General features: G+C 42.2%; 27 protein-coding genes. 8 read left to right on the top strand and 19 right to left on the bottom strand.

Going from position 1 to position 45,269, the window contains the following annotated elements:
• Positions 1-908: 908 nt before the first annotated feature.
• The 3 genes from AC1D0K_RS29970 to AC1D0K_RS29960 form a co-directional block, all read right to left on the bottom strand.
• On the bottom strand, positions 909-1,529 hold the full coding sequence (locus AC1D0K_RS29970) for an NAD(P)-dependent oxidoreductase (protein WP_477393943.1): 621 nt from the start codon (positions 1,527-1,529) through the stop codon (positions 909-911).
• A gap of 112 nt (positions 1,530-1,641) precedes the next feature.
• On the bottom strand, positions 1,642-2,541 hold the full coding sequence (locus AC1D0K_RS29965) for a helix-turn-helix domain-containing protein (RefSeq protein WP_477393941.1): 900 nt from the start codon (positions 2,539-2,541) through the stop codon (positions 1,642-1,644).
• Positions 2,542-2,549: 8 nt separating this feature from the next.
• Positions 2,550-3,365, bottom strand: a complete 816-nt coding sequence (locus AC1D0K_RS29960) for an SDR family oxidoreductase (protein ID WP_477393939.1) — start codon at positions 3,363-3,365, stop codon at positions 2,550-2,552.
• A 1,043-nt stretch (positions 3,366-4,408) separates the two neighbouring features.
• Here AC1D0K_RS29960 and AC1D0K_RS29955 point away from each other — a divergent pair.
• Positions 4,409-5,635: an IS256 family transposase gene (locus AC1D0K_RS29955; protein WP_477393937.1), complete on the top strand. Its 1,227-nt coding sequence runs from the start codon at positions 4,409-4,411 to the stop codon at positions 5,633-5,635.
• A gap of 1,391 nt (positions 5,636-7,026) precedes the next feature.
• Here the strand turns inward: AC1D0K_RS29955 and AC1D0K_RS29950 are convergent.
• From AC1D0K_RS29950 to AC1D0K_RS29880, 15 genes are all read right to left on the bottom strand, one after another.
• The gene (locus AC1D0K_RS29950; RefSeq protein WP_477393935.1) at positions 7,027-10,152 is read right to left on the bottom strand and encodes a PVC-type heme-binding CxxCH protein; all 3,126 of its coding nucleotides are present in this window, start codon (positions 10,150-10,152) and stop codon (positions 7,027-7,029) included.
• A gap of 62 nt (positions 10,153-10,214) precedes the next feature.
• Positions 10,215-11,141, bottom strand: coding sequence for a hydroxypyruvate isomerase family protein (locus AC1D0K_RS29945; RefSeq protein WP_477393933.1), 927 nt, complete (start codon positions 11,139-11,141; stop codon positions 10,215-10,217).
• Positions 11,142-11,276: 135 nt separating this feature from the next.
• Entirely contained in the window at positions 11,277-13,730 is a 2,454-nt protein-coding gene (locus tag AC1D0K_RS29940; RefSeq protein WP_477393931.1) for a glycoside hydrolase family 2 TIM barrel-domain containing protein, read from the bottom strand.
• Between the two features lie 109 nt (positions 13,731-13,839).
• Positions 13,840-15,867, bottom strand: coding sequence for an NPCBM/NEW2 domain-containing protein (locus tag AC1D0K_RS29935; RefSeq protein ID WP_477393929.1), 2,028 nt, complete (start codon positions 15,865-15,867; stop codon positions 13,840-13,842).
• Positions 15,868-16,089: 222 nt separating this feature from the next.
• Positions 16,090-17,652, bottom strand: a complete 1,563-nt coding sequence (locus AC1D0K_RS29930; RefSeq protein WP_477393927.1) for a glycoside hydrolase family 43 protein — start codon at positions 17,650-17,652, stop codon at positions 16,090-16,092.
• 71 nt (positions 17,653-17,723) lie between these two features.
• Entirely contained in the window at positions 17,724-19,829 is a 2,106-nt protein-coding gene (locus AC1D0K_RS29925) for an alpha-L-arabinofuranosidase C-terminal domain-containing protein (protein ID WP_477393925.1), read from the bottom strand.
• Positions 19,830-19,978: 149 nt separating this feature from the next.
• Entirely contained in the window at positions 19,979-22,135 is a 2,157-nt protein-coding gene (locus tag AC1D0K_RS29920; RefSeq protein ID WP_477393923.1) for a glycoside hydrolase family 3 C-terminal domain-containing protein, read from the bottom strand.
• Positions 22,136-22,307: 172 nt separating this feature from the next.
• Entirely contained in the window at positions 22,308-22,616 is a 309-nt protein-coding gene (locus AC1D0K_RS29915; protein WP_477393921.1) for a hypothetical protein, read from the bottom strand.
• Between the two features lie 95 nt (positions 22,617-22,711).
• On the bottom strand, positions 22,712-22,972 hold the full coding sequence (locus AC1D0K_RS29910) for a hypothetical protein (protein WP_477393919.1): 261 nt from the start codon (positions 22,970-22,972) through the stop codon (positions 22,712-22,714).
• The gene (locus tag AC1D0K_RS29905) at positions 22,957-24,489 is read right to left on the bottom strand and encodes a glycoside hydrolase family 43 protein (protein ID WP_477393917.1); all 1,533 of its coding nucleotides are present in this window, start codon (positions 24,487-24,489) and stop codon (positions 22,957-22,959) included. The genes AC1D0K_RS29910 and AC1D0K_RS29905 overlap by 16 nt, the downstream gene beginning before the upstream one ends.
• Positions 24,490-24,656: 167 nt before the next feature.
• Positions 24,657-26,132, bottom strand: coding sequence for a cellulase family glycosylhydrolase (locus AC1D0K_RS29900; protein WP_477393915.1), 1,476 nt, complete (start codon positions 26,130-26,132; stop codon positions 24,657-24,659).
• A 61-nt stretch (positions 26,133-26,193) separates the two neighbouring features.
• Positions 26,194-27,648: a glycan-binding surface protein gene (locus AC1D0K_RS29895; RefSeq protein ID WP_477393913.1), complete on the bottom strand. Its 1,455-nt coding sequence runs from the start codon at positions 27,646-27,648 to the stop codon at positions 26,194-26,196.
• 23 nt (positions 27,649-27,671) lie between these two features.
• Positions 27,672-29,261: a RagB/SusD family nutrient uptake outer membrane protein gene (locus tag AC1D0K_RS29890; protein WP_477393911.1), complete on the bottom strand. Its 1,590-nt coding sequence runs from the start codon at positions 29,259-29,261 to the stop codon at positions 27,672-27,674.
• Between the two features lie 31 nt (positions 29,262-29,292).
• Positions 29,293-32,484 (bottom strand): SusC/RagA family TonB-linked outer membrane protein, encoded by a 3,192-nt coding sequence (locus AC1D0K_RS29885; protein ID WP_477393909.1) that lies wholly within the window; start codon positions 32,482-32,484, stop codon positions 29,293-29,295.
• Between the two features lie 546 nt (positions 32,485-33,030).
• Positions 33,031-37,230: a hybrid sensor histidine kinase/response regulator transcription factor gene (locus AC1D0K_RS29880; protein ID WP_477393907.1), complete on the bottom strand. Its 4,200-nt coding sequence runs from the start codon at positions 37,228-37,230 to the stop codon at positions 33,031-33,033.
• An 864-nt stretch (positions 37,231-38,094) separates the two neighbouring features.
• Here AC1D0K_RS29880 and AC1D0K_RS29875 point away from each other — a divergent pair.
• The 7 genes from AC1D0K_RS29875 (at position 38,095) to AC1D0K_RS29845 (ending at position 43,644) form a co-directional block, all read left to right on the top strand.
• Positions 38,095-39,795, top strand: a complete 1,701-nt coding sequence (locus AC1D0K_RS29875; RefSeq protein ID WP_477393905.1) for a cellulase family glycosylhydrolase — start codon at positions 38,095-38,097, stop codon at positions 39,793-39,795.
• A gap of 348 nt (positions 39,796-40,143) precedes the next feature.
• Positions 40,144-40,902, top strand: a complete 759-nt coding sequence (locus AC1D0K_RS29870; protein ID WP_477393903.1) for a hypothetical protein — start codon at positions 40,144-40,146, stop codon at positions 40,900-40,902.
• Positions 40,903-41,156: 254 nt separating this feature from the next.
• Positions 41,157-41,420: a helix-turn-helix domain-containing protein gene (locus AC1D0K_RS29865; RefSeq protein ID WP_477393901.1), complete on the top strand. Its 264-nt coding sequence runs from the start codon at positions 41,157-41,159 to the stop codon at positions 41,418-41,420.
• On the top strand, positions 41,417-41,734 hold the full coding sequence (locus tag AC1D0K_RS29860) for a hypothetical protein (RefSeq protein WP_477463145.1): 318 nt from the start codon (positions 41,417-41,419) through the stop codon (positions 41,732-41,734). Before AC1D0K_RS29865 ends, AC1D0K_RS29860 begins: the two co-directional genes overlap by 4 nt.
• A 79-nt stretch (positions 41,735-41,813) precedes the next feature.
• Positions 41,814-42,023 carry a hypothetical protein gene (locus AC1D0K_RS29855; RefSeq protein ID WP_477393897.1) on the top strand — a complete coding sequence of 70 codons (210 nt, stop codon included), beginning with the start codon at positions 41,814-41,816 and terminating at the stop codon, positions 42,021-42,023.
• A 63-nt stretch (positions 42,024-42,086) separates the two neighbouring features.
• Positions 42,087-42,641, top strand: a complete 555-nt coding sequence (locus AC1D0K_RS29850; protein ID WP_477393895.1) for a BfmA/BtgA family mobilization protein — start codon at positions 42,087-42,089, stop codon at positions 42,639-42,641.
• An 88-nt stretch (positions 42,642-42,729) separates the two neighbouring features.
• Positions 42,730-43,644 (top strand): DUF5712 family protein, encoded by a 915-nt coding sequence (locus AC1D0K_RS29845; protein WP_477393893.1) that lies wholly within the window; start codon positions 42,730-42,732, stop codon positions 43,642-43,644.
• 38 nt (positions 43,645-43,682) lie between these two features.
• Here AC1D0K_RS29845 and AC1D0K_RS29840 read toward each other — a convergent pair whose 3' ends face one another.
• Positions 43,683-44,981, bottom strand: a complete 1,299-nt coding sequence (locus AC1D0K_RS29840) for an IS4 family transposase (protein WP_477443323.1) — start codon at positions 44,979-44,981, stop codon at positions 43,683-43,685.
• Positions 44,982-45,269: the final 288 nt, after the last annotated feature.

Raw genomic sequence — 45,269 nt, 5'->3', positions numbered from 1 at the left:
AGTAATAAATGTGTTTTGTTTGAAAGTAAAAGGCGCTTTTCCCCTAAAAAAAATAACCTATTTAATTTTTTTCTTACTATATTTATATAAGAAAAGGCGGTAAATGCCTCGAAAACATACCGCCTTTTTATAAATATAAAAACTATACAAATATGGGAAAATCTAAGTGGTTTTGCCCAAAGGCGAAGCCCCGTCCGAGTAATATCCTAAAAAATATTTTTGAAAATTTCTTAAGTTAACGGCTATGGTGTTATCACCGCACCGCTCTCGACAAAAAAAAGCCTCCAGATTTCCATCTAGAGGCTTTCAAAACAATTATTCTCCATGTTTTTCCCATATAATGGGTCATTTTGTGGTCCCTACGATACAAAACTCGAACTCTTTTATGGCTGATTTGCTTTGTGCGGTGGAGTTAGAGGATAACAAAAAATATATTATTAGCCGTTAATTCTTATTTAAAAAATATGAATGAGCTTGTTGTCTTTAAATAGATATGCCCCTGCGCTGCTTGATAAAAACACGTGATTGAATTGGGTTATCTTTATATTTAAATCCACACCCGGAACGACATTTTCAACGTCATGTTTTCCCCTGTGACACGAGAAAAAAATCACCAATATAAATAAAAGATAAGGTTTCATTTTAGGTTACAACCACTATTTATCTAAGCTAAATAAATAATTCAACAAAAAAGCCTTCAGATTTAAATCTAAAGGCTTTTCATTTTTATTCCCATGCATAGCATACATGGGGGCATTTAGTGGTCTCAAAGGCTCCAATTTCCAATAATCTTATAGAGGATTTACAGCTATTAATTGACCTAACGGCGTAATAGACACAAATTTTAAATATGGTGACGGGAAGTGTTTCAAACTAACAAACCTGTATTCGGCCGCACAATACCGCTGTTAACTGTTTACTACTACTACTGCCTGTCCTACATAAGTATTATTTTGCAATTGCTCAATTAGCCATACCGCCAAGTCGACTCTTGTAATCGTGTGACCTTTTTCACTTTCCCCCAATATATGTACTTTTCCTGTCGATGATGCATCCGTCAAAACCGGTGGTCTGGCAATCACCCATTCCAGTTCACTTTCATATACAATAGCTTCCATAGCTGTTTTGTCCGCAGTTGATCCTCGTAAAAACGTTGGCACCATCAGGTATCGGTACCACCATGGCGACTGTTTTGAACTATCAGCCACACCCATCGCAGATACCACTACCAGCCTTTTTGTTCCTGATGTCTTCATCGCGGTCACAATGTTTTGCATCGTATCTCGTTCCAGCGTCTGGTTTTTCCACGGTGCTGTTCCGCCAATACAATCTACAACGGCATCTTGATGCTGCATGGCGCGTAGCACATCTTCTGCATTAAGCGCATCACCCAATATTACCCGTACGCCAGCTTGGTGATATAAGCGGATATTACGTGCCAAAACACTCACCTCATGGCCATTCGCAATGGCGCGGTCTACAACTAATCTGCCCGTCCTACCATTTGCGCCAAACACAAGTACTTTCATCGTACACCTCCTCTTTCTTTAAATCTCAGAATATCGGAGCCTGTAAATTTTGATGTTCCTATTATAATTTTATACATAAGCAATGGCTCTAAGAGTAATTTGTTATGGTTATTTAATTTAACCTGCGATATTCACTTGGCGAGTAGCCTGTCTTTTGTTTGAATAAACGGGTAAAATGTGGTGGATTCTCAAAGCCAAGCGTATATGCTATTTCGCTAACTGACTTGCCGGTACTACACAGTAGATCTTTTGCCTTATGGATTAATTGTAAATGAATATGTTCCTGTGTGGTTTTCCCGAATTTTTGTAAAAGATCTGAAAGATAATTTGGAGACAGATGCAATTGTTCAGCAAAACTTGTCACTCCCGGAAGTCCGCTATTGATCAGCGTGTCCTGCGCAAAATGATCTTTCAATAATTTTTCGAAAGCCTGTACTACATCGGTATTCACTTTCTCACGGGTGTAAAATTGACGATCGTAGAAACGACTACAGTAATTCAGCAACATTTCTATGTTATTCTGGATCAAGGTTTGCGTATGTTTATCAATATGCTGACTACATTCCTGTTCTATCTTTCTCACACAGTCAAGCAAGGCCAATTTTTCTTCTTCGGAAATATGCAAAGCTTCGTTCGCTTCGTAATTAAAAAAAGAATATTGCCCGATATTTTTACCAAGTGGGGAATGATGGATCAGGTCGGGATGAAAGAACAGTGCCCATCCTTCTTCAGGGGTTGGAGTTGATACGGGTGTGGTTGCCTGGCCGGGTGCAGTGAACATCAACGAACCTTCGCTAAAATCATAATACGACCGGCCATAGCCTAACACACCATCAAATTTTTTGCAGAAAATGGTATAAAAGTCAAGCCGGTAAATAAGCCCGTTCCGGTCTCCGCGAAATTGGTGTTTGGTCAGATCGATTACGGTAACCAGCGGATGACGGGGTTTATCACAGCCCCACAAATTGTGAATTTCGCTGATGGTTTGAACATCAATAAACTTTTCCTGCATAATCTCTACTAAATTACAAAACGGTCTCGCATTATTTTTATGAAATCAGAATCGCTGTTTTGGTATTTGGTATCAATATAAAATTGGGCATCCTCGCCAATAACGTAACGTAATTGTGCTTTATCGTCTGTTGCTGCCTCAAAAATCTTTTGCGCAACATCTTCAGGAGTTGCTTTCGGCAAATGCGCCGTAGCCGCTGCATAGCGCCCAAAGAAGTTGCCCATCAATGGATTGTATTCGGGAACTTCGTTTTTGATCATTTCCAGGCCAGCACGAAAATTAGTATTTACGCCGCCTGGTTCAATGATTTTAACGAATATGCCGAACGCAGAAAGTTCATGAGATAACGACTCTGAAAAACCTTCCACAGCAAATTTACTGCTGTTGTACAAACTCCCGAAAGGCAGGCCAACCTGACCTCCAAATGAAGATAAATTAATGATAGTGCCGCTGCCTTGCTGACGCATTTGAGGTAAAACCGAACGGGTAACATCCATCAGCCCAAAAACATTAACTGCGTATTGCTTTTGAATTTGTTCTGGTGTTGCGGATTCGAATACACCCATCAATCCGTAGCCGGCATTGTTTAGCAATACATCAATGCTTCCAAAATGTTGAATTGCTTTGTTTACAGAGTTTTGAATGGATTCAGTGTCCTGTACATCTAAGTGGGTTACCACTACGTTTTCTAATTCACTAAGTTCCTTTTCGTTTTCAGGTGAACGCATTGTTGCAACTACGTTCCAGCCTTGTTTTTGAAATATTTTAGCTGTTTCCCTGCCGAAGCCTGATGATGCTCCTGTAATGATTATTGTTTTGCTCATTTTTATGATTTTTGTTTAAGCAAAGGTGAGCAGTATCGTAAAAGCTGACTTACCCGATTCTTCGTAATACTTACCCGTTTTAAGGTTTAGCGCTTAATTACCGTATATGCAGATACATGAAATACCGGGTATAAATACAACTTAATTATTCAGTCAATTCGTAATATAATCAAGCTGTTACTTTAACTAGTTTAAAGCAAAAACCCACTTATAAAAATAAGTGGGTTTTATTGAGTAAAGTTCGGTAGTACCGAAGTTTTGTGGTCCCGACGAGAATCGAACTCTATCAGTCCAATATGCTTTAAAGGCTATTTTTGCCTGTTTTTACTTCAAAAACTCACCAGCGATAATAAGCCCTGGCTGTAAATGTTATATTCAAATTTAAGGATTATTTTTTAAAATATCACCAAATCGTATTTTGAAAGGATCACTTTGAATCTCTATTAATACAGCAGTTCGGCGTGAGAATAAGTAAAAAATACAAAAAATGCATTGAATATTGCCATAACATTTTGAAGACCCGCAGTACCTTTGATCACACAAAATTCTTTGGAAAGCAAACAGGACTACCGAACGAAGGATTTCGAAAACATATTCATCAGCCCTGATCTGATTACCTCTATTTGTTATTTTACGGGTTGTGTAAGCGTATTTTTCAACTGTGGTAATCTGAGGGTTTTTATAATGTTAGAGGTCAACAACTTTATAGATCGGAGCAATGCTTTTATTTATTTTTATTAAGGTTAAGATAGCATAAGGTTTAAAGAGAATGACCAAACATAAATTAATTCGATACATGTTGGCGCTCAGTATGATTGGGTTAATGGTGGGTGTTTCAGAACGACTTGAAGAACCAGAGATCCTATTTCCGGAGATATCCGCATTGGTTCTCGGTTTATGGGTGGTTGATAAAGAGATTTGGACAGTTAGTAAACCGATGTTCGTGCTGTTGTTGACCGTCTGTGCCCTTTTTGGAGTGTTACTGGGAGAGTGTAAAATAAACTGTGTCAAGAGTTAAACGTTAACTTAAAACACAGTTTAAGATGAAGAAAGAAGAAGAATCGCTCGAATATGAGCAAATGAAAAAGAAAGCCCTTGAGCAACTCCGCTCGGGCAAATCGCTTTATGGTAAGGATGGCGCGTTTGCGCCCTTACTGAAAAGTTTCCTTGATGCGGCTCTTGAAGCAGAATTGGAAAGCCATTTAGACGAAGCTGAACGCAGTTCAGGCAATCGTAGGAACGGCAAGACCAGTAAGGATATCCGCACCTCTGATGGCACCATATCTGTCAGTACCCCTCGTGACCGCAATTCCAGTTTTGAGCCAGAACTGATCCGTAAACGGGAAACGATATTGGCAGAAAGTCTTGAATCCAAGATTATAGGCATGTATGGGCTGGGCATGAGCTTCCGCGATATATCAAAACATATCAAGGATATGTATGATACAGATATCAGTCACAGTACCTTATCAGCGATAACAGATAAGATCATTCCTGAAGTAAAAGAATGGCAATCAAGGCCACTGGATGAACTTTACACCATTGTTTGGCTGGATGCGATGCATTACAAGGTTAAAGAGGAACACCGCATGGTATCGCATGCTGTTTACAATATTCTTGGCATTGACCGTCATTGGCACAAAGAATTGTTAGGAATGTATGTATCTCAAAGCGAAGGCGCTAATTTTTGGTTAAGTGTGTTGACCGATCTTCAGAACCGAGGTGTAAAAGACATCCTGATTGCTTGCATTGACAACCTCAATGGATTCCCACAGGCTATAAATACGGTATTTCCTCAAACAGAAATCCAGACCTGCATCGTCCATCAGATCCGTAACAGCCTGAAGTATGTAGCATCTAAAGATCAGAAAGTATTTATGAAAGATCTTAAGCCGGTGTACCAGGCAGAAACACTCGAACTGGCAGAACTTCGTTTAAATCAGTTGGAAGAAAAGTGGGGTAAGAAATATGAAAAGGTATTGGAATCCTGGCGCAATAACTGGTCGAAGCTGACCACGTATTTTCAGTATGACACCACCATACGGAAACTGATCTATACCACCAATACCATCGAAGGGTTTCACCGGCAGGTCAGAAAAGTAACCAAAACCAAGGGTGGTTTTACTTCCGATATGGCGCTATTAAAACTGATCTATCTGGCACATAACAACATCAAACAAAAATGGACGATGCCGCTTTCTAATTGGGCGACAACCGCCCAGAAGCTGGCCATTTGGTTTCCTGGAAGAATGATATTAGATTTGATGTAGCAATCAGCCCCTGCCGGCCCATGGGCCGGCAGGGGCTGACACAGTTTATTTTACAGACCCGTTACTGGTTCAGTATTCGCCGTTGCCAATGCTGGTCAATGTTGCCATCTCATTTACATTTACTTCATTTTGTCTTATAATATCCCGTACCACTTTAGTCCCGATAACTTCGGCTGCTTTGTTGCCGTTATTGTTGGGAACACATTCGTTCGTTTATCCCCTTTCTGTTTTCATCATGGCTGTTATAGTCGTTCTCGGACAGTGGCTTCTTGTAAAAAAGAAATCGAATCAGGTTGTTACTTACAGGAAAAAGAAGGGACATCACGAGCATAGGCCTAAGCATTGGACTAAATTGCTTTTTTATCTATTGCTGATAGCGGCACTTCCGTTATACATGGGACAGCCATATTTTGTAGTACCGCCACTGGTGACTATGTTTATAGAATTTAGCACTTCTTCGGCTGGGTTTCGTAATCGCCCGATGCAAGTTTATTTACTGATAATAATTTCCGCTATTTTAGGAGCAATGTTTCAGTATTATCTGCATATAATGCTGGGTGTCTCACTATTAAACACTGTCTTATTACTTTTTGTGTGTCTCTTTTTTCTCTTTGAGATCGTTGGTAAAATATTTGTTCCGGCTTGTGCTATTGCACTGGTGCCAATGATTATTCCCGAAAACATGGTACTATCCTATCCTTTTCAGGTAGCCATTGGAGCGGGCGTATTTCTATTCGTGTCCATGTTCTTTTTCCAAAAATGTTATCGTTGGAAGCGACCACATCTTCTGGTTTGTTTTGTACCGGAATTTGTCAGGTCCAGAATCCTACGTCCGAGACGTAAGTGAGTATCTGAAAAGAAAACATGGCTGTTGTCAGAACTCATGAATTAATGTAAATACTATTTCAACCAGTGAAACAACAACCATTCAAGACTAAGAACGTAGCGAAATAAAATTGCCGAAGTGACCAGGGCCCATAGAGGAAGCCTCTCGAACTCTTTATAGACTATGAATAATCCAAAAAATATTTATGTGCATAAAGGTGGACGTTCCGAAACCATCGATCACCGCGTTCTGGAAAAAGAGTTCAGGGTGTTCCGTTACACTTTGACCATGTTAAATAGCTGATTTAAAATTTTTGAAACTATTATTCAGCAACACAACTCATTGATCTAATCCGCACGGAACAGCATGGTCAAGTATGACGGAATGTCCACTACAGGACCGCAACGTAATCTATAGCGTCAGCAACGGGAGAACGAAAGATCGTCGCTTTATCATCTGCCGAGCGCCAAGTAAGCACAGGCTGCTGGCTGTTATAATGTAATTTGTTTTGGCTTCAATAATAAATAAGCTGCAAATTGCAAGGCAGGATACTGCTTTCTTTGTATTATTCTTTTTTCTTTAAAGAGGCAAGGAACGTAAGTATATCCGCGAATTCTTGTTTTGATATTGTTTGATCCAGGCCGGCCGGCATCATAGAGGTTGACACTTTTTTTATTTGCTTAACATCATTGGTTTTTATTTTCTGAACAGCGCCTCCAGGGTATTTCAATTCGATATCTGTCTCTGTCCGGCTCGAAATAATCCCCATCAGGGTCGATCCATCTTTCATAACAAGCTGTGAGGTCTCATATCCAAAATTAATACCTGCAGAGGGGTTAACAATAGCATCAAATAATCCTTCCTTTGGTAATTTCGCGCCTATTTCTGACAAATTAGGTCCAAATTCAAAACCAGCTTTATTAACTCTATGACATACGGAACAAGTTCTGAGGAAAACGGACTTTCCTTTTAGGGAATTTCCTTTTAAAGCAAGTATGGCATTCAGATTAGCAGAAGCCATCTTGGTTTTAGCAGTTTTGGCAACATCGGTTTTGGGTAAAAATGCTTTTGCTTTGTCCAATGTGCTTTTTCTGAGTGTTCCGCTCAGGCCCGCAACGGCTGGTGTAATTAAACTCTGAGGTAATTTTTTTCCCTGAAGCATTTCCAGAACTCGGTCTTCCCCATTTTGGCTTTTACCCAGCGTTTGAATCGCTTTTTGACGAGTGGATATGCTGTACTGGTTTGATAAAATCACCTTTGACAGGATAGCTGTTGATTCATCGTTGCCTATTGCACCAAGTACTGCTAAAACATTGGATGCCTTTTGCTGATCTTTACCTTTAATTACATTCAGGAAGCGAAGGTCTTCATTAGCTTTAAGTAATACCCTTGCCGCATCGGGCCCGATTCCTCCGCTCTGATATCCTCCGTTACTCTGAATACCATTGGATTTTACCAGATCCATCAATTTATTGGCTTCTGTGGTAATATTATATTGTTTTATCATATCAACAAAATCCTGTGTTCCGGTGTATGAATTTAAAACCTGTTTCACCTGTTGCTGAGATACAGGTGAACCTGATATATCCTGCGGATTTAATGACTTCAATATTATCGCACTTAATTTCAAATCTTTACCATTATTCTCTTCTAATAATTTGACTAAAGCTTTGGATTTCTCAGCTTCTGGATAAAAGTCAAAAGCTCTGAGATATCTCAAACGGGATTTTAATGGAACACCTGCATCTTTAGCCAGCTTTACCAGATATGGCAGCGCGGTATTTGTTCGGGCTCGCCAGACTATATCTCTGCCTCCGGCTGTTAATAAAGGATCCGGTACTATGTTCAGGTAGGCTGCAAAGAATTGGTCCCATTGCTTGTCGGCCCCGATACCCAGTGCCTCTAAATACCATTTGTCATTACCATTATGTTTCGCTGCAAGTGCCGCCCATATCGTCGCGGCTTCCGGTTCATTCCGATGCCGTAACGAAATCGCACAATCGCGCCTTACCTGTGCGTTTGGATCATTTACTAAAGCTCCCGCAAGTTTGAGCACATTGGTATTTACTTCTCTTGCCGCCCTCAACCCGGTAATCCTTAAATCAGGGTCAGGATTGTTGATGGCTTCGGAAAGATATTTTGCGGCCTTTGTTGATTTTGAAAGCACCCATAGGGCCCGGGCACGCATACGGGGATTGGGTGATGTTGACCATAACTTTTCCAACTCCGCTATTGCTGATTCTTCCATGCCGGTTAATGCTATGAAAGCATGCCGGCGAACGTCGAGATTTGGATTTTGCAAGGCAATGACTGCACCCTTCGGAGTGGTATAATCCTGTTCAGGTATTTTATAGGCCGCTTTCATGCTTTCCGGAACAACCCGGTATATGCGACCACGCTGAAGATCCCCCACCCGATGTCCGCCAACGCCAGGATCATACCAGTCGGCTACAATTAAAGAACCATCCGGAGCTGTACAGACATCTGCCGGGCGAAACCATTGGTCCCTATCGCCATTAAGCATATTGAGGATACCGGCAGTATATCCCGCGCCGGCTTTTTGAACAGGATAGGCGCGAACAACATTATGTCCCGGTTCGGCATGGATCATCCCATTTTGAAACTGCTGCGGTAACAGCGTCCCTTCATAAAAAATCATTCCGGTAGGGGAGCCGGAACCTGTTTGTAAAAGATTGGGGATAACACCCGGATCATTTTGATGCCAGTGACGAAGCGGGATCGAATCTTCCATGTTAATGCGTTTAGCAGTCCAGCCCGCACCGGTTACTTCATCCGTGTATCCATAATTTCCATATTCCATAACGTAATTGATTCGTACCCCTTTATTCCCATCATCATCATTATCACTTTGCCATATATTTCCATAACTATCTACGGCCGATTCGTATTCGTTTCTGAAATTATGGCCCAGGCATTCCACATGAGTACCGTCCGGGTCACAACGGAATAGCATTCCTTCTTTGTATTTTTTAGGTCCTATCTCATCACCATCCTGATCCAGTACTACCTCATTATTTTTATCTCTGAGGGTTTTACCAGCATTCCCAAAATTGAAATAGAGTTTACCATCCGGGCCAAATGCGAAGCTGTGCATCCCATGATCATGTTGTATGCCGCCTATCCCCTGGAATAATATTTCTTTTCGGTCGGCTTTACCATCATTATTGTCGTCATAAAAAGCCCAAACATATGGGCTTTGCGATATCAATACCCGGCTACCTAATACACACACGCCTAAAGGTGCATTAACCTCCGGGCCCTGATAAAACACCGTGCTTGTTTCCAAACTTCCATCTCCATCCTTATCTTCCAAAATTACTATGCGGTCACCCGCCTCTTTAGGTTTGTTGTGATTAATCTCAAACCGGTAATTATAGGCCTCCGTCACCCAAACCCTTCCTTTTTCATCCACGTCGATATTGGTAGGGTTAATCAACATGGGTTCGGTTGCCATAGTTTCAACACGCAGACCAGGCGCCACGTCGAGCTCTTTCAAGCCATTTTTAGCCAAATGCTTTTGTGCTTCAGTGAGCGGCGTATCAATCTTAGGCAAATTATACGATGAGTGTTTTTCAGAAATATTGGTAAAGGCCCCTAATACTACTAATAAAGGAATCACCGCCACTGATCCACTTATTAGTAAAAAACGTTTTCTTTTATTGTTGTTCATTTCTATTTTTTCTTTTATTGCTGTCCACTTCTATTATAAAAATACTCTGTTTCTCCTGTTGCCTAAATGAAACTATCAGCTTCGCGATACGCTTTGATCAAAGCAAGCTCGCCTGCTTTACCCGCACCCGCATTGCCGTGTTCCATGCCTATCACTCCCTTGTACCCTTTATCATAAATAAGCTTGAATATGTTTTTGTAATTAATTTCGCCGGTACCGGGTTCGTTGCGGCCAGGATTATCGCCAACCTGGTAATAACCTATTTCATCATAAACCCAATTAAGTGTAGGGATAATGTTGCCCTGGTTGCGTTGTATATGGTACATATCGTACAAGATTTTGCAAGATGGGCTGCCTACTGCCTTGCAAATAGCATAAGCTTGATCGGGTGTACGTAAAAAAAGGTCTGGGTTGTCGCTGAGGGGTTCCAGCACCATGATCAGGCCATGGGGTTCAATAATGGCTGTGCCTTTTTTGATAGCTTCAATTACATTACCTGTTTGTATGCCAATAGGCAGGTTGCGTACAAAATCTCCGGGAACGACGGTAACCAGTTTACCATTTATACGTTTGGCTACTTCAACCGCTTCCTTACAGCTGGCAACAAACTTGTCGATATGTTCTGCTTTGCCTGATGCTAACAGGTTAGAATCATTGCCTAAACCAGGTTGTACAAAAACGCCCATGGACATACCCAATTTGGCCAGTGTATCTCCAATCTTTTTCTGCTCATCAACTGGCCGCCCACCCATCCAATTATCTTCGATACTTCGAAATCCCTGCTCATAAGCAAACTTGATTTGATCAATAAAATCGCCACCCGCATGGTTTTTAAACATGCCATCATGTATGCCATAATTTAAATTAAAAGGTTTGCCGTTATCAACATTTGTGGTCTTGGCATTTGCTGAATTTGATTTTAAAAGTCCGGTTGTTAATATTGATGCACCTGCCAGTACGGAATTTTGAACAAAGTTTCTGCGTTTCATATTTCAATTGATAGTTTAATATTGGTTATCAAATATATTAGTAGTTATAAGGATTAAGCTAGTATAAATGCATCAAATTTTTGCTCCACACAAACCTATTCCGTATCCTGTCCCCTTACTTCAATAAATCTCTTTTTACTCAAATCGGGCCTTAACTGTTTTGATATTTAAAACAGCCTCAGGTAAAGTCGGCGAACTTACGGTAAGCTTAATATCGCCAACATTGTGCGTACTTCTAATGACCACTAACGCGCGTCCGTGCCAGGCCTTACGTGTATCCGCTACATATGGATCTGTGTCCTTCAAATCGGCATTAGCTACTCCCGCAATAGTGGCAGACCCTTCAATTTTAAAAAGCAGGCGATTTATGGCATTCGGTTGAACTATGCCGGCACTGTCTGTTATCTCAATGGTGACATAGGACAAATCTTGCCCATTTGCCAATATCTTTTTACGGTCGGCAGTCAATTTTATTTTTGCGGCTCCCCCCGATGTTTGCAAAACGGTTGATTCAACCTCTTTATCGTTATCCACACCGACTGCCTTAAGCTGTCCCGGCGAATAGGTTACGGTGAATTCGGCTTTATGTTCCTGCGCTATTGCCGTAGGTTTTTCGCCAATAAGTTTGTTGTTGAGATAAAGGCGCACCTTAGGATACTTTGAATAAACTTCCACTTTGATATCCTTTCCCACATAATCCGGCCAGGTCCAGCTTTCCCAGGTTGGCCAAACAGACCACCACGTTGTTTTAATTTCCAAGGGGGCTGGTTCAGGTTCTCGGACAGCCATGAAAAGTTTTTCGGTATTATTGTATAACAAGTTACGGTAATGCGAAATCGGCTTTCTCCATCCGATCAGATCGACATCTCCGCAATAAGCACCATGCCAGGGGAAAAAATCATGTTCCCAGTGTTCACCAGGCATATCACCCGAATAATACCAACGGCCTATCCCTGATTCTCCGAGATAATCCATAGCTGTCCAAACAAAATCACCGAGGACATAATTATTGTCTTTCACCAACTTCCAATTGGCAAAAGCATCCTTAGGATACGACTCTGTTTGAAAGATGATTCGTGAAGGCACCCGCTTATGGTCCAACGGCGAACTCCCCAGGTGGTAATTATACCCAGCAATGTCATGCGCCGCAAAAAGGGAATCAAGCGTTGTCCAATTCTTACCATTATCCACAACGGCGGATGTAACGGGCCGTGTGGTGTCTATCTTTTTTATAGCATCTGCAAGCATTTTGGCTGTCTCTACTGCGCCAGGGGTGCCCCGTTCCACTATTTCATTGCCAATACTCCACATAATGATGGAGGGATGGTTACGATCTCGCAAAACCATGGCATCCAGGTCGCGTTTCCACCATTCGTTAAAATACCGGGCATAATCGTATTTGTTTTTCCCGACTTTCCAACAATCAAATGATTCATCAACAACCAATAAGCCTAACCTGTCACAAGCATTTAAAAATGCCGCGGAGGGCGGATTGTGAGAAGTTCTTACAGCATTGAACCCCGCCTCTTTGAGCAGTTCAACCTTGCGTTCCTCTGCACGGTCAAAAGCAGCGGCACCCAGGCAGCCATTATCATGATGCACACACCCGCCATTGAGCTTTACATTTTTGCCATTAAGCTCAAATCCATTTTCAACTGTAAATTTGATGGAACGTATGCCAAAGCTCGTTTTAGTCTCGTCAACTACATTCTTATTTCGGATGATGCTTATTTGAGCATCGTATAAACGGGGAGTTTCCGGCGTCCATAACATGGGGACTGATACCGCAATTGTTTGAGCAATTTCCTTTTCGCTGTTAGCAGCCACGTCAACAGTTACTTGTTTATTGCCTGCGTTTTTAGCGTTTGGCCCTTTCAGCAAGGTACTAAGCACCAGATGTTGAGGCGACCCGGTTTCGTTTTTAATTAATGTTTTAATTTGAACGGTTGCCTTTTTTGAAGATACATCGAGCGTTGTAACCGAAACTCCCCACTCGGCTATATGCACAGCATCGGTAACATTCATCCAAACGTGGCGATAGATACCAGAACCACTGTACCACCTGCTGTTCAATTGCTGCGAATTATCTACCCTTACCGCTATCACATTCTCATGATTAAAATCCAAAAAAGGTGAAAGGTCATAGCTAAATGACGAATAGCCATAAGGGTAAATCCCAAGTGATTTCCCGTTAATAAAAACTTCAGAATTCATATAAACCCCTTCAAAATAAATGGACACTTTTTTGCCTTTCCATTCGCCCGGGGCTTTGAAAGCTTTCCGGTACCAGCCTACTCCTGCAGGAAAGTATCCACCGGAGCCGCCCATCGGATTTTTAGGACTTATTTTCCCTTCGATACTCCAATCGTGTGGTAAATCAAGGCTTCGCCAACTCTTATCGTTAAAATCTTTTGATTTTGCAGATATAGTATCTCCATGAAAAAATTTCCAGTTATTATCGAATAATTGCTTTCGCTCAGTTTTATCAATACCCTGACCATAGCAGGCAATGTTCCCTGCTAAAAACAGCAGGACTGTAACTATTGCGCCAACATGCCATGTAATTTTGTTTGTATTATTTTGTTTCATATTGATTTATACTTTTTTGAAGTAACGGACTCCTAACTTTATAAAAACCGCATCTTCTTTAAGGCTTAACTAGTTATCAATCGAGCTCAGGTTAAGAGATCTTATCCTGCTATTTAACCGGCGTAAATTTGTACAGAACTACTCCATGCATCGGAACCTTCACCGAAAGAGCCTCTTTGTTCGCATGGATCGTTGTAATATCTTTCTGACGCCAAAGATCACGCACCTTTTGCTTTCCTGAAATACCAAGCTTTTTCAGATCCTTGTAAGAGATATCCACTTTCTCCAGACCGAAATTGCAAAAGCCTGCTACACGACTGCCATCCTCCAATTCTTTTACATAAATGCGCAGATCTCCGATAGTCTGCACACAGGTAGCCTGTTTGCCAAGAGCATCCTGATCAACAGCAATTACTTCATCGTTTGTCAATAAATTCAGGGTAAAGGCATCCAGCTTTTCCATATCGCAACCAATTAGCAGAGGCGCAGAGAAAAGGCACCAAAGGCTGAAGTGAAGATATTGTTCATCTGGTTTAAGCATGGTGGGATGCGGGCTACCCCAGCCTACTGTTCCTACAACCAGCATGTCCGGATCGTTCCAGTTACCGGGCTTAGCCCAGCCTGCAGACTGATCCTGAGCTAATGCAATACTTTTAACGTTAGACCAGTTGTCCGTTATATCATTCGTTGTACGCCAAGTGTTTCCACCTACCGAACCGCCCCATTTCCAAACATCCGACATTCCGTACTGACACAAGCTGAAAACAATGTCGCGGGGTTGCTGACGGATATAATCTCCCATTAGTTTGTATGGTTTTATGGCGGTAGACAATTGATAACCTCCGTTGTAAGATATGGAGACTACTTTGTTTGGGTCGTTATCAGGTATTCCACTTAGCACTCCTCCATAGCTGCACCAATCGTATTTCAGGTAATCGAAACCCCATTTGGCATAACTTTCGGCGTCTTGCCGCTCATAACCATAGCTACCGGCACCGCCATCACAGGTCCAGGGACCAGGACTGGAATAAATGCCGATCTTTAAACCTAAGCCATGCACATAGTCTGTCAGAAATTTCATATCTCCAAACCTTTTATTAGGGACTATATTACCAGCTTCGTCCCGGTACTTACCTTGCTGGGAAGGATCTTTCGAATCGCGGTTATTTTGCCAGTAGTCGTCAATATTTACGTAATTCCACCCGTAATTTACAAGTCCGGTTTTCACCATTACTTCCCCAGCGCGCTTAACTTTCTCAGCTGAAACTTCTCCGGCGAAACAATTCCAGCTATTCCAACCCATTGGCGGGGTAAGTGCAATTTTATCCCCACAGATAATGCGTAAACTTTTTTCGGCTATACCTTTCGCATTCTTTGCCTTTAATTGAATAACGTATGTGCCGGCTGTTACAAGCTTACCAGTGATAAGTCCTGTTTTTTGATCAAGCTTTAGTCCCTGAGGCAAGCCGGTAACCAGAAAGGTCATTGGTCGGTCTCCTGTGGCAGGTATCCTGAACTGAAACGGCGAGCCCGGGCGCACACCGAAAACGCTTGCGCTATTAATCTTCGGTTTTGCCGATGGCTGAGGGGTAAGAATATAGGGATCACTTGGAACAGGATAATAAGTAGTGAAACTTTCTACACCATCCGCCTCAAATTTTGCATCTGCCCAGTCGGCATGATTGTTGTGCCCTATCTCTGTTACCCGCAGCTCAAGTTTTTTCACACCCGAAAGTTTCACATTACATAGCCGGGCAGTATCGCCTGCATGCATTACACCGCTCGACCAAAGCTTCGCTCCATCGCCGAATACAATAAACTCTACGGCGGGCTGATGTTGTTTCACCTCATCATCAATGCCAACCTGCGCAGTAAACGAATTTGCCTTTCCATCGAGCTGAATAAAAAGAGAGCTTTCTGCGTGTGTTCCGAAGCCACGCTCAAAGGTTTTGCCTGCAATGGTCATAATGTTGCCATCAACCGACCTGTTTTTTTTAGGTATTCCCCAGCCCTGTGTAGCTGCGCTGAGATCCAGTTGATCTAACCAAACAGTTTGAGCGAAAAGGGTACTTGTGCTTACTAAGCTGACGATAATAGCGAAGACAAGAATAAATATGCTTTTACTTGCTGTATTCATTTATAATTGATAGGATGCGCTGGATCGACTGTATAAATGGTTTGTATATTCGGGTTTTGAGCCTGCGCCCCCGCTGCAGCAAAAAGAGTTGTTACTTGCAATACTTTCTTTCTGATTTTCATTATAGTTCTAAATTTTTTTTTGTGTGTATGATGTACTGGCCGAACAAGCTGGCTTTCCCGCCCAATAGTTAACTACCTTCCCATTAAAAAAAAATTGATATCAAATGGAATCTGTTATATGAAAAAAGTCAAAGTCAGCCGCTCCCCCTATATTTTTTGTAGCATAATTAAACAAAGCAAAACGATAGCCCATGAAATGGGGAAAGGTATAGGCCATTTTTAATTGTGTGCCTAATAGTATCCACGTTTTCCCGTCCAGGCTATAAAAAAAGTCCGCCACGTCTTTTCTGTCAGTAAAATTGCATTCCGCCTTAAAGTACACTACCTTTTGGTTTAAGGGGATTTTTTGTGCTTCTACAGGTTTTCCGGTGCTTGCATTGATCATGACGATAGCTTTGCTATCCCGGGTTATTTTGACACCTGCCAACCCGTAATTTTTTTGCAGAAGACCCAAACCCGCAAAATCACCATCTTTCATTTTAGAAATGTCGAGCGAAACTGTCCCGGAGCATACCGGGCCGATAGTGCGTTGTGTCAATGAATTTCGTGCCGCCAGGAAATTGGTGTCGATCCTGCCGGTGCTGAGCCTTAAATACCCTTTCCGCGCGGTAACAGACCACAAACTATTATCCGGGTTATGGTTCCATTGCCAAACCAGTGGTAATGCACGTTCGCCTTTTTTACGGGCAAACTCGTCTGAAGCAACAATTCCCGGGATCAAACCTTTACCGGCCGGCAGGTCGAGCGTATCGGTCACTTTGCCATTGATACCCAAAACGGGCCAGCCATCCTCCCACTTTACAGGTACCAAATAGGGAATACGGCCCACCGAACCATAATCACGGAACAAATAAGAATACCAGGCTCCATTTGGCGCTTCAACCAATCCGCCTTGTGCCACACCCAGATCCTGGAGGCCAATTCGTCCTTCGTACGGGCCGGTGATTTTATCTGCCCGGTGTATGATAACAGTGCGTACGTGGCCCGGTGGCCATGTAATATTGAAAAGATAATATTTGCTGTTTATCTTAAACAGCTGAGAGCCCTCCGGACCGAGGCCGATGCCGCCCGAAGGCACGTTTGCTTTTTTAATGATAACCTGGTCCGTTCCGCCGGGTTTTATACCGGAAAGATCGTCCTTTAATTCAACTAACCTTAAATCTCCGCTCCCGCTAATCATATAAACCTTTCCGTCATCATCAAAAAACAAGGAGTGATCACCCAGGTCGGGGGCAAATGACCTGGCTTTCCATGGGCCTTTTTCGATATTTTTAGTGCTGTAAATGTGCATTTTGCCGGTATTTGCAGAAAATGTGCTTACATAATAGGTGCCATTATGGAAACGAATAGAACTTGCCCACGAACCTTCTCCATACATATTTTTGCCATTTGTGAGATTTGTTGCATCAATATTTGCTAAAGTATCATACGCATAACCCACCGTCTTCCAGGTCACCAGGTCGTTCGACTTCATGATCGGTACACCGGGACTCATGTGCATCGTTGTGCTGCTCATATAATAGCTATTGCCTACACGTTCTATTGATATGTCCGGTACATCTGCATAAATAATGGGATTAGCGGCTTTTTGCGCGTATAAACACGGCACTATAAGGGTGATAATTAAGGCCGTTGTCCATAACCTGTATATCGCATTTCTCATATTGACATTTGTTTTTTTTGTCCTGGTATTCTTACCTGGTTTTATTATTTAGTTTTCTTACCTGGTTTCAATTATTTGGTTAATGTATTTATTTGAAGCACGCTTACTGAATATGGATCGAAAGTCCTGGTAAATTTAGCGCCAGCCACTTTTATCCTGGAGGTAACCGGAACTATTCTTACCGGATCGCTGATCGTGTTCGTATCTTCGGGTTTATCACCTTTTATGACCACGATAATACCCTCGGGAGAAAACTTTCCAGCTCCCTTTAAATCAATATCAACCTGCTGCGGCTTTCCTGTTGCATTTATTACTTTAAGAAACAATTTTCCCGTTTTAGTGTCCCGGGTAGCTACATAAAACATGGCGGGTATAGGTTGGGGCATTTTATTGGCGGCACTGTCCTGCCTGGTAGCAGGCCTTGTTTGGGTAGGAATATTGGCGCCGGATACAGGGATTACCTTATCGCCGATATAACTATTAAACATCTTCTGCACATAATATGATGGTGAACCAAAGCTTTTTAAAGCATCATAACCAATCAGGTCCGAGTCCCATTGCCAGGCCTTTGGCGCAGCTGCTGTGGCTTTATTTATATTTACAAATAATGGCGCGTAGCACGAGAGGATAACCAAGTCTGAATTTCGTTCCATGCCCGTCATCCAGGCGGCATCGCCCAGGGCGGCGTTCATATTGGTGGTTGGTTCGCCTTCACGCGTTGCCCACTCACCTACAAACACTTTATATCCTTTGCGGTCGTACTTATCATAACGTGCCGCATCCTCTTCCATTTCCCAGGCAGTGCGGTAATAATGTTCATCTACAATTTCGGGCTTGCGAATTGTTAATTTACCCCTGGTCCCAAGCCAGTCCTTACCGCCGATGGTTGCAATACAGTGAAGGTTAGGATACTTAGCTTTAATGCCATCATAAAACTGGGCAAAACGTCCGTCGTAACTGCCAGACGCGTCAAACCCGTCTTCGTTACCAATCTCCACATAGCTGAGTTTAAAAGGTGCCGGGTGCCCATCTGCCGCACGCTTAGCACCCCAGTAAGTGTTTACGTCGCCCGTAACATATTCAATTTCATCAAGCGCATCATCTACATATGGCTTTAAAAGCGGGCCTGCGTCCACATGGTCGCCATCGAGTGAATAGCCGGCATGAACAGCGAGCAGCGGTTCCATTTTCAAGTCTTCGCACCATTCTAAAAATTCAAGTAAGCCCATTCCGTCGGTAGGGCGATAGCCCCATGAGCCGGTATGGCCGGGGCGCCCCTCAAGCGGTCCTAAAGTAGTCTTCCACGGAAATGCATCGGTCAATTTCGGGCCTTCAAGGAAATTACCGCCTGGAAAACGTAAAAAGCGGGGTTTCATATCAGCCAATAATTTCATTATGTCTATCCGGTTCCCATTGGGACGGTTATGATAGGTTGGCGGAAATAAAGAGACGAGGTTAAAATAATAAACCCCGGTACGGTTCGTCGAAATAACAAAACGGGCGGCAGATGTTGGTTTAACAGCAGCGCCGGTTGTTAATTTAAGTTCATATTTTTTCCAAAAGGCGCTTTTTATCAAATTAATAGTCCCCGAAGCATATACCGTTTTACCGTCATTGCTTTCTATACTTACGGTTATAGGCCCGGCAGTGTTATCAGCAATTACCGGAACTGCAGTTTTAGGCGCGGGAGCCCATTGCTCGGTCAATGGCTTGCTTTCCATACCTTTAATATAAAAAGAGGCGTTATAAGTTGTATTAGGCAAAACAGGTATGCCCCAATAACCTTCATTTGCAATACCGGCCCGGCCACCGCCGGTATCAACCAATAATCTTAAACAAGTGGTTAACGCGCCATTAATTGCATGGCGCCGCTCGTCTGCAGGTATATAGTTGGGGTTTGCGGCAACTAATTGCATTGTAGCCTTCGCGCCACCTTCCTTGATTACGCTCCATGCTTCCGGCGTATTTGGGTTGTCCTTAAATATCCTGTTTTTGATCAGCTCGGCATACAAACCGCCATCGTACGAATGATTGATCTCTTCGGTCATCAACCCATACAGTTGAGGACTTACATTTGCGCCGGATTTAGTTAGATCAAGCGTAAGCTTAGGGTTTTGCGCTTTCAAGATTGTTGCAATGAACAGGAACAAAATTGAAATAGGTAATAACTTTTTCATCGTGAAATTTAATATTATTTATTGTGTTTTTTACACTTATTTACAAAACCAACGGGACATTTCCATTGAAAATTATTTCTTAGTTTATCGGTATTCGGAAGTCCAGTTCACTGATTTTCCATAGACTTCACAACTCTTCTGAAATGAGTTTATTTAACGAAAATTTTTACTTTCTGAATGATGTTACGTGATGAATTACCTAACTGAAGGACGTACTCACCAGCTTCAACTTTCCATGATTTTTTTGTTTCGTCATAAAATGCCAGGTCAGCAATTTTCACCTGTAGTTCAACTATTTTCGTTTCACCGGGCTTTAAAAATATCTTTTTAAAACCTTTAAGTTCTTGTTCAGGACGCAAAACCGAGCTAACCGGATCGCTTACATATAATTGCACAACTTCGGCACCATAACGGCTGCCTGTGTTTTTGACAGTGAATTTTGCACGGATGGTTTCATTTTTCCCATAAGTTGTTTTATCAGCCGAAAAATGATTGACAGAAAAATCAGTATAGGAAAGTCCATAACCAAAAGGAAATTCCGGCTGAATTTTCTTAGTGTCATACCAGCGGTACCCAACCAGTATGCCCTCTTTATAATCAGCCGTCAGGTCTTTACCCGGATAAGTATTTAATGCGGAAGCAGGAGAATCTTTTAACGATACAGGAAAAGTAAATGGCAATCTGCCTGATGGGTTTACAACGCCCTTTAACACGTCGGCCAGTGCATTACCGGCCTCTGATCCGTTAAACCACGACCAAACAACCGCACGGTTAGTTTTTTTGATTTCATTCAGATTATACGGGGCCCCCGCCATGATTACGATAATAGTATTGGGGTTAGCTGCGGTAACCGCGTTAACTAAGGCCTGTTCGCCAAAAGGCAGTTCCAGGCTTTTACGATCATGGGCTTCACTTTCATATTCACGATTGGAGCCGATACATAATATGGCGACATCGCTGGCTTTAGCAAGCGCTACCGCCTCATCAATCAGCTTTTGATCGGGTTGGTCATAGCCACGATTTTGTTCATCACTATTACTTGCCAGGTAGTTTGCTTTATAGCCCTGGGCAAAGCCGATACTGGCTGTTTTGCCGAACCTTGATCGTATGCCTTCCAAGGCAGTTATTTCATGTTTAGCTTTTACACCGGCACCATACCCGCCTAAAGCAAATGTGCGGGTGGCATTATCGCCGATGACAGCAATGCTTTTAACATTATCTGCTTTTAAAGGCAACAAATGGTTGTCGTTTTTTAGCAAAACGATAGATTCTGAGGCGATAGCATAGGCGGTTTTGGCATGCGCCGGTGTAGCAATTGATCCTAAAGGATGATTACTACTCATGGAGGTATGGTACATTACCCACAAAATCCTGCGCACCTTATCATCAATTGTTTTTACCGGAACCTGGCCTTCCTTAACAGCTTTTAGTAAGGGCTGGGCAAAATACCATTGATCATACGGTCCGCTTGATCCCATTTCAATGTCCAGCCCGTTGTTGGCCGCTGCAACGGTATGGTGCACACCACCCCAATCTGAGATAACCACTCCTTTAAAACTCCATTCGTTTTTCAGCACCTTATTTAATAAAAAGTCATTCTCGGAACACCAATAACCGTTCAGCTTATTGTAGGCCGACATAACGGTATAGGCATTACCCTGCTGTACGGCTGCTTTAAATGCCGGGAAATAAATTTCGCGCAAGGCTCTTTCATCAACTATGGTGTTTACGCTATCGCGGTTAAGTTCCTGGTTATTTGCGGCAAAGTGTTTTACACAAGCTGCCACATGCCGGCTTTGAATTCCTTTTACAGCTTGAACCGCCAGCAGGCTGTTTAAATAAGGGTCTTCCGAATAATATTCATAAGTACGGCCGCAAAGCGGCATCCGGCAAATATTGAATGCCGGTGCAAGCATTATATGCTTTTTACGGGCATTCGCTTCTTCGCCTATAACTACGCCATACCGGTTGGCCATTACGGGATTCCATGTGGCTGCTATTGCCGAGCCATTTGGTAAAAACGTGGCAGAATCGGTTGTCCAGTTAGCCGACGCCCAATCAAAGCGCTTTATTTCTTCACGTACGCCTAAGGGGCCATCATCGCAGGTAAGTTCCGGGATACCTAAACGGCTTACACCTGCCGAAGAAAACAACGCGTTTCCATGAAGCATGTCTATTTTTTCTTCCAGCGTCATTTTGCTGACGATGCTGTTGATCTTCGCATTAAGCGCAACCTCACTTTTATTTTGTGCCGAAACTCCGCCGGATAGTAAAACTGCTATAAAACAGGCAATGGTATATTTCATAAATTATTATTTCTTTTCTTTTTGCGGTGCTATTTATCTGCGGCCGTAAGTTTACCGGCAGGGCCTGCTTCAAGGTCAGCCAGGCGAGCCATTTTCTTGTTTTAATTTTTCAATTTGTTACCTGTTTAACTGCGTGGGCCTACCCATATCCACATAGCGCGCAGTTGAAACCTTATTTTGGAAGGTAACGCATCCCATAATGTTCTAAACATTTTTGAGTGAACTTCTTAATAAGAACCAGGCCCTCGTTACACATTTTTTTCGATTCAGGCGTTAAGATAGGGCTATTGAAGATAGTAACGTGTCCCTTAAGCAACACACCTATTGTATCAAAATTCTCTATCAAAGCTTTAATTTCACTTTCATCTAATTCCGGCGCTTCTGAAATAATTCCATCTTCCATATTCTCTTTTTTTAACCAGGTATCATTTGCTGTGGCAATCGTCATGCGTTCAAATAGGTTACTATTGATTTCCTTCATGTTGAAAACAGAATTGGTGTAGCTAAAAAAAATGCCGGGACCTCTCAGTAAAGGCCCCAGGCATCCACTTATATTCAACTAAAACTCTCTCTTATTTAATTTTCAAACTTCTGATCATTTACCGTAAAACTCCGGGTATTTTTAAAGCCCGCCCCTCGTTTCAGCGGTGTCGGGCCCGCAGGCTGTTTATATCCTGCTTTAATGGCATCCATCATACGCTGATCAAACATCTTACCTGGCTCCCTAAAGAAAGGCTTAACGGTTTCACCGAATCGGCGGTAACAGCCCGTTTTGATCGAACATCTACTTATAAATAGCACCAATAAACCAGCAGCCGGACTTAATAAAATCTCCATTCATCAAACAAAAAACCCTCTCCATTAAATACAAAATAGATATTCCCTACTCCTTTAGGCATGTTCAGTTGTATTTGCTTTGAGAGCGTAGTCCAGTCCTTCGCATCACACATAAGGGAAACAAGAGCCGGGCCTTTAAGATTATTTACATAAACATCAATTCTACCTGTTCCTTTCACCCGGGCTTCGAATTTGGCAGGAATCTGTTTGCTAAAATCCGCTCCCCGAACCATGAGACATTGTTTATCTATTTTTCCTATGGCAACCATATTACCCTCATTACCAACAGTATCGAACTGGACGTGCCCCGAAGTGCCTGCGGTGGTTTCTGCTTGCTGCACATCGAATGGATTTAATAGGTTAAGTTGTGACGGACCTTTAAAAGTTGCGTTGACCATGGGGATATTCACATCATTCCCTTCATTCACCTGTATTGGTTCGATACCCACATTACGAAAACCACCCTTTGTGTCAAAATAATCCTGTAAATACATGGCATGATAGGCAAGATAATATTTCCCTTTAAACTTGAACAAGTGACTGTGATTGTTTGTCAAAGGACCCACGTTAACGTCGCCAGTATTCTTAAAGTAATTATCGCGATACTGCCAACTATCCGGATTTAAGGGTGTTTTACTCGTCATATAAGACATGTTGCATGCGGTTGGTTTAGCAATATTGCTATAAGGCCATACCGTGCGTTCATCCCAACTCGTACAATAGCTATAAACCCAGGTCCCATTTATAAAGTTAAGGTCGCTGGCCTCATTAAAATAAGGAGCGGGTATTTTAGAAACATTGCCGGCCAAACTGAGCATATCTGCTCCTAACTTGACAATCCTGGCATTATCCGGCATATATTTTGTTTTAGGTGTTCCGGCTCCAAAAACCAGCCAGCCTGTACCTTGGCCGTCAATCACAACTCCGGGATCGAATGGAGCATCGACATCCACACCGGGGACAGAGCGGTCGACTATGTTCTTTCCTAATGGGTCTTTCCAGGGGCCAACCGGAGAGGTGGAAGTAAGCACGGCTGAGCCACCACCGCCATTGGAGTAATACAAATAGAAGTGTGTTTTGCCGTCTGCTTCCAGTCTGGCTGTAATGGAAGGCGCCCAGGAATTCTGACTCCATGGTGTCAGCTTTGCTGTATTTATGAGGCCATGATAAGTCCAGTTGATCATATCATCGGAAGACATCATAACCAGTGTACGGATATGCTCGTATGAATTTTTCCCATCCTTTCCTACATGCTCATATTGTTCATGATCATTCGTGGCGTACACATAAATTCTTCCGTTGTATTCTACAGCTGTCGGGTCGGCCGTAAACATAAAATCTAATAAAGGGTTCGCATTATTGGTGAGGAGTTTCGGCGAAACATTTGCAAATTTTTCTTCCAGTTTTTCAATAACTACTTTCGGTTTATCCGCATTAGCCTGAGCTTCTACATCTTTTTTATATCCCAAAAAAGAGATAGCAAGGACCGTACTTAACAACACTTTTTTTCTAAACATGATTTTTTTACTTTACCTAAAAAACGAATACTCGTTAAGGGTAATTTCAATTGATTATTATTCTTTAGGCTAAGTAACAAAGAGGTTAACCTTTCCCTGAGACTGGCGAACACTTAACCAATCTCAGGGAAGGGAAATAACCTTATGCTATAATTGACACTACACTATTACTTATATCCTAATTTAAGGGCATCGTACATACGCTGGTCCTTTACCACATTATTAGCTCTGTCCAACATAAAACCTATCTCCCACCAGAATGGCAGAATACCATTCGCTTTGGCCGTTTTGGTTGCAAAAGTTGTCCAGTAATCCACAGACTTGTTGTGCATATCCAGGTCCTTAGGAAGATAGTTGCTGTTAGTGGCGGCAGTCCTCCTCCACACTGCATATTCGCCCAGCACCACAGGGATACCTTTATCAACAAACTTCTGTTTCATCTTTGTAAATTCAGCAGTGATCGCATCCTCTTCTCCAGAGGTGGCGTTGCGGTCTGGCTCAATAATAGAATGATTCCCAGCCCCCCAGTAATAAACCATTTTACCCCAACTTGCATCTCCATCCGTTAGTATCGTAAATGTAGAAGGCGTGTAGTCATGCACCTCGACCATCAACTTGTTGGGAATATTGTCTGCTGGAAGCGTATTCATCAAATCATTAGTTTTAGTAGGATCAGTGCTTGGCCCCTGCACAACCAGCACCCGGTTACTGTTCCTGCCCCCGGTAGAGCGAACTGCATTAATAAATGTTTGGTGGTAACCATTGAGTATGGTCATCTGTTCTGCAGTACTAACCGCAGGTTCATTCGCGCCGGCAAATATAAGGTGCTCATCAAAATCACGCATGGTTGTTGCAATCTGCTCCCAAATCGCCTTTTGCATCGCATTAATGGAATCTTGCGATGCCTTATTGACATGATTTTCCAGCCAACCATTATCCCCGTGAGCATTCAGTATCACATACACATTATTGGCCACACAATATCCAACCACTTCTTTCACCCGCGCAAGCCATGCAGGGTCGATTTTTGCTTTGCTCCGATCGCTTAAATGACTCCAAACCCAGTTACAGGGAAGCCGTACAGAATTGAAACCTAAACTTTTTATATATTTCACATACGATTCGGTGATTTTACTATTCACCCACTCACCTTCGTTTGGCGACTCCATGGTATTGCCAAAATTTATTCCCATTCCCGTACTCATTTTTGCCGAGAGTTGCACGGCAGTACTGGTCATTCCAGTCATGTCTGGCGCTATGGGCGATGTATTATAACCTGGGTATAAGGTAGGGGCCTGGGTAACCGTTACCCTTCTTGCCTGGCCGTTTGAACAATTTATGAATAAAACACCAGAGCGGCCTGCCCCTGTACCATTTTGCGATAATGTTGTTAAATGAATAACAGTGCTGCCGCTTTTGCCTGATGTTGTACTTAATTGCAACCATGAATAAGCAGGATTGTCGATGCTCCAATCGGCATTCCCTGCAACGGTTATGTCCTGGCTTCCACCATCACCTGTAAAAGTTATGGTGGGTACACTAACTGTTAGTTGCGGATCCGGATTCTTCGTTTTTTTACAGGCGAATAAAGATATAACTGCAATAAGCAATATCAATATTGTAAAAGAATACTTAATTTTCATTTTGTCTTAATTTTAATCAGTTAAAAAGCCCCACGGCGATATGCTGCCGTGGGGCTGTAGGCTATTTAATTTTCACAACTCTCAAATTATCAACAGCGCCATAAAAGCTGGCTGCCGAAGTGCCATAGTTATGTATATATATGATGCACGAGGTATTTCCGGTATCACCAGTTAAATCGGCAATTTTGGTTAATGAAGCACCCATACCCTCGCCAAGCGTAGGATCTGACTTACGGAACGATGTTAAAGGAATAGTTACTGTTACCCACCCTTTTGTAGCGTACGGCACCGTTGTAGTAGCATTTTTTTGCCATGGTTCCCATCGAGCCATATAGCCATTTACTCCACTTACAATATCAACTGTAGTACCATTCCATGCTTTTGGGATACTTGCTTCAAATTTAAATGCCCAATGGCTAACTGAGTCAGTGATATTAGCTTGGGGCACCCACTGTGCTGCATTCATAGGTATGTTAGTAGTCCAGGGCCATCCATCGCCCTTGGCCAACCCACTAATATCCAATAACATATAGGTGCTTGAATTGCCAGGAAAATTAGCGTCCCCTTTAGTTTGTTTGCCAGCACCCCAGTATTGCCAATTAAAATTACTATCCCAATTGGATATGGAGCCTGTTGCTACATCATGTACATTGTACACGGTAGCAGCAGCGCCAAACTCTGTAGTAACAGATACCGGCCCGCTTTGCGTTAGCGTTGGCAAAACGAACCCAACAGAGCTCCCATTTTTTGATGATTTATAAGAAGTAACTGGCGTACCGGCAAAAGTTAGCGTTTGAATACCTTTAAGGTAGGTACCATAAATATAAACCGAATCACCCGGGTTGGCATTTTCGTTGGAAATACCTGTTATGACCGGGGTCGCAATTATTTTAAAATTCACCGTACCGCTCTTGGTGGTTACTGATACCTGATCATTGGTGGTTGCAGCCGGCATCAAAAATCCAATAGAAGCCCCGGCAGTGTCTAATTTAAACGACGGAATTGCTGTACCCCTATACGAAAAGCGTTGAACGAAAATCAGATTTGCGCCGTAAACATAAACCGAATCACCGGGGGCGGCAAATATATTGGAGATTGCCGCAACAGTGGGTGCTGCCGGGCCCAATTTAAAAGAAAAGGTTGTTGAACCTGCTCCTGTAACATATTTCACCGTATACAGCTTGGCAGTATCAATTGTTGAAAACTGTATGTAGGGGATTTGCACAACAGCACTGCCTGGCGCAAATAAAGCATTGTTAAAAGAGGCGGGAACCCCGTCAAAAGATATTTGAGTTGCATTTTGCAAATTCTGCCCGGTTATTACCACCCATTGACCCTTTGCCGCGGCGCTATGTAAAACCGTATCATTGGGTGAGGCTACATAACTTTTAATAGCCGCGATAACCGGGGGAGCACTGCTGCCGCCGTCGTTGTTCTTTTTACAAGCCGGTGATAAAGCCACGATCATGAATAAAAGCGGCAAAAAACACCGGCGTAAGTATGATTTCTTTTTCATAACAAATATTTTAAATGTTTTAATTAATAATAGGGTACCGGTGGCTGTGCCAATTTAGGGTCGGTGGTCAACTCTGATGACGGAATTGGCAACGTAAATGAATTGATAGTTGCCGGAAGCGTAACTGGCGGAGCAATAGTGTCTCTTGTAGCTGTTTTCGTTGCAGGGTCATAAGTAAACGAGATTCGCCCGTGAGTGGCATCCTGATCATTAAGAAACTTCACAGCGTTAGTAGGATCGTAATAAGAATACCTAACCAGGTCTATCCAATATTGTCCTTCAAAAGCAAGTTCAACCCTTCTTTCCGTACGCAGTAAAGCCGGGGTTATTGCAGTCACCATATCCACGCCGGCCCTTGTGCGCACAGCATTAAAATAAGTTATAGCGTCACCATCGCTTGTAGTTGCATTATTACCCAAAATAGCTTCTGCATATACCAGGTACACATCGGCCAATCTAAGAATTGCAACATGTTCGGGGGATGACCACATATCCATTGTTGGCGAATTGTTGTCTTTTTCGTTGCCAATAATGTGTTTTTTCAGGCCGGTACCTGTTGCTTTATAACCACCGGAGGCTTGAAGCAATTCGGGATAGAAATCTCCGTTGAGCATAATAGTGGCTTTGCGCCTTACCGTATCCTTAACAGAATACATTCGGTATAAATCATAGGTTGGCTGTAAAGATTGCCACCCACCTTGTTGTTGAGGAAGAAGAGTGTTGCTTGGTGAAAAATAACCTTGCAGAGCATTGCCATTTCCATAACCTACACCCGCGGCCCATTGAAGCGCGAACAATGACTCAGGGTTATCGTTGTTTTGCACCTTGAAAAGATCATAATAGCTGGGAAGCAAATTTAAGTTGCTGTTTTTACATACATTGCCCGCATACTTTTTGGCACTGTCAAGCAAAGCCTGATCGCGTGAACCGCTTTTGCCTACACCTGCCATCGTCAGGTATACTTTGCCAAGCATTCCCTGCGCCGACCAGGTAGTTACCCGGCCTTTTTCATCCGTTTTGGGAAGGTTTTGCGCTGCGAAGGTTAAGTCTTTAGCAACGAATTTATAAACATCTGAAACAATATTGCGATTAAGCAGCGGATCTTTTATCAGTTTGCTGTTGTCTTCAACAATTGGCACAGCCCCCCAGTATATCGCTAAATGATAATAAGCAACGGCACGAACAAATTTTGCCTCAGCTATGGCCGCATTTTTGTCTGATGCCGAAATAGACGAAGACGCCTGGGTCTGTATGGCATTAATAACGCCATTACATTGCGCTATAACATTGTACAAGCCAACCCAACCATTGGTCACCAGGCCATTTTGCGCGGTAATAGTGCGTGTAAAAAGCTGTACCAAATCGTTACTATACTGAAAGCTGCCGGTACCACTCAATACGTCGCCAAGCGGTATCAAGGCCCCATTGTTCCATTGCCACCACTCCGAACCGCCATACAGGCTTGCCGTAGCCAGCCGTAAATCGGAAGTGGTTTTGTAAAAATTAGTAGAACTGACCTGCGAGTTGGACGGGCGGTCCAAAAAACTCTTTTTACATCCGGCTATTGCTGCTGCACATAGCAGGATGACGATAATTTTGTGAATTGATTTCATAAACAAATATTTTAAATCGATAATCGTTTTATTATTTCAAGGTTATGTTTGCGCCAATAGTAAATACTCTTGGCTGCGGGTAATAACCGCCGTCCCAACCTGCCTGGAGCGGGTTCCACGAACCGATTTCGGGATCCATACCTTTATATTTTGTAATTACAAAGGCATTGGATACATTGGCATATACCCTAACAGAATGCACGGCTATTTTGGATAAAAGGCTTTCTGGCAAGCGGTAACCCAAGGTGATATTTTTGCACCGCAGGAATGAGCCATCCTCGATCATTAAACTATTAGGTCGGTTATTGCTGTTGGTATTGTCATTTCTCACGCCTACAATTGTTGTATTTGGGTTGGTAACATATACATTGTTAACATCTGTTGCAGAGCCGTTGTGATCTACCAGAGCCAGTTTCGCATAGTTTAGTACCGATGTGAAAAAAGTGGCATGATTTCCCGGATCGTTTTCCGGTATAGCCACTTGATTGAATACCTTGTTGCCATAACTGCCGCTGAAGAAAATATTCAGATCAAAATTTTTGTAGTTAAAGGTATTATTGATACCATACTGAAATTTGGGGATCGGGGAGCCCAAAAAGGTTTGATCTTTTGAGTCGATAACACCGTCGCCATTCAAATCCTTGAACATACGGTCGCCGTACCAGATCCCCCCGCCTGCTGAAGAAACCGGATAAGGATTGCCGTTCGCGTCAACAGGCCGGGCATGGTTTTGAAAATCACTTGGCTTTGAAAATATCCCATCAAATACATAGCCGTAAAATTCGCCAATGGGCTGGCCCACCACTGTTTTTTCAATGATATCGTTAATTACATAAGATTTTTGGCTTAAGTTGGCCTGGTCTCCACCTGCACCTAAACTGGTCACTTTGTTGTTATTTCGCGATATGGTAAAAGCAGATTTCCAGGTAAAATTTTTAGAAATAATATTGGTAGAATTGATTTGGAAATCAAACCCTTTGTTGCTTAGCGAGCCTACGTTGGCATAAGGCGCCTGCATGGATCCCGGCCCCCAGCCCGCTACAGTACCAGAGTATTCCGGAAGCGGCACCTGTAATAAAAGGCCGTTTGTTTCGCGATCATAAACATCTAATGAAAAACCTAACCGCCCATTCCAAAACGATGCGTCGATCCCGGCATTGTAGTAATCGGTTTTTTCCCACTTCACAGACGGATTTGCCAAATTGTTTTGAAACTGCGCTGTACCTGATAAGCCATTTGTCACCGATGCAAGTTGGGTTACAAAAGTATTGCCCGGTATGCCCTGGTTGTTGGTTAGCCCGTAACCAAGCCTCAGCTTCAATTCATTTATAGATTTTACACCTTTTAAAAACGCCTCGTTATTAATTTTCCAGGCAAAGCCCCCCGAATAGGTAGTAACCCAACGATTGCCGGCCGGAAAATTTGAAGAACCATCGTTCCGTATATTGCCGGTGAGCAGGTATTTATCATCCCATGAAACATTGACACGGCCGAACCAGGATTCCTGTGCAGAGCCGCCGGTGGGGGTTGATTGTGAATTATCGCCCGAGTTTGTGGCTGTGCTGGCGTCCCCTGAATTAATGGCCTGCACATTGTTTGAAGGAAAATTCCTTCGCGCACCGCTAACGTTTTCAAAAGTGCTTTCCTGCGATTCATGCCCTGCTAAAGCATTGAAATTAAGTTTATTGAAAGTATGGTTATAAGTTAAAAAATTGCGTATTACAATATAAAAATTCTGGCCGGCGGCAGAGGAACCGTAGTTAGGGCTGGGAGTACCTTTACCAAAACTATAAGTTGGTGAAAACTTATCTTCTGTATTAAAATCGAAATTACCGGATAGTTCATTTCGCAGCGACAGGTCTTTGGTAAATTGTATTTCGGCATACACATTGCCAAATATCTGGTTTCTCTTTTTTTGGTCTTTTATAATTTTAGCCAATGCCACCGGGTTGGCAACAGGTTGTACCCAACCGGCGGGGTCGGTAACACCGCCAAAGGAACCATCAGAGTTGGTTACCGGAATATCGGGGGTAATGCTTAGCGCGGTATTGATTACGCTACTGGAAGTTGAATTTACATTTTCATTAATATGCGCCAATTGAAGGCTGGTCCCTATTTTTAGCCAATTAGTGGTTTTGTTATCTAAATTAAGCCTTACGGAGTACCTGGTAAAATCAGATCCAAGGGCTATCCCTTCCTGGTTAAAATACGAGGTTGATAGTAAATATTGGGTTCTGGCATCGCCGCCGCTTACCGTAAGTGTGTGATTCATCATCGGAGCCTTCCGGAATAATTCATTTTGCCAGTTGGTACCGGGGCCCAGGTATTGAGGATTGGCAAATTGGGGCCTGGTATCAAAGCCCCAGGCAATGCCCCGGGCATTAATGATAGTAGCAAACTGCGGCAAATTTACTGTAGGAAGCCGCTTGGTTATTTCCTGGTAACCGGTATAGAAATCATAAGTTATCTGCGGTGGTCCGGCTTTACCCCTTTTTGTAGTAACAACCACTACGCCATTGGTTGCCTGCGAACCGTATATGGCTGTTGCCGAAGCATCTTTCAATACATCTATTGATTCAATTTCGGCAGGATTGATGCTATTTAATGGATTAGAACCGGTACCCGGATCACCCACGGGTGGAATAATAATACCATCTATGACGTACAATGGCGAATTAGAGCCGCTTATTGAAGACACGCCACGTATTTGAATAGATACTCCACCACCAGGCTGACCCGACACTTGTTGAACCACAACCCCTGCAACTTTGCCCTGCAGGGCCTGGTCAAAAGTAGTTGGTTGCGTTTGGCGCAAATCGGTTCCTGATATGGAACTGATAGAACCCGTTACATCTGGCCTCCGCGCTTTAGCATAACCAATAACAACAATCTCGTTCAAATTGCTGGATGTTGAATTAAGCCTGACATTAATTGCACCGGCCTGCTTAACAGTTATCTCCCTTTGTGCATAGCCTAAAAAGCTAAAAATGAGTACTTTGCCCGGCTCAGCGGCTATGGTATAACTACCATCAATGCTGGAGATAGTGCCCAGGCCCGTCCCTTTAATCTTAATGCTTGCGCCTGGTATGGGCTGATCATCGTCGACACTTGTTATTTTGCCCGTAATATTTACGGTTTGTGCATGGGCAGAAAAATAAAGGAATATGCCCGTGATGATTAATGAAATCTGGTATTTCACTCTTCTTTGTAAATTTTTATCCATCTTTTAAAAGGATTTTAAGGTTTGATAATTGGTTCATTGGTTTTTGGTTAGTAATTAATTGGCTTTTATTTCATTCATAATTGTTTTGTTATCATATTTTTAAATAGCCCAAAAAAACTTTGAAAACTACTTTACTGTTAGCTTCTTCACATGAAACCGCTGCCCGAACAATCAGTTAAAAAACTTCAGGTGCAGTCAGGTGCATGCTTACTAATTCAAAAAAGTCAACTGTTGGTCCTATTGGTTATTGGTGAAATAGTGTTTAAAAGCAACATCTTTAAACACATTGCTTTGAACTTATATTCTGGGGGATGAAACTATGATTGTTAAAAAGAAAGGAATACCGAATTTGATAATGAATACGGGCCAAAATGTTAACCACCGTACAACATCCTAAAAATCAACATTTTAAACCACTAAAAAACACTCCGATTTCATGATTTTTTTATTTTTTTGCGAAATATTGACTTCAATGACAACAAATTGGGAGTAATTGGCCGTCATAACGCGGACAAGAAGGGACCGGCAATAATTGGTTAAATTTAATTAACTGTTCTTTTCTTCCAGTTTTTGTTGGCGAATTGAACTGACATAGGTAGAGGGAGGGATGTTATACTCATCCTTAAATGCTTTTGTAAAATATTTGGGCGAATTAAAGCCGACTTCGTAGCCAATCTGACTGATCGTCATTTGGCTGGTCTCAAGTAAATACACCGCTTTTTTAAGTCTTATAGAACGGATAAAGTCAACAGGCGACTTACCCGTAAGCATTAAAACTTTTTTATAAAGCGATACCCGGCTCATATTCATCTTGCTGCTTAATTCTTTTACCGAAAGGCTTTCGTTTACTATATTCGATTCTATATATTCAACAATACACCTTAACAGTTTTTCATCTTCATTTTCTAAAGGAGTTTCCTGCAATTGCACATCCATCTGCTTTTTGTACGTGCGCTTATAGGTGTCCCGAAGGGTTAAGATATTTTTGATTTTTGAAAGCAATATTTCAAAATTAAAGGGCTTTGTCATGTAATCATTAGCGCCAATTCCCAGGCCCTTTATCTGCTCTTCGTCACCAGTTAAAGCGGTTAACAGAACAAGAGGAATGTGCGAGGTACGTTTGTCCTTCTTTAGTTTTTTGCACAACTCAATTCCTGTCATCTCGGGCATGTTAATATCGCTTATAATAATATCAGGATGTTGCGATAGGGCCTTTTGCCAGCCCTCCCTCCCATTTGAAGCTTCGATTAAAATAAACACATCTTTTAAATTGTCTTTCAGGTAAAAGCGAAAATCATCGTTATCCTCCACTAAAAGAACCATCGGCTTTTTATTTGATCGCGGCTCTTTGACAACACTTTTATCTTCATTAGGAGCAACTTCGTTTGCGCTATCAATGTCATCGTCTGATGGCAGGTCCGTTTCCCAACTGTTATAAATAACAAACGGTAGTTTAACGGTAAAACAACTGCCGCGATCGGGCTCACTCTCTACTGTTAATTCTCCTCCGTGCATCTTCACAAACTCGTGCGTAATTGCAAGGCCAATGCCGCTGCCCTGGTTAATCATCGACTCCGGAATATCGTGTTGAAAAAACCGCTCGAAAATTTTACCTTGTTTTTCAAGCGGGATACCAATACCTGTATCAATCACCTTAATTTCAAGCGGAGCGTCGCCAGTTGCGCTATCTACATTAAGCAAGACGCTTACCTGGCCGCCAGGCAGTGTAAATTTAAAGGCATTTGATAGTAGGTTAAACAATATCCTTTCTATCTTATCATGGTCAAAATCAGTAAACAGTGAATCAATCGTGGTATCAAAAATAAAATCTATTTCTTTTTGTTCAGCTATATCAGTAAATGAAAGGTATATCTCGTTGATGAACTTCACCATATCCCCTGGCTTCCTATGTAGTTTCAACTCCTGAACTTCCATCTTCCTAAAATCAAGCAATTGGTTTACCATGTTCAACAATCGCCTGGCGTTTTTTCCTATCATGCCCAGCTGTTGTTTCTGTTCCTGATCAGCGCGGGTAAGCATTTTTTCGACCGGTGCCATGATCAGCGAAATCGGCGTCCTGAACTCGTGACTTACGTTGGTCAAAAATTTTGTTTTCAGTTGATCAAGATCTTGCATACGCTTAACCTCCTGACGCTCCTGTTCTATTAATAATTTTGCTTCCTGTTTTTCTTTCTCTGCTATAAATTTTTCTTTCTCTGCTATGAATTGTCTCTTTATTTTTTGTATTCCGCGCCGGCGTATAAAAAAGAGGGTCCCGGTTATCAGTAACAGGTAAATGACATAAGCTAAAGTAGATTTCCAGAACGGGGGCAATACCTTTATTTTTAATTTTATATAGCTGGGTTTCCATTTTCCCTCCCGGCTAAGAGCCCTTACCTTAAAAGTATAATTGCCTCCGTCAAGGTTGGTGTAGGTAGCTTTCCGGATAGCATTGTTTGCTGTAAGCCACCCTTTATCAAAACCTTCCATCATATACTGATGCGTTATTTTATTGGGGTTAAAGAAATTTATGGCGGCAAATTCAATGGTAAATACATTTTCGCTGTGGTTCAGCGTTATTTCCTGTGTGGCCGAAATTGCTTTAGATAATATAACGTGGCCGTCAACTTCTTCATTGGCTGCTATACTTTTGTTGAATAGCTGAAAATCGGTGAAAATTAATTTAGGCTCATCGGTATTCGGATGTATACTCAATGGATCGAAAATATTAAAGCCGTGAGAGCCGCCAAATACCAATTCCCCTTTATTAGTTTTTAAGGCTGTAGATACGTTGAACTCTCTTCCCTGCAGGCCATCTGTTTCATCAAAGCTTTCAAATTGAAACTTATATGTGCCGTTGCCGGGTGTCAATGTTATCCGGCCCAGCCCGTTTGATGTACTTAACCACATGGCCCCGCCCTTATCCTCTAATACCCTCGAAACCTGGTTATCGGGCAACCCGTCCTTTTTCATCAGCGAGATGAAACGGTTTGTTTCGGGGTTCAGTATGCTTAGTCCGTCCCTTGTCGCTATCCACATCAGGCCGCGGCTGTCCTGCGTGATATTATGGATGTCATCATTGATCAAACTGTTAGGGTCGTTTTTCTTTGTATTATAATGTATAACGCCACGCCCATTTTTTAATATTTTATCTACCCCAAAGTATCCTCCTACCCAGAGATTACCTTTGGTATCCTCAAAGAGTGCGGATATATAAGGCGACCTGATATCCGTTTGCTTAAAGGGAGACGAAAATATTTTTCTGTCTCTGTCAAATATTTGCAAACCTGCCGCAAAAGTGCCTATCCATAACCGGTTTGACGAATCTTCCAGGATATTCCACACCCGGTCATCAGCAATGCTCGTGGGTACCTTGTCATCATGCTTATAATGAATAAATTTTCTCCCGTCAAAATGGTCAAGCCCGCCAAAATAGGTTCCTATCCATAACTGCTGGTCATGATCGATACATAAGCTTACAATAATATCACTGCTGAGGCTGTTCGGGTTTCTCCGATCGTGTTTATACTGGGTAAACCTGCCTGTTTTGCGATCAAAATAAATTAAACCGCCACCATTGGTCCCAATCCATAGGTCGCCCTTTTTATCTTCTGCAAATTTATTAACATCTTCAAAACTAATGCTCGTGGCATCTGAGGCAAAGTGCCTGTAGAGCGGGAACCTGATAATATTTTTATGATAATAGCTTACCCCCTCTTTAAGAGTACCAGCCCACATAATGCCAGTGTTGTCTTTGTAAAGCAATACAGTGTTTTGTCCCAATGATTTCGGATCATCTTCCCTATTTAATAAATAAGTAATTTTCCCACTTTTTTTATCCAATAAGTTTACGCCGCCATGATCGGTGGAGATCCACATAAGGCCGTCGTCGGCCTGAATAATACTAATAATAATGTTGGATGTAAGCGGTGTCTCTGACGATTCTTTGGTGATGTACCGAAACCGGCCCGTACGGCGGCTGTAATAATAAACGCCGGAATCCATATTGGGGTTAAACATCCAGAGATCGCCTTCCCTGTCGATAGTTACCGAATAGTTCCTGCCCTTATTATTAGCTGCTTTTTTAAAAATATCGGTATGGTACGTAATTGCATTTCGTTTTACATCAAATAGCTCTACCACGCCATCGTTATAAGCTAGCCATAAATTCCCGCTTGCATCCTGCTCCATGTCTGTAACAGAATTTGAATATAATGATGGGTTGGAATTACGGTGATGATAATAACGCGTGGCAGTTTTTTTCAGCTCATTATACCTGTAAAGGCCGGAATCGGGACGCAAAAACCAGAAGTCGCCTTTGCCGTTGTGAAGTATCTTGGAAACGAACGGATACTCGGGAAGTTTGAAAGAATAGGCCACTGACGATACATCATTGTTAAACTGCTCCGTTTCTGGGTCATAAAAGGAATATCCGCTTGGGGTTGCTACCCATAATTTTTTGTCAGGCCCTTCATAAATATTAGTTATGTAATCCTCCTTTATGGTGTTTTTATTATTTCCGTCATGCTTAAATACTTTAAAAGTATAACCGTCGTAACGGTTAAGTCCCGATGCCGTACCGAACCACATGAAGCCTTTGGGATCTTTAAATATGCAATTAACCTGGTTGTGAGACAGTCCGTTGCCCGTATTGAGCCGTGAAAACTGGTACTGGCTGTTTTGCGCAAAATTTTTCGTGTAAGCAAAAAACAACACTGAAACAACAATATAAAGTTTTACGCGCATTAAAATTTAGTTGAGATCTTCGAAATCAGGAGCCTGGCCCTTGGCAAACCGGTACATCTATATAGCATAAAAGTAAGATAAATTCGTAATTAACCAGATAAAAGTGGCAATTCCTTTATTTGATCAACGGAAAACAAATAACCTACCTCTGGAGCAAACGAGCTGCCGATATTATGGTACGGACCATGCCTGAACTTACAGTAAAATAAAGCTTGTTAAAGGTTGTCGTTTAAAAAAAGTGGTGAAACACTCTTAGTTACAGTTTATTAAGCAGTTAACACAGATTCTCTACACCATTTTATAAATTCTACTTCAGATAAGACAACTGTTTATACAAAACACCTACAGAACCCACGATTTTTCCTTAAAAATTAACATTTACCTCCCTATTTTCTAACTTTTACATCCCATCATTAGATTATCTCTTCTGTAGTTTTACTACTCAATTAATAAACCTGGTACCAATTCAACTATTGCTCACTAAATCATGACCGCTGTTCTAACGGCTGTATTATGTTGACTTTAATTGCATTGTTTTCATTAATTGTACTTCTCCTTTCTGAAAAACAAGATTTAACCAATTAAACAAATAAACCGGTTCAGGCCCGTTTTATCCTATCGAAAAATGAAACTAATGTTAAACTCTGCCTTACGCGGAATGGCAACTGCCTTATCATTGATCTTTTTAATACCCCGTTGGTGCAGGCAGTTATCAACATAACTGCCTGCACCAATACCTGTATAAAACTTAAAGGTAATGATAAATATATCGTCGATTTGCCTGGCTGTCTGCCACTTTCACACGCAATTAACCAATTTATTAATAAAGGCAAATTTAAATGCCGCCAGTTTAACCATTTTTTTATGAAGAAAACTTTAAGTTATTTTTTATGCATTCTTGCAATCCCGGCATTGACAAGGTGTACGAAGCCACAAATCGCTTCTCCGGATGTTAAACCGCTTGCTAAAACGAGTACCAAAACGCTGACCGCCACCAGCTATCCAAGTTACAACATTTCGCCGCTTGCACCTGATCAAACCGGGATGGCCAGTACAGCAACTCAAATCGCTGCAAATATGACGGTAGGTATTAATATTGGCAACACAATGGAAGCCCAATATAACGAAAACGGGTGGGGAAACCCCAATATTACCCAGGCACTCATTGACAGCTATAAACAAAGGGGGTTTAACGCCATAAGGATTCCTTGTAATTGGAATTGGTCACATGTACCAGATTCAACAACTGCAAAAATAGACCCGGCCTGGCTTGCCCGTGTGCAGCAGGTTGTGCAATACTGCGTTAACGATGGGATGTATGTGATATTAAATATACATTGGGACCACGGATGGCTGGAGCTCAATTGTACAACCACCGCGCAGGCGGCCGTTAATGCCAAACAAAAAGCACTTTGGGAACAAATTGCAACACAAATGCGTGGTTTTGATCAACACCTGCTTTTTGCCAGCGCGAATGAACCTAACGCAACGGATACCACGGGGATGAGAGTTCTGCTTTCTTATCATCAAACTTTTATCAACGCGGTGAGGTCAACCGGCGGGCACAACAGTTACAGGACACTGGTTATCCAAGGGCCCAAAGGAGGTGATATTGTTTATACGAACAATCTGATGAACACTATGCCAACAGATCCGGCATCCAACCGTTTGATGGTGGAAATCCATAACTACACTCCCTGGAACTTCTGTTTGTTGGACGCCGACCAATCATATGGTAACAGGTTTTTTTATTGGGGCTCGGGATATCACACCACCTTCGATGTTGCGAACAATCCGACCTGGGGTGAGGAATCGACCATTAGCGAAAATTTCCAAATGATGAAGACAAAATTCGTTGACCATGGCATCCCGGTAGTAATGGGCGAGTTTGCAGTAATGGACCGAAATCTTGCGGGAGACTCTTTAAACTTCAATCTTGCTTCCAGGGCGTATTGGTATAATTTTTGTATGCACCAGGCATTGGCAAACGGGATACTACCATTTCTTTGGGACACCGGGTCTCTTATTAATAGATCGACTTACGCCGTAAAGGATCAACGGGATTTAGCGGCCCTTGTACAAGGGGCACAAACCGGCACATCCCCGGCATTTCAGGTTGGTAGTGTGTACCAAATCATCAATAGGTATAGTTTTAAGCCTTTGGAGATCGGTGGCTGGGCAACTGCTAATGGGTCGCTGGCAGATCAATGGGATTATGTAGCCGGAGCAAATCAGCAATTTAAAGTGCAAGCTGCGGCAAATGGCAGCTACCTGTTAACGCCTATGCATGTTGGCGGGAAGTGTTTGGAGGTATGGGGTTGGTCTGGCGCTAACGGGGGTGCCGTGGATATGTGGGATTATACAGGCACAGGCGGAAATAATCAAAACTGGTTAATTCAGCCAACCTACGATGGATTCTATAAAATCATAAACGTAAATAGCGGAAAAGCCCTGGAAGTTACTTTAGGGACTGATGCCGCAGTTCCATTCAGAAATGGTAGCGCAGTCGACCAACTTGATTACTTCGGGGGCAAAAATCAGCAATGGGGATTTGTGAAAATATAAGTTAAATACAAAGTAATCAATTAAGTATTTTCACAAAATTGCCAAAAATCTCTAATGCCTCTGTTTTAAATGAGGTGTTAGAGATTTTTTGTTAGATATTGATGGTTTGAATGACTTGTGCCGATCAGATAGCCGGGGCTTTCATAAAAAGCCCGCTTGGTCTGTTGTATTTTTATCGAAAATCTGCCCCGAGGGCATAAAAAAGCCCTTTTACTACTGTAAAAAGGCTTTTTAGAAAAGGGGTCGCAAACTGGGCTCGAACCACTTATTTATAACGGCAACCTCCGAATTTTTCAGGCATATAAACTAAAACTTTGATAAGTCGTTAATTAAGCATATTGTAATTTTATGCCTTCAGACACCTATTTCAAATTCCGTGGCCGCTTTGAGTTATCTCCTCATCGTTACGATATCGGCTGGCCGATATTTACAGACAGGATTTTCGGTTTAAATTTCTTTGTGGATAAGATCTATAAAATCAGGGAGGATGAATATTCCCCGTTTTACAATTACCAATTAAATCATTACCTCGAAGAGAACGCCCACCAGGAGGAAGCTTTTTTTGATCATGTTTATGATATCATAACCAATAGGGTCAAATTCTATAAAGGCTTAAAGCCGTCCGGTGGCGCCTATGCCAAAGGATTGATTTTTACAGGTAAACTGGAAGTATTTCTGACATTTCTTAAAAGTATTGATCAGTGGCATAAGACACAACCATTGGAATCGGTTATCAGCGATAAAAACAAACGGATCGACCAGTTAGAGGCAAGAATAAAAGAATTGGAAAGCCAGATTAAAGAATTCACTAAATATGAAGCCGGTGAGAAGATCGTCATTAGTAAAGACGGCATCCCGGTGTTTATCGACCTGATTGATCAGGTAAGGGAATTGAAGTTGCCGAATGGTAACAAGTTGGTGAACAGCCAAACGGCAAGCCCCTGGTATAAACTGCTCGCCAAGAATTTTCTAAACGGCGACAAACCCATAGCTATCGGTACCGCCCAGAACTATTTTCCTGCTGACAAGGTTAACCCGCCACCGAAATACACGATCATCGCTGAAAAAGACAAGCTCTTCAAAATTATCCAAAAGCCTAAGAAATAGGCTTTTGTCTTTTTATCTGTGACCAAACGCCTCCAATGGTCATTCATTTTGCCCTTTTTGCTTTCACATTTGCCTCCATACTGTTCAACGGCACGCTTTGTATCTGGGGATTGAACAGCTAACTGCTGCGCGTTATGATCTAGCGCCTATACCGGGAAGGTGCGGATTATAATTATCCAAAGTAGGGATAAACTTTCCTGCAATGCAAAGTACTTGCAGGTATTTAGAATAACGATTAAAACAAGGAGGAACATATGAATGTGGAACTAATCACCAAAGGGGATTTACAGGAATTTAAAAGCGATCTGTTAAACGAGATCAAGAGGATTATACAGCCGGGACAGGCCAGCACCAAGAAGTGGCTAAAAAGTGTAGAGGTAAGAAAGTTGCTGGGCATATCACCCGGCACGCTTCAAAACTTACGGATCAACGGTACGCTGCGATTTACAAAAGTCGGCAGCATCATGTACTACAAACTGGAAGACATCAACAAGATCCTGGAGGGTGAGGGCAAATGAAGTTGCAGAAGGACATTGTTAAAAAACTGGCAGGCTATGCCAGCTTGGTCAGGCGCATGGAAAAGGATAACCGGCTGCTGCCAACCCACCTTAGCTTATTCACGGGTTTATTTGTTTGCTGGCAGCGCAACGGCTTCACAAGTCCATTTGGTGTGACCCGAAAAACGCTCATGGCGTTTTCCAAGGTCGCCTCCATCGCAACGTATCACAAGTGTATCAAAGAACTCGACGAATATGGTTACATCCGCTATCAACCCTCTTATCATCCCAAACTCGGCAGCCAGGTTTACTGGCCTGTCGGTTGGGCGGTATAGCCCGATACTTTGTATCGGTATAGTTATATATCGGGCTATCCTAATAGCTGCATATCGGAATAACTGGTTATTCCGATATATGGATAGACAGATATCCAGCTATATAAATTCGGTGCAGCCAAAGGGCTGCACCGGTAATGATTTGCATTGCAAATCAGGAAGAAAGCGGCGGTCGCTTCGCGAAAGCGGAGGGAGCGAGCGGAAGTCGGGCACACCCGACTTTTTCCGCTCGCCCTGCGGGGCAGAGCCGATTCGCGTATACCTCCGGTATACTTTACCCCCCGCTTAATACGATAGATAATGGTTTTGGTATACCTGGCGGTATACTGAATTTTAATAAACAATAGGTAGCATGACAAAGGATGAAAATGTAAAGACCATCAGGTTCCCGGTGAAAACAGATGAAAAACTGCAAACGATTGCTGGTAAAAACGGGCTAACGAAACTTGATCTTTTTATTTATATGGTGGATTATTTCTACAAGAGCAAGAAAGATCCCAGGGATCTGAATGATGACTTATTGAAAAATGCGATCAATAAAAAGACGGATAATATCGTGGCATTTATCAAGACACAAGAACAGGAATTATTGATCCCGATAAAGAAAGATGCGGAACGAATGACTGCTAACCAGTTGAAGATCGTTGATTTTTTCAATAGGCATATCATTAAACATAATGATGAGCAAAGTGCGGCTTACCAGGACCAACTAAAGCATATTGGGCAGATCGCAGGTTACCTGAAAGAGCTGAATAAATTACAATATGAAAAAACGGTGCTGAAGAAAAGGTTTTCGGACATCTTAGAATTTTATATTAAACAACGGGAACAGATGGGAACATTTACCAAGCAGGCCGAAAAGGACGACCTGATCAAACATATTAGGGAGCAGGTTAAAAACCTGTGAGCAGTTCATAAACAAGTAAACGATAAAATCGGCCTGCTACGAATATCAATAGAGGATAGAATAATAAAGAAAGTATAACAAAAACACAATGCATGTCAATATCACTAAAAGCGAAACCGGGAATAACAAAGGAAGCAGCGGACAGCTGGTTGCTTATTTGGAGAAAGAAAACAGGGTTGCAGAACAATTGAATAAAGATTACCAGCCGGAGTACTGGTTTAACCAGGAAAATAATACCATACAGCCTTATGAAGTGAGGCAAATCATTGACGGCAATATCGCCAAGTTATCCAAAGATGATGCGAAGTTTTTCCTGATCAATATCAGCCCGAGTGAAAAAGAGATCCTTTTTTTGAAGGATCAATATGGGGAGGAAGGTGCTAAGGAACAATTGAAAGATTATGCAAACACAGTGATGGACGCTTATGCAAAGAATTTTAAACGCAACAGCGTTAATGGTAATCAGGACCTGGTTTATTTTGGCAAGCTGGAGAACCACAGGTATTATACTTATAAAGATCTGGAAGTACGGAAAGGCCGTGCTAAGAAGGGTGATATCAAACCGGGAGAACAGATGCACGTGCAGGTCATTGTAAGCCGGAAAGATGCGAGTAACAGCATTAAGTTAAGTCCTTTGAATAATTCTAAGGGAACCAATGCGGAACACAGCCAGAAGGTCGGGCAGTTTGACCGGGTTGCTTTCAAACAGGCAGCGGAGAGCTTGTTTGATCAAACCTTTGGTTATGACAGGGAGATCGGGGAATCATTCCATTATGCGAATACCCTCAAGCATGGAACTTACGAGGACAAGCAGGAGGTAAAAGAGCAACTAAAGGCGGAGCATACGTTCAGGTTAGCAAATCAGCAAAGTTACCAGGGCAAAGGCATTTTGGGTACATTGTTAAACGAAGGGCAGAACATGGGTGGAAGTCCGCCAACACCGGATGACGCTAAAAAGAGGAAGAAAAAGAAGCGTGGTTATTCCCAGGGGCCGACAAGGTAGAGATCAAGGTTTGTTTTCAGACCACCATAGCCGTTAACTTAAGGATTGAATATGTCATGAACGATCTGAAAAGCAGCTTTTTTTCCTTTTTTGGGTTCGATAAGGATGTGTTTAATAATTGGGAAGATGAATATTTCGCACCAGTCTTTGAAAGCCAAGCTGCCTTTTATCACTTTTCTTAAAGCATATCCATATTGCCGGACTTGTTTAAAGAACTTCCACATAGAGCAGGCATAGCCTGGCGACCCTTTCCGAATAACGGTATCGATACATCGGAAGACTTTCCAGTTGAGTAATATCCATATGAATTTGGCGATCAACTGGCACTCCAGCCTGTCCTTTTTAACTGCCTTTATCTTATGCACATCAAGTAACGACTTCCATGTTTTGAAGACTAATTCTATTTGCCACCTTAAGCGGTACAACTGAATAACGGCTGCTGCATCAAGCATTTCTTTGGTGGTATTGGTAATGAATATACTGAATTTACAACGCACTTTATACTCATTAGTAATTCCTCTTTTCTGTGTTTTTGCCTTTTGCTGCGCTTTTCTTATTCGTTCTGTCCATACATGCTCAGGTACCGGAAAAGCAATCAGTCGGCAATTAATGGCATCTTTACCTGTTCCAATAGTAACCATCGTTTCAAAAGGACTGTCACTACCCCGCTTTTTTTGATATAACTTTACCCAGTCAATCGTTTCTCCACTACTGCACTGAACAAACTTTACCTGAGGGTGTGGCCTGTTCAGAAAAAAAGCCTCTTCCTTAATTATTCTGGCAAGGTATTCCCTGGTTACAAACGCCAGATCACGGATGTGCAGTTCATCTTTACAAATCTGGTCCAGCGTTTTTTTCGAATGACTTTGATCGTTTTGTGTTGCTTTAGTTAATTCGAGGTTCTCCCAATTTCCATGCTTCAGGTCAAATGAATACTGGATGTTCATGATAGACGATATTCCGAAATTTCCAAAGCCCGGATAATCTTCCATAAACCTCCCGGGCAGGGTAAACTTAGAGGAATCAGCAATCAGCACCCGTGAAAAAGGCTGCCAATTGTCTGGCTCGCCACAATCCAATTTTAAAGCCATTTGGGTTGCAAGAACCGATTTCAGAAAATGCAGGCTCCTTGTATTAAAACGTTTGTGCAATCCAACTTTACTTAATGATTTTTGGTGTTGCTGCGCCAGATCATTGCAGCAATCTTGCAAACTAAGCTGACTGTGGTCAAAATCACTAAACATTAACGTGTCGATAAACTCCGCCGGTTTTAGCTTAGATACCCGTTGTTGAAAGCCACTTTTGCGGGCAAGCTCAAAAAGTTTACAAGGATCAATAACTGACCGTATACCATCTTGTAGGTCGGGTACATGATCAGTAATAAATGTGTTTTGTTTGAAAGTAAAAGGCGCTTTTCCCCTAAAAAAAATAACCTATTTAATTTTTTTCTTACTATATTTATATAAGAAAAGGCGGTAAATGCCTCGAAAACATACCGCCTTTTTATAAATATAAAAACTATACAAATATGGGAAAATCTAAGTGGTTTTGCCCAAAGGCGAAGCCCCGTCCGAGTAATATCCTAAAAAATATTTTTGAAAATTTCTTAAGTTAACGGCTATGGT

This window comes from Mucilaginibacter sp. P1_A3 (assembly GCF_056406855.1).
This window is presented reverse-complemented; position numbering and strand designations above follow the sequence as displayed.

What these genes read in the sequence shown, in the direction of transcription:
- AC1D0K_RS29970 (WP_477393943.1), bottom strand. Translation starts at nt 1,529, where the DNA reads ATGAAAGTACTTGTGTTTGGCGCAAATGGTAGGACGGGCAGATTAGTT.
- AC1D0K_RS29965 (WP_477393941.1), bottom strand. Translation starts at nt 2,541, where the DNA reads ATGCAGGAAAAGTTTATTGATGTTCAAACCATCAGCGAAATTCACAAT.
- AC1D0K_RS29960 (WP_477393939.1), bottom strand. Translation starts at nt 3,365, where the DNA reads ATGAGCAAAACAATAATCATTACAGGAGCATCATCAGGCTTCGGCAGG.
- AC1D0K_RS29955 (WP_477393937.1), top strand. Translation starts at nt 4,409, where the DNA reads ATGAAGAAAGAAGAAGAATCGCTCGAATATGAGCAAATGAAAAAGAAA.
- AC1D0K_RS29950 (WP_477393935.1), bottom strand. Translation starts at nt 10,152, where the DNA reads ATGAACAACAATAAAAGAAAACGTTTTTTACTAATAAGTGGATCAGTG.
- AC1D0K_RS29945 (WP_477393933.1), bottom strand. Translation starts at nt 11,141, where the DNA reads ATGAAACGCAGAAACTTTGTTCAAAATTCCGTACTGGCAGGTGCATCA.
- AC1D0K_RS29940 (WP_477393931.1), bottom strand. Translation starts at nt 13,730, where the DNA reads ATGAAACAAAATAATACAAACAAAATTACATGGCATGTTGGCGCAATA.
- AC1D0K_RS29935 (WP_477393929.1), bottom strand. Translation starts at nt 15,867, where the DNA reads ATGAATACAGCAAGTAAAAGCATATTTATTCTTGTCTTCGCTATTATC.
- AC1D0K_RS29930 (WP_477393927.1), bottom strand. Translation starts at nt 17,652, where the DNA reads ATGAGAAATGCGATATACAGGTTATGGACAACGGCCTTAATTATCACC.
- AC1D0K_RS29925 (WP_477393925.1), bottom strand. Translation starts at nt 19,829, where the DNA reads ATGAAAAAGTTATTACCTATTTCAATTTTGTTCCTGTTCATTGCAACA.
- AC1D0K_RS29920 (WP_477393923.1), bottom strand. Translation starts at nt 22,135, where the DNA reads ATGAAATATACCATTGCCTGTTTTATAGCAGTTTTACTATCCGGCGGA.
- AC1D0K_RS29915 (WP_477393921.1), bottom strand. Translation starts at nt 22,616, where the DNA reads ATGAAGGAAATCAATAGTAACCTATTTGAACGCATGACGATTGCCACA.
- AC1D0K_RS29910 (WP_477393919.1), bottom strand. Translation starts at nt 22,972, where the DNA reads ATGGAGATTTTATTAAGTCCGGCTGCTGGTTTATTGGTGCTATTTATA.
- AC1D0K_RS29905 (WP_477393917.1), bottom strand. Translation starts at nt 24,489, where the DNA reads ATGTTTAGAAAAAAAGTGTTGTTAAGTACGGTCCTTGCTATCTCTTTT.
- AC1D0K_RS29900 (WP_477393915.1), bottom strand. Translation starts at nt 26,132, where the DNA reads ATGAAAATTAAGTATTCTTTTACAATATTGATATTGCTTATTGCAGTT.
- AC1D0K_RS29895 (WP_477393913.1), bottom strand. Translation starts at nt 27,648, where the DNA reads ATGAAAAAGAAATCATACTTACGCCGGTGTTTTTTGCCGCTTTTATTC.
- AC1D0K_RS29890 (WP_477393911.1), bottom strand. Translation starts at nt 29,261, where the DNA reads ATGAAATCAATTCACAAAATTATCGTCATCCTGCTATGTGCAGCAGCA.
- AC1D0K_RS29885 (WP_477393909.1), bottom strand. Translation starts at nt 32,484, where the DNA reads ATGGATAAAAATTTACAAAGAAGAGTGAAATACCAGATTTCATTAATC.
- AC1D0K_RS29880 (WP_477393907.1), bottom strand. Translation starts at nt 37,230, where the DNA reads ATGCGCGTAAAACTTTATATTGTTGTTTCAGTGTTGTTTTTTGCTTAC.
- AC1D0K_RS29875 (WP_477393905.1), top strand. Translation starts at nt 38,095, where the DNA reads ATGAAGAAAACTTTAAGTTATTTTTTATGCATTCTTGCAATCCCGGCA.
- AC1D0K_RS29870 (WP_477393903.1), top strand. Translation starts at nt 40,144, where the DNA reads ATGCCTTCAGACACCTATTTCAAATTCCGTGGCCGCTTTGAGTTATCT.
- AC1D0K_RS29865 (WP_477393901.1), top strand. Translation starts at nt 41,157, where the DNA reads ATGAATGTGGAACTAATCACCAAAGGGGATTTACAGGAATTTAAAAGC.
- AC1D0K_RS29860 (WP_477463145.1), top strand. Translation starts at nt 41,417, where the DNA reads ATGAAGTTGCAGAAGGACATTGTTAAAAAACTGGCAGGCTATGCCAGC.
- AC1D0K_RS29855 (WP_477393897.1), top strand. Translation starts at nt 41,814, where the DNA reads ATGGATAGACAGATATCCAGCTATATAAATTCGGTGCAGCCAAAGGGC.
- AC1D0K_RS29850 (WP_477393895.1), top strand. Translation starts at nt 42,087, where the DNA reads ATGACAAAGGATGAAAATGTAAAGACCATCAGGTTCCCGGTGAAAACA.
- AC1D0K_RS29845 (WP_477393893.1), top strand. Translation starts at nt 42,730, where the DNA reads ATGCATGTCAATATCACTAAAAGCGAAACCGGGAATAACAAAGGAAGC.